This is a genomic window from Novosphingobium pokkalii (genome assembly GCF_014652855.1).
Lineage (GTDB): Bacteria > Pseudomonadota > Alphaproteobacteria > Sphingomonadales > Sphingomonadaceae > Novosphingobium > Novosphingobium pokkalii.
Map to the genome: position 1 here is coordinate 1 of NZ_BMZP01000003.1, position 56752 is coordinate 56752.

51 protein-coding genes and 1 tRNA gene (1 of these 52 cut by a window edge) are annotated in these 56752 nt (G+C 66.1%); 19 read left to right on the forward strand and 33 right to left on the reverse strand.

Features of this window, described 5'->3' with window-relative positions; translation table 11 throughout:
• Nucleotides 1–81: 81 nt before the first annotated feature.
• Both ahpF and ahpC read right to left on the reverse strand, forming a co-directional pair.
• Nucleotides 82–1638, reverse strand: coding sequence for an alkyl hydroperoxide reductase subunit F (gene ahpF / locus IE191_RS03635; protein ID WP_191323011.1), 1557 nt, complete (start codon nt 1636–1638; stop codon nt 82–84).
• Nucleotides 1639–1838: 200 nt separating this feature from the next.
• Nucleotides 1839–2402 (reverse strand): alkyl hydroperoxide reductase subunit C, encoded by a 564-nt coding sequence (gene ahpC, locus IE191_RS03640; RefSeq protein ID WP_191323012.1) that lies wholly within the window; start codon nt 2400–2402, stop codon nt 1839–1841.
• Nucleotides 2403–2906: 504 nt separating this feature from the next.
• Between ahpC and IE191_RS03645 the strand changes: the two genes are divergently transcribed.
• The 5 genes from IE191_RS03645 (at nt 2907) to IE191_RS03665 (ending at nt 8184) form a co-directional block, all read left to right on the forward strand.
• Entirely contained in the window at nt 2907–4073 is a 1167-nt protein-coding gene (locus tag IE191_RS03645; protein WP_229815090.1) for an HlyD family secretion protein, read from the forward strand.
• Nucleotides 4073–5683, forward strand: a complete 1611-nt coding sequence (locus IE191_RS03650; RefSeq protein ID WP_191323013.1) for an MDR family MFS transporter — start codon at nt 4073–4075, stop codon at nt 5681–5683. The genes IE191_RS03645 and IE191_RS03650 overlap by 1 nt, the downstream gene beginning before the upstream one ends.
• On the forward strand, nt 5683–7146 hold the full coding sequence (locus IE191_RS03655) for an efflux transporter outer membrane subunit (RefSeq protein WP_191323014.1): 1464 nt from the start codon (nt 5683–5685) through the stop codon (nt 7144–7146). The genes IE191_RS03650 and IE191_RS03655 overlap by 1 nt, the downstream gene beginning before the upstream one ends.
• A gap of 113 nt (nt 7147–7259) precedes the next feature.
• Complete coding sequence (locus IE191_RS03660) at nt 7260–7511, forward strand: hypothetical protein (RefSeq protein WP_191323015.1); 252 nt, start codon at nt 7260–7262, stop codon at nt 7509–7511.
• Complete coding sequence (locus tag IE191_RS03665; protein WP_191323016.1) at nt 7465–8184, forward strand: TetR/AcrR family transcriptional regulator; 720 nt, start codon at nt 7465–7467, stop codon at nt 8182–8184. The genes IE191_RS03660 and IE191_RS03665 overlap by 47 nt, the downstream gene beginning before the upstream one ends.
• Nucleotides 8185–8267: 83 nt before the next feature.
• On the opposite strand, the gene IE191_RS03670 is transcribed toward IE191_RS03665, so the two are convergent.
• A complete protein-coding gene (locus IE191_RS03670; RefSeq protein ID WP_191323017.1) occupies nt 8268–9566 on the reverse strand; it encodes a cytochrome b/b6 domain-containing protein in 1299 nt (432 codons plus the stop codon).
• Between the two features lie 204 nt (nt 9567–9770).
• Here IE191_RS03670 and IE191_RS03675 point away from each other — a divergent pair, with 204 nt between their 5' ends.
• Nucleotides 9771–10604, forward strand: coding sequence for an AIM24 family protein (locus IE191_RS03675; protein ID WP_191323018.1), 834 nt, complete (start codon nt 9771–9773; stop codon nt 10602–10604).
• A gap of 205 nt (nt 10605–10809) precedes the next feature.
• Here IE191_RS03675 and IE191_RS03680 read toward each other — a convergent pair whose 3' ends face one another.
• Nucleotides 10810–13305 (reverse strand): TonB-dependent receptor, encoded by a 2496-nt coding sequence (locus tag IE191_RS03680; RefSeq protein ID WP_191323019.1) that lies wholly within the window; start codon nt 13303–13305, stop codon nt 10810–10812.
• Nucleotides 13306–13449: 144 nt separating this feature from the next.
• On the reverse strand, nt 13450–13626 hold the full coding sequence (locus tag IE191_RS03685) for a YezD family protein (protein WP_191323020.1): 177 nt from the start codon (nt 13624–13626) through the stop codon (nt 13450–13452).
• A gap of 489 nt (nt 13627–14115) precedes the next feature.
• Here IE191_RS03685 and IE191_RS03690 point away from each other — a divergent pair, with 489 nt between their 5' ends.
• The 5 genes from IE191_RS03690 (at nt 14116) to IE191_RS03710 (ending at nt 19262) form a co-directional block, all read left to right on the forward strand.
• Nucleotides 14116–16353 carry an RNA degradosome polyphosphate kinase gene (locus IE191_RS03690; protein WP_191323021.1) on the forward strand — a complete coding sequence of 746 codons (2238 nt, stop codon included), beginning with the start codon at nt 14116–14118 and terminating at the stop codon, nt 16351–16353.
• Nucleotides 16354–16361: 8 nt separating this feature from the next.
• Complete coding sequence (locus IE191_RS03695; protein ID WP_191323293.1) at nt 16362–17843, forward strand: Ppx/GppA phosphatase family protein; 1482 nt, start codon at nt 16362–16364, stop codon at nt 17841–17843.
• Between the two features lie 45 nt (nt 17844–17888).
• A complete protein-coding gene (locus IE191_RS03700) occupies nt 17889–18116 on the forward strand; it encodes an AbrB/MazE/SpoVT family DNA-binding domain-containing protein (RefSeq protein ID WP_191323022.1) in 228 nt (75 codons plus the stop codon).
• Nucleotide 18117: 1 nt separating this feature from the next.
• Nucleotides 18118–18528 (forward strand): type II toxin-antitoxin system death-on-curing family toxin, encoded by a 411-nt coding sequence (locus IE191_RS03705; RefSeq protein ID WP_191323023.1) that lies wholly within the window; start codon nt 18118–18120, stop codon nt 18526–18528.
• Between the two features lie 137 nt (nt 18529–18665).
• Nucleotides 18666–19262, forward strand: a complete 597-nt coding sequence (locus tag IE191_RS03710) for a hypothetical protein (protein WP_191323024.1) — start codon at nt 18666–18668, stop codon at nt 19260–19262.
• A gap of 601 nt (nt 19263–19863) precedes the next feature.
• On the opposite strand, the gene IE191_RS03715 is transcribed toward IE191_RS03710, so the two are convergent.
• Nucleotides 19864–20733: a LysR family transcriptional regulator gene (locus tag IE191_RS03715; protein ID WP_191323025.1), complete on the reverse strand. Its 870-nt coding sequence runs from the start codon at nt 20731–20733 to the stop codon at nt 19864–19866.
• 89 nt (nt 20734–20822) lie between these two features.
• Here IE191_RS03715 and IE191_RS03720 point away from each other — a divergent pair, with 89 nt between their 5' ends.
• From IE191_RS03720 to IE191_RS03730, 3 genes are all read left to right on the forward strand, one after another.
• Nucleotides 20823–21533 carry a CoA transferase subunit A gene (locus tag IE191_RS03720; RefSeq protein ID WP_191323026.1) on the forward strand — a complete coding sequence of 237 codons (711 nt, stop codon included), beginning with the start codon at nt 20823–20825 and terminating at the stop codon, nt 21531–21533.
• Nucleotides 21533–22171, forward strand: coding sequence for a CoA transferase subunit B (locus IE191_RS03725; protein ID WP_191323027.1), 639 nt, complete (start codon nt 21533–21535; stop codon nt 22169–22171). Before IE191_RS03720 ends, IE191_RS03725 begins: the two co-directional genes overlap by 1 nt.
• Nucleotides 22172–22329: 158 nt before the next feature.
• On the forward strand, nt 22330–22602 hold the full coding sequence (locus IE191_RS03730) for a hypothetical protein (protein WP_191323028.1): 273 nt from the start codon (nt 22330–22332) through the stop codon (nt 22600–22602).
• A gap of 20 nt (nt 22603–22622) precedes the next feature.
• On the opposite strand, the gene IE191_RS03735 is transcribed toward IE191_RS03730, so the two are convergent.
• From IE191_RS03735 to IE191_RS03760, 6 genes are all read right to left on the reverse strand, one after another.
• The gene (locus IE191_RS03735) at nt 22623–24344 is read right to left on the reverse strand and encodes a M10 family metallopeptidase (RefSeq protein WP_191323029.1); all 1722 of its coding nucleotides are present in this window, start codon (nt 24342–24344) and stop codon (nt 22623–22625) included.
• A 116-nt stretch (nt 24345–24460) separates the two neighbouring features.
• Complete coding sequence (locus IE191_RS03740) at nt 24461–25915, reverse strand: M10 family metallopeptidase (protein ID WP_191323030.1); 1455 nt, start codon at nt 25913–25915, stop codon at nt 24461–24463.
• 178 nt (nt 25916–26093) lie between these two features.
• Nucleotides 26094–27263, reverse strand: coding sequence for a BaiN/RdsA family NAD(P)/FAD-dependent oxidoreductase (locus IE191_RS03745; RefSeq protein ID WP_191323031.1), 1170 nt, complete (start codon nt 27261–27263; stop codon nt 26094–26096).
• 115 nt (nt 27264–27378) lie between these two features.
• A complete protein-coding gene (gene lpdA / locus IE191_RS03750; protein ID WP_191323032.1) occupies nt 27379–28791 on the reverse strand; it encodes a dihydrolipoyl dehydrogenase in 1413 nt (470 codons plus the stop codon).
• 12 nt (nt 28792–28803) lie between these two features.
• A complete protein-coding gene (locus tag IE191_RS03755) occupies nt 28804–29178 on the reverse strand; it encodes an acyl-CoA thioesterase (protein ID WP_191323033.1) in 375 nt (124 codons plus the stop codon).
• Complete coding sequence (locus IE191_RS03760) at nt 29175–30476, reverse strand: pyruvate dehydrogenase complex dihydrolipoamide acetyltransferase (protein WP_191323034.1); 1302 nt, start codon at nt 30474–30476, stop codon at nt 29175–29177. Before IE191_RS03760 ends, IE191_RS03755 begins: the two co-directional genes overlap by 4 nt.
• Nucleotides 30477–30728: 252 nt before the next feature.
• Here IE191_RS03760 and IE191_RS03765 point away from each other — a divergent pair, with 252 nt between their 5' ends.
• The gene (locus IE191_RS03765) at nt 30729–31190 is read left to right on the forward strand and encodes a universal stress protein (RefSeq protein WP_191323035.1); all 462 of its coding nucleotides are present in this window, start codon (nt 30729–30731) and stop codon (nt 31188–31190) included.
• 133 nt (nt 31191–31323) lie between these two features.
• Here IE191_RS03765 and IE191_RS03770 read toward each other — a convergent pair whose 3' ends face one another.
• Nucleotides 31324–33618, reverse strand: a complete 2295-nt coding sequence (locus tag IE191_RS03770; RefSeq protein WP_191323036.1) for a ribonuclease R family protein — start codon at nt 33616–33618, stop codon at nt 31324–31326.
• 51 nt (nt 33619–33669) lie between these two features.
• Nucleotides 33670–34431 carry a helix-turn-helix domain-containing protein gene (locus tag IE191_RS03775; protein ID WP_191323037.1) on the reverse strand — a complete coding sequence of 254 codons (762 nt, stop codon included), beginning with the start codon at nt 34429–34431 and terminating at the stop codon, nt 33670–33672.
• A gap of 80 nt (nt 34432–34511) precedes the next feature.
• On the opposite strand from IE191_RS03775, the gene IE191_RS03780 reads away from it, so the two are divergent.
• Nucleotides 34512–35279: a class I SAM-dependent methyltransferase gene (locus tag IE191_RS03780; RefSeq protein WP_191323038.1), complete on the forward strand. Its 768-nt coding sequence runs from the start codon at nt 34512–34514 to the stop codon at nt 35277–35279.
• 97 nt (nt 35280–35376) lie between these two features.
• Here the strand turns inward: IE191_RS03780 and IE191_RS03785 are convergent, their stop codons facing one another.
• From IE191_RS03785 to IE191_RS03830, 10 genes are all read right to left on the reverse strand, one after another.
• The gene (locus IE191_RS03785) at nt 35377–35958 is read right to left on the reverse strand and encodes a DUF805 domain-containing protein (protein WP_191323039.1); all 582 of its coding nucleotides are present in this window, start codon (nt 35956–35958) and stop codon (nt 35377–35379) included.
• Between the two features lie 19 nt (nt 35959–35977).
• Nucleotides 35978–37309, reverse strand: coding sequence for a M20/M25/M40 family metallo-hydrolase (locus IE191_RS03790; protein ID WP_191323040.1), 1332 nt, complete (start codon nt 37307–37309; stop codon nt 35978–35980).
• Nucleotides 37310–37498: 189 nt separating this feature from the next.
• The gene (gene proS / locus IE191_RS03795; protein WP_191323041.1) at nt 37499–39046 is read right to left on the reverse strand and encodes a proline--tRNA ligase; all 1548 of its coding nucleotides are present in this window, start codon (nt 39044–39046) and stop codon (nt 37499–37501) included.
• Between the two features lie 160 nt (nt 39047–39206).
• Nucleotides 39207–39773, reverse strand: coding sequence for a polyhydroxyalkanoate synthesis repressor PhaR (gene phaR, locus IE191_RS03800; RefSeq protein WP_191323042.1), 567 nt, complete (start codon nt 39771–39773; stop codon nt 39207–39209).
• A 72-nt stretch (nt 39774–39845) separates the two neighbouring features.
• A complete protein-coding gene (locus tag IE191_RS03805; RefSeq protein ID WP_191323043.1) occupies nt 39846–40922 on the reverse strand; it encodes an alanine racemase in 1077 nt (358 codons plus the stop codon).
• A 32-nt stretch (nt 40923–40954) separates the two neighbouring features.
• Nucleotides 40955–42562, reverse strand: coding sequence for an MFS transporter (locus IE191_RS03810; RefSeq protein ID WP_191323044.1), 1608 nt, complete (start codon nt 42560–42562; stop codon nt 40955–40957).
• A gap of 40 nt (nt 42563–42602) precedes the next feature.
• On the reverse strand, nt 42603–43034 hold the full coding sequence (locus IE191_RS03815; RefSeq protein ID WP_191323045.1) for an iron-sulfur cluster assembly scaffold protein: 432 nt from the start codon (nt 43032–43034) through the stop codon (nt 42603–42605).
• A 1-nt stretch (nt 43035) separates the two neighbouring features.
• A complete protein-coding gene (locus IE191_RS03820; RefSeq protein WP_191323046.1) occupies nt 43036–43629 on the reverse strand; it encodes a CvpA family protein in 594 nt (197 codons plus the stop codon).
• 10 nt (nt 43630–43639) lie between these two features.
• On the reverse strand, nt 43640–45007 hold the full coding sequence (radA, locus tag IE191_RS03825; protein ID WP_191323047.1) for a DNA repair protein RadA: 1368 nt from the start codon (nt 45005–45007) through the stop codon (nt 43640–43642).
• Between the two features lie 59 nt (nt 45008–45066).
• Nucleotides 45067–45591, reverse strand: coding sequence for a hypothetical protein (locus tag IE191_RS03830; protein ID WP_191323048.1), 525 nt, complete (start codon nt 45589–45591; stop codon nt 45067–45069).
• Between the two features lie 125 nt (nt 45592–45716).
• Between IE191_RS03830 and IE191_RS03835 the strand changes: the two genes are divergently transcribed.
• Complete coding sequence (locus IE191_RS03835; RefSeq protein ID WP_191323049.1) at nt 45717–46502, forward strand: LytTR family DNA-binding domain-containing protein; 786 nt, start codon at nt 45717–45719, stop codon at nt 46500–46502.
• Here the strand turns inward: IE191_RS03835 and IE191_RS03840 are convergent.
• From IE191_RS03840 to efp, 4 genes are all read right to left on the reverse strand, one after another.
• A complete protein-coding gene (locus IE191_RS03840) occupies nt 46492–48282 on the reverse strand; it encodes a chloride channel protein (RefSeq protein ID WP_191323050.1) in 1791 nt (596 codons plus the stop codon). The two genes, IE191_RS03835 and IE191_RS03840, sit on opposite strands and share 11 nt — an antisense overlap.
• A gap of 43 nt (nt 48283–48325) precedes the next feature.
• Nucleotides 48326–48409, reverse strand: a tRNA-Leu gene (locus tag IE191_RS03845).
• 214 nt (nt 48410–48623) lie between these two features.
• A complete protein-coding gene (locus IE191_RS03850; protein WP_191323051.1) occupies nt 48624–49442 on the reverse strand; it encodes an inositol monophosphatase family protein in 819 nt (272 codons plus the stop codon).
• 4 nt (nt 49443–49446) lie between these two features.
• Nucleotides 49447–50010, reverse strand: coding sequence for an elongation factor P (efp, locus tag IE191_RS03855; RefSeq protein ID WP_191323052.1), 564 nt, complete (start codon nt 50008–50010; stop codon nt 49447–49449).
• A 93-nt stretch (nt 50011–50103) separates the two neighbouring features.
• Here efp and IE191_RS03860 point away from each other — a divergent pair, with 93 nt between their 5' ends.
• Nucleotides 50104–50562 (forward strand): hypothetical protein, encoded by a 459-nt coding sequence (locus IE191_RS03860; RefSeq protein WP_191323053.1) that lies wholly within the window; start codon nt 50104–50106, stop codon nt 50560–50562.
• A gap of 19 nt (nt 50563–50581) precedes the next feature.
• Here the strand turns inward: IE191_RS03860 and IE191_RS03865 are convergent, their stop codons facing one another.
• The 3 genes from IE191_RS03865 to thiE form a co-directional block, all read right to left on the reverse strand.
• Nucleotides 50582–52531, reverse strand: coding sequence for an OPT family oligopeptide transporter (locus tag IE191_RS03865; RefSeq protein WP_191323294.1), 1950 nt, complete (start codon nt 52529–52531; stop codon nt 50582–50584).
• Nucleotides 52532–52605: 74 nt separating this feature from the next.
• A complete protein-coding gene (locus IE191_RS03870; protein ID WP_191323054.1) occupies nt 52606–53715 on the reverse strand; it encodes a L,D-transpeptidase family protein in 1110 nt (369 codons plus the stop codon).
• A gap of 115 nt (nt 53716–53830) precedes the next feature.
• The gene (gene thiE, locus IE191_RS03875; protein ID WP_191323055.1) at nt 53831–54553 is read right to left on the reverse strand and encodes a thiamine phosphate synthase; all 723 of its coding nucleotides are present in this window, start codon (nt 54551–54553) and stop codon (nt 53831–53833) included.
• A 92-nt stretch (nt 54554–54645) separates the two neighbouring features.
• On the opposite strand from thiE, the gene IE191_RS03880 reads away from it, so the two are divergent.
• Nucleotides 54646–55011, forward strand: a complete 366-nt coding sequence (locus tag IE191_RS03880; RefSeq protein WP_191323056.1) for a hypothetical protein — start codon at nt 54646–54648, stop codon at nt 55009–55011.
• A gap of 13 nt (nt 55012–55024) precedes the next feature.
• Here IE191_RS03880 and IE191_RS03885 read toward each other — a convergent pair whose 3' ends face one another.
• Both IE191_RS03885 and IE191_RS03890 read right to left on the reverse strand, forming a co-directional pair.
• The gene (locus IE191_RS03885; RefSeq protein WP_191323057.1) at nt 55025–55927 is read right to left on the reverse strand and encodes a fructose bisphosphate aldolase; all 903 of its coding nucleotides are present in this window, start codon (nt 55925–55927) and stop codon (nt 55025–55027) included.
• Nucleotides 55928–56078: 151 nt separating this feature from the next.
• On the reverse strand, nt 56079–56752 hold the 3' portion of the coding sequence (locus IE191_RS03890; protein ID WP_191323058.1) for a phosphoglycerate kinase. It continues 523 nt past the right edge of the window; only the last 674 of its 1197 coding nucleotides appear in the window; its start codon lies off the right edge, out of view; its stop codon occupies nt 56079–56081.

The window sequence follows — 56752 nt, forward strand, 5'->3', positions numbered from 1 at the left end:
CTGGAACGACGCATTCCTGCTCTCCGTACTCCGTCATATGCGATAGCCCTGCTCTGAAGAGGAGGGGGCTTGTTCACACCATCAATGCCGGATCAGATAGTCGAACGCCGCCAGCGAAGCCTTGGCGCCCTCGCCCATGGCAATGACGATCTGCTTGAACGGCACCGTGGTGCAGTCCCCGGCGGCAAACACGCCATCCAGGCTGGTGGCGTTGTGCGCGTCCACCTCGATCTCGCCACGGTTGGTCATGGCGATGCTGCCATTGAGCCATTCCGTGTTGGGCACCAGGCCGATCTGCACGAAGATGCCTTCCAGTTCGACCGTGTGCTCCTCGCCGGTCTCGCGGTTCTTGTAGACGAGGCCGGTCACCTTGCCGCCATCGCCCAGCACTTGCGTGGTCATCGCCGAGGTGATGATCGTCACGTTGGGCAGGCTGCGCAGCTTGGTCTGCAACACGGCATCGGCGCGCAACTGGCTGTCGAACTCGATCAGGGTGACATGGCGGACGATACCGGCCAGGTCGATCGCCGCCTCGACGCCGGAATTGCCGCCGCCGATCACCGCCGTGCGCTTGCCCTTGAACAGCGGGCCATCGCAGTGAGGGCAGTAAGCCACGCCCTTGTTGCGATATTCGTCTTCGCCGGGCACGCCCATCTGGCGCCAGCGCGCGCCGGTCGAAAGGATCACCGTCTTGGCCTTGACGCTGGCGCCGCTGGCCAGTTCGATGTGGTGCAGCCCGTCGCCATTGGCCGGCTTGAGCTTGACCGCCGCCTGGACGTTCATCACGTCGACGTCATAGTCCTTCACGTGCTGTTCCAGTTGGGCCACCAGCTTGGGGCCTTCGGTGTGCGGCACGGAAATGAAGTTCTCGATGCCCATGGTGTCGAGCACCTGGCCGCCGAAACGCTCGGCCACCACGCCGGTGCGGATGCCCTTGCGCGCGGCATAGATCGCGGCCGCTGCGCCGGCCGGGCCACCGCCCACCACCAGCACGTCGAACGGATCCTTGGCGGCGATCTTCTCCGCCGCACGGGCCACCGATCCGGTATCGAGCTTGGCGACGATCTGGGCCAGGTCCATGCGGCCCTGGCCGAACTGCTCACCGTTCAGGTAGACAGTCGGCACGGCCATGACCTTGCGCCGCTCCACTTCATCCTGGAACAGCGCGCCATCGATCGCCACGTGGGTGATCGCGGGATTGAGCGCGGCCATGATGTTGAGCGCCTGCACCACGTCCGGGCAGTTCTGGCACGACAGCGAGAAGAACGTCTCGAAATGCAGCGGGCCTTCCAGCGCGCGCACCGCATCGAGCAGTTCGGCCTCTTCCTTGGGCGGGTGCCCGCCTACGTGCAGCAGCGCCAGGATCAGCGAGGTGAATTCGTGGCCCAGCGGCAGGCCGGCGAACACGGCCTGCGCCTTGCCCTCATCGGCGCGGATGGCAAAGCTGGGGCGGCGTTCGTCCTGCCCGTCGAGGCGGACCGAGACCTTGTCGCTCAGCGCGGCGATCTCTTCCACCAGGCTCCGCGTGTCGGCCGACTTGGGGCTGTCATCGAGGCTGGCGACCAGTTCGATCGGGCGGCGCAGGTTGCCGAGCAGGCCCTTGAGCTGGGCGGTGGTGGGGGCGTCGAGAACGGGCATGGCGTGTTTCTCTCAGGCAGGAGGGTGCGTGCCGCGTGGGGCCATGGACGGCCTCACGCCTGGGATGGGGCGGAATATATCGAAAATGGGGGCAGCGTGCGCAGTCATAAAGGGCATGGCCCGAAAGGCGCTGTGCCAATGCGTCGCCGCCAAGTGCCGGGGCGACGCCGCGCGCCGCCCCGGAGTCTTGTGCAAGAGGCTTAGATCTTGCCGACGAGGTCGATCGAGGGAGCCAGGGTTTCGGCGCCTTCTTCCCACTTGGCCGGGCAGACCTGACCGGGGTTTTCGCGCCAGTACTTGGCAGCCTTGATCTTGCGCACGAGTTCGGCGGCATTGCGGCCCACGCCCTCGGGGGTGATTTCCACGAGCTGGATCACGCCATCGGGATCGACCACGAACGTGCCGCGGTCGGCCAGGCCAACGCCTTCGCGCAGGATGCCGAAGTTGTTGGAGATGGTGTGGTTCTGGTCACCCAGCATGTAGTAGTTGATCTTGCCGATGGCCGGCGAGCTGTCGTGCCAGGCCTTGTGGCTGAAGTGGGTGTCGGTCGACACCGAGTAGACTTCCACGCCCAGGCCCTTGAGCTCTTCATAGCTGTCGGCAAGGTCTTCCAGCTCGGTCGGGCACACGAAGGTGAAGTCGGCCGGGTAGAAGAAGAACACGCCCCACTTGCCCAGGACGTCAGCATCGCTGACATCGACGAACTTGCCCTGGAGGTAGGCAGTGGCCTGGAACGGCTTGAGCTTGGTTCCGACGATCGACATGGGTTCGACTTCCTTGTGGTTGGTCGTGGCTGAAAAGAATGACGGCAACAGGAGCGCGGCACACCGCAGCGCACCGGCGCCCTCGTTGCAAGGCAGCAATTAGGCATGGGGGCGACCGATTGCCAATGATCAATTCCGCCCAGATTGATTGATCCTTTCGATCACAGCCCCAACCGCACCAGCCCCTCCTCCATTCCCTGCCGGCTTGCCCTTTCGCCACTGCCCTGCGGGGGAACCAATTGCGCATTTGCGAATTGCAGCGGCTGCACACCTGGGTTTGCACGCGCACAGACCATTCGCCATTTGGCCGCCGCTTGGCGCGCATGGGGCACCGGCCGCCGCGAAAATCCTTGTCTGCCAAGATACTGGCGCAAGCCGATTGCACTTTCTGCAAGCCTTGTTCGAAAACTTTCACTTGCATCGCCACCGGCCGCTAGCCAAGTGGCCGAATATTGAACTAAACTGTCTCGTTCCATTTTTTGCCGATCTGACAGGAACCCCCCGATGCCCGCCCCCGATACCGCTGCCGAGACGCCCTCCAACGATCCTGCCGCCCCGGCGCAAGACGCACCGCCCGCCACCAATGGTCGCCGCAAGATGATCGGTCGCATCGCACTGGGCGTGGCGGCGGTCGGTCTGGTCTATGGCATCTACGCCTTCATCGATTATCGCAACAACGGCCAGTACATCCAGTCGACCGATGACGCCTATGTGAAAGCCGATGGCGTGACGGTGAGCTCCAAGCTGGCCGGCTATGTCCGCCAGATTGGCGTGGCCGACAACCAGCAGGTGGGCGCCGGGGCATTCCTCGTCCAGATCGACCCGACCGATTACAGCACCAAGCTGAGCCAGGCCGACGCCCAGGTGACCGTGGCGCGTGCGGCCGAGCAGGCCACCGCCGCCGGCATTGCCGAAGCGCAGGCCAGCCTCGACCAGGCCCGTGCCGCCCTCGCCGCATCGCAGCGCGACTACAACTATTACAGCAGCGAAGTGGCGCGCTACACCCCGCTCGCGGCCAGCGGCGCCGAGCCGCGCACGCAGCTTGACCAGTTGACCAGCGCGCGTGACAAGGCCGCCGCCGATGTGCGCGCCAAGCAGGCGATGATCGAGGCCGCGACCTCGAAGATCGCCACGATCAAGGCGCAGGTGAAGCAGGCCGGCGCACAGATCGAATCGGCCGAAGCGAGCCGCCAGGCTGCCCGCAACGATGTCGGCACCACCCGCATCGTCGCCCCGATTGCCGGCAAGGTCGGCTCTTCGGCCGTGCGTCTGGGCCAGTACGTCCAGCCCGGCCAGCGCCTGCTCACGATCGTGCCGACCCAGGCGATCTATGTGGAAGCCAACTTCAAGGAAACCCAGATCGGCCTGATGCGCCCCGGCCAGCCGGTGACCATGCATGTCGACGCGCTGCCCGACGTGGATTTCCACGGCGTGGTGGATTCGATCACGCCGGGCACGGGCGCCAACTTCTCGCTGATCCCGCCGCAGAACGCGACCGGCAACTTCACCAAGATCGTGCAGCGCGTGCCGGTGCGCATCCGCATCAACGCCGGCGAGGAATCGCGCAAGGTGCTCGTCCCCGGCCTGTCGCTGACGGTCAATGTCGACACGCGCGGCGCCAAGGGTGCGATCAAGGCGATCCGCGCCGAGCAGGACCAGGGGACCAAGTAATGGCCGCCGCAACCCTTTCGGGTGAAGGTGGCAGTGGCGCCAAGGCGGCGGGCAAGCCTGCGGGTGCCCCCGCCAGCGGCAACGCCGACCTGACCGCCTGGCTGGCGGTGGTGGCCGGGGCCATCGGCGCGCTGATGGCCACGCTCGACATTTCCATCGTCAACTCGGCCCTGCCCACCATCCAGGGCGAAATCGGCGCCTCGTCCACCGAAGGGACGTGGATCGCGACCAGTTATCTGGTCGCCGAAATCGTCATCATCCCGCTGACCGCCTGGCTCGAACGGGTGTTCGGCCTCAAGCGCTTCCTGCTGATCGCCTCGGTGCTGTTCACCGGGTTCTCGATCGTCTGCGGGCTTTCCACCACGCTGACGATGATGATCATCGGCCGCGTCGGCCAGGGCTTCACCGGCGGGGCGATGATCCCCACGGGGATGACGATCATCGCCACGCGCCTGCCGCGCCACCAGCAACCGGTGGGCACGGCCCTGTTCGGCTCCACCCTGATCCTGGGGCCGGTGATGGGCCCTCTCGCCGGCGGTTGGCTGACCGAGAACTTTTCCTGGCACTATGCCTTCTTCATCAACATCCCGATCTGCATCCTGCTGATGGTGTTCCTCACCGTGGGCCTGACAAGCGCCAAGATGCGCCTGGAAGAGCTGTTCAGCGCCGACTGGCTGGGCATCGCCGGTATGGCGCTGGGCCTGGGCGGGCTGACCGTGGTGCTGGAAGAAGGCAACCGCGAGCAGTGGTTCCAGTCCACGCTGATCTGGCAGCTTACCGGCGTGACCATCCTGGGCTTCGTGCTGATCGGGCTGGGGCAGTTCTTTGCCAAGCGACCGGTGATCAAGCTGGCGCTGCTGCGCAACCGGGCTTTCGCGGCGGTCTTCGTGCTGGGCCTGCTGATCGGCTCGGTGCTCTATGGCACGGCCTATGTCATCCCGCAGTTCCTGGCCGCGATCGCCGGATACAACGCCTTTCAATCCGGGCAGATCGTGTTCCTCTCGGGCATTCCCGCCGCGATGATGATGCCGCTGTTCCCGCTGTTGGTGAAGAAGTTCGACTTGCGCTACGTGGTCTTGACCGGGATGCTGGTCATGGCCGGATCGTGCTGGATGGACACCACGCTGACGGTCAACTCGGACGGTTCGGACTTCGTGATCTCGCAGCTCATGCGCGGGCTGGGGCAGGCGCTGTCGATGCTGTTCCTGAACCAGGCGGCGATTGCCAGCGTGAAGCCCGACGAAGCCGGTGACGCCTCTGGCCTGTTCAACGCGGCGCGCAACCTGGGCGGCTCGATCGCGCTGGCCCTGCTCGCCACGTTGCAGGAACGCCGCGAGGAATACCACCGCTGGACCATCCACGAAGCGCTGCCGGCCAACAGCCCGTCGGTGCAGGACTGGGTTTCCAGCCAGGCCGCCTCGTTCGGCGGTGGCCCGGAAGGCCTTGCCGCCGCGCTGCGCTCGATCGACGGGGCCGTGCTCAAGCAGGCCCTGGTCATGGCCTACACCGACGAGTTCATTGCGCTGATGGTCGGCATTGCCGTCGTCATGCCGCTCGTTTTCCTTCTCCGGCCCCTGCCCAAGGGCCACCACAAGATGGCGATGCACTGATGCAACATTCCACTCGCCCCTTCGCGCCGCGCGCTGCCACGCTGACGCTGGCGCTTATGGCATCGGCCGCGCTGACCGGCTGCACCACGGTTGGCCCCAAGTACACCGGCGCGCCCGACGCCGCGCCGGCTGCCGCCGCGCGCGCCGCGTTCCTGCGTGGCGATGCCACCACCACTGCCACAGCCCCGGCTGCGCGCTGGTGGGAAGCGCTGGGCGATCCGGTGCTCAATGGCCTGATCGACAAGGGCCTGGCCGACGCGCCGGACATTGCCGCCGCCAACGCCCGCATTGCCCAGGCCCGCGCCGGGCTGGCCGCCAACAAGACCGCGCTGATCCCCACGCTCAACGTGTCGGGCGCGGTGCCCTATGTCAACGTGCCGTCCAACATCCTGGGCGGAAACGATACCGGGCGCACCGACACCACGATTTACAACGTGGGCTTTGACTCGAGCTGGGAACTGGATCTGTTCGGCGGCACCCGCAGCAAGATCGCCGCAGCCGGCGCCCGGGCCGAAGCAGCCGAGGCCAGCGCCAACGACGCGCGAGTCACGCTTTCGGCCGAAATCGCCCGCGCCTATGTCTCGCTGCGCGCCCGCCAGGCGGTGCTCGCGCTGCTCGACCAGCAGGCCGCGATCGATGCGCAACTGGTGAGCCTGGCCCAGGATCGCCTGACGCGCGGCACCGCGCCGGAACAGCCGCTGGCGCAGGCCCGTGGCCAGGCCGCCCAGACCGAAGGCGATCGCGCCAAGGCCGGCGCCGACATCACCGTGCTGATCGACCAGTTGGCCGTGCTGACCGGGCAGGAACCGGGCGCGCTCGACGTCACGCTGGCAACGCCTGCACCGCTGCCGCTGCCCCCTGCCAGCGTCGCGGTGGGCGATCCCGCCAGCCTGCTGCGCAACCGCCCGGATATCCGCATGGCGGAGCGCCAACTGGCCGCGGCCAATGCCGACATCGGCGCGCAGATCGCCGCAGGCCTTCCCAAGATCAGCTTCATGGGCCTGCTGGGCCTGGGCGGCACCAATATCGGTGACGTGGTCGATCCATCGAAGATCATCGGGCTGGCGCTGCCGCAGATCCGCTGGAGCTTGTTCGACGGCGGGCGTAACAAGGCCCAGGTGACCAGCAAGCGCCAGGCCTATGCCGAAGCGGAAGCGAACTATCGCAAGACCGTGCTGACCGCCTTGCAGGACGCCGAAGGCTCGCTCACCCGGTTCGGCAGCCAGCGGCAGGTCTATGGCAAGGCGCTGGATTCCCAGGCCCAGGCCGCGCGCGGCCAGGCCTTGCAGCAGCAGCGGGCCAATGCCGGCACGGTGTCGCGCAGCGACGCGCTGACCGCGCAACGCCAGCAGGTGCAAAGCGCCCAGGCCGCCGCCAGCGCCGCCGCAGAGCTGACCACCGATTTCATCGCGGTGGAAAAGGCCCTCGGCCTGGGGTGGCAAAGCCCCGCGCAGGACCGCTGAAATGGACCGTTCCCGTTCTGTTTATACCGCTTTGACGCGAATCGATTTTGTGTCAGTCTTCCTTCACAAGACGCCGCAAAGGCGTGAACCACTCGGAACGAGGGTTGGGAAGGATGGATTGGTTTTCGGATATCGGTCGCCGTGTGTGGCTGGCCTATCAGGAAGGGCTGGAAATGACCTGCCCGGCGCACCGCGAATGCGGCACGCGTACGACCGGCCAGATCGCGGCGCGCGACAGCAACTCGGCACTGCCCGCGCCGTCAACGGGCTTTGCGGCTTCGTTCCCATTCGCAGCCTCGGGCAGCGGGAGTGCGGCCGATGACGCAGCCGCCGCCTATCAACAAGGATCAAGCGCCAGGCACTGACGCGGCCGAAAGCGAAGGTTTCCTGTCCTGCCAGCCGGGCCGCAGGGGACGTCCCTCGGTCGCAGAGGCTGAGCAGCTCTACGGCAAGATCCTGGAAGCGAGCTGGCAAGTGCTGCTCGACACCGGGCTGGACACATTCACCTTCGATCGCGTGGCGCGCCATGCCCATATCGGCAAGGCGACGATCTATTCCCGCTTTGCCGGCAAGCGTGAACTGCTCGAAGCCTTGGTGCAGCACGGCATCTGGAAACGCCGTGCCGCGATCAGCGCGATCGACAGCAGCAGAAGCCTGGCGGAAACCTTCCGCACGCGGGCGGTTGAAACGCTCGAATTGCTGCACTCGCCCGATGGCAAGCTGATGGAGCGGCTGATCGACTGGCTCGATACCGAAGCCGGCAGCCCGCAAGGCGGCTATCGCGCGACAGTCTACCGCACGGCGGTCGACACCATTCGCGGTCATTTCGAACAAGCCCAGCAGCGCGGCGACATCGTGATCGGCGATTGCGAAAGCGCGGCACGGTTCTGGCTCGAAGGCATCCTGGGCCACTACAAGATGGCCAGTTCGGAAGTGGGCCAGGATCGCGCGCAGCACATGCGCTGGGCCGATCGCTATGTCAGCTTCTTCTTTGCCGGGGTGCGCCAGCAGGGCACGCCCGGTTCGCCGCTGGGTTGACCGCACTTGCCGCAAAACAGAAGCCCCCCGGACCGCAATCACGATCCGGGGGGCTTTTGCATGCGTGATGCGATGGAGTGCTGTCAGGGCGCGCGCTTGGCCTTGAGCGCGAAATCGACCGTCACGTTGTCGAGCAGCGTATCGGTGCCGCCCCATTCGCCGGTGCCGATGCCGAACGCGGTGCGCGACAGCGCGGCGGTGCCATGCGCGGTGGCGCGGTCCCCGTCGATGGTGAGGACAAACGCCAGCGGCACGGGCCGGATCTTGCCACCCAGCGACAGTGTGCCTTCGGCGACATAGCGGCCGGGCGATTGCGCCCGGAAGCGCGAGGCGGTGTAGATCGCTTGGGGATGCGCGGCCGTGGCAAAGAAATTGTCGCCCTTGAGCATGTCGTCGCGCTGGGCGTCACCGCTGGCGACAGAAGCCAGGTCGATCGTGGCGCGCAGGCTGGAATGCGCCAGGTCATCGGGCGAGAACACGATGCGCGCGTCCCAGCGGCCAAAGCTGCCGTTGATGGCATCGCCCGAATAGGTGGCATGAAAGCCCAGTCGGCCGCCGGGCACCAGTTGCCAGGCCACAGCGCCGGTCTTGGCCGCATCCGCCGCGCTTGAGGCATCGGCCGCAGGGCTTGCCGCACCATCGGCGGCTGCCGTAGCGGCCGGGGCATCCATTGCGCTGGTCGAGGCATCGTCATCGGGCTCGGCAGAGGCCGAGGCTTCCACGGCCGGCGCCGGGGCACTGCCACCGAACGACCAGACCCGGGCCAAGGCGAACGCGCCGACCGAACCAAGCAGCGCCACGATGGCGCCGATGGTGAGGCCGCGGCGCGTGACCGCCGGGATCATCCGGCCGAGCAGATCATCGCCCATGATGTGGTGACGCAGCGCGCCCGCCACGTGCAGCACGAACAGCGCCAGCGTGACCAGGCCGAGCGCGCCGTGGATGCTTTCCGCCGGCTCGTGCCAGGCGTGGCCGACCGGCAGGTTGGGCACAGGCAGCGTGCCGAAGACCATGGTCTGCATGCGGATCTTGGACGTGGAGACCATGATCCAGCCGCTCAGCGGGCCGACGATCATGATCGCATAGAGCAGCACATGGACGACCTTGACCAGCAGCTTGACCGCCGGGCTGCCCTCGGCCGGAGCCGGACGCCGCGCCACCAGCCGCACGATCAGGCGCGCCAGGCTGAGCGCCAGGATAAGGAAGCCCACCGACTTGTGGAACTGGTATCCGGCAAAGCTGGCCGTGCCCTTGGGCAGGTCTTCCAGCCGCCATCCGAGCGAGACCTGGAACAGCAGCAGGGCTGCAATCGCCCAGTGCAGCACGATCGCGCTGAGCGCATAGCGCTTGGGCGACAGGCCTTGGGAAAACGTCTCGTTCATGCTGCGCAAGTCTCCTGCATCCGTAACGGCCACCCGCAGCGGCTATAACAGGGTGCGCGGCGTTTTGGTATGTCTTGCATGCGGGGCGGGCCATGTCATCGATCGAGCGCCATCGGCATTGTGGCGAACACGGCTGGCCCGGTTGGCCTGGGCATGGCAGTCTGGCCGGGTTTTCGCTTTCCCGTGAAGGAGGAATGCCGGGTCATGAGCAGCAGCCCCTGGAGCCACAGCCGCCGTACCGGCGTGGCCGACGATGTCGACTTCGCCATTCGCGGCAGCGACTTGCAGTTTGTGGAGATCGAGCTTGATCCGGGCGAAAGCGCCGTGGCGGAGGCCGGTGCCTTTGTCTGGAAGGACGCCACGATCGAGATGACCACGGTCTTCGGCGACGGTAGCGAACACGACGGCGGCGGTTTCATGGGCAAGCTGCTGGGCGCGGGCAAGCGCCTGGTGACCGGTGCCAGCCTGTTCACCACGGTGTTCACCCATCGCGGCCAGGGCAAGGCCCGCGTCGCCTTTGCCGCGCCGGTGCCGGGCACGATCCTGCCGCTCAAGCTTTCCGACCTGGGCGGCACGCTGATCTGCCAGAAGGACAGCTTCCTGGCGGCGGCGCGTGGCGTGTCGATCGGCATCGCGTTCCAGCGCCGGATCATGACCGGCCTGTTTGGCGGCGAAGGCTTCGTCATGCAGCGGCTCGACGGCGATGGCTGGGTCTTCGTGCAGATGGGCGGCACACTGGTGGAGCGCGAACTGGGGCCGGGCGAGCAGTTGCACGTCGATACTGGCTGCCTTGCCGCCTACACGCCGTCGGTGGAATTCGATCTGGTCACCGCAGGCGGGGTGCGCAGCGTGCTGTTTGGCGGTGAAGGCCTGTTCTTCGCGCGACTGACCGGGCCGGGCAAAGTGTGGATCCAGTCCCTGCCTTTCGCCCGCCTGGCCGGGCGCGTGGTGGCAGCGGCCATTCCCGGCGGCGGCAGCAACCGGGGCGAAGGCTCGATCCTTGGCCCGCTGGGCGATTTCATCGACGGGAATCGCTAGAGTGCGATGACGAAAAGTGGGAACCGGTTTTTGTCAAAAATCGCGCGACCACAAATATCTAGAGCATGACGTCGGTTCATCGAAACGTCATCACGCTCTGGCGCTAGGCTTCGGAACGGCCCTTCGACAGGCTCAGGGCGAACGGAATTCTGAAGTACCATTCCGTTCGGGCTGAGCTTGTCGAAGCCCTTGGCACTTTGCTCGGTCAGAACTGTGTGCGCACGGTCAGGCCATAGGTGCGCGGGTCGCCCACCTGGCCCACGATCAGGCCGGTGTTGCCCGAAGCGACCGCCAACTGGTCAAAATACTTGGTGTCGAACGCATTGCGCACCCAGCCGTAGATGTCGAACCGGCCGTCGCGGCGCACGCCGAGGCGGAAGTTGGTGAGCGCATAGCCTTCAACCCAGGTATAGGCCGAAGGCGTGGGGTTGGACGAGAAGCGCGAGCGGTAGTTGCCGTCAACGCCGAGGTAGACCTGCCCTTCCCCGCCGAACGCCTGGACCGGCAGGTTGACTTCGCCGCCATAGGAGAACGACCACTTGGACACGCCGGGCAGAACCTGGCCGGAAATGTCGCACGAGAGCGGGCTGACGCCCGAAACGCCCGGTGCTGCCGGCGGGCTGGTGAGATTGCCGTTGCTGTCCACCGGCTGCGTGCCGCCCGACAGTTCCGGCGGGCACGGCGCGTTCTTGAAGCGCACGTACTTGGCGTCGGTATAGGCCGCGTTGGAATAGACGCTGAAGCGTTCGCTGGGGCGCAGCGCGAAATCGACTTCGACGCCCTGGGTGCGGACCTTTTCGGCATTGGCGAGATAGCCGCGCAACGCGCCCACGGTGTAGTTGGACACCTGTGCCTGGTAATCGTTGATCTCGGTGCGGAAGGCCGCGACGTTGAACGTGCCCTTGCGGCCCCAGAACTGCGTCTTGATGCCCACCTCGAAGTGGTTCACCCGCTCAGGCTTGATCGTGGCGAATTGCAGCAGCGGGGTGCCGTCGGTGTTGGAGGGCACGCCGTTGAGGTTGATCCCACCCGACTTGAAGCTTCGCGCATAGGTGCCGTAGACGTGGACGTCACGGGTTGGATCCCAGGCCAGGGTGACGTCGCCCGACAGGTTCCAGTCGCTGAAATTGGCCACGAAGTATTGCGGGGCCAGCACGGCGAGCTGCGCGGCTTCACGGCTGCTGTTGGCGCTTTTGCCGGTGGCGGGATTGATCTTGAACACCACCAGATTGCCGTTGCCGTCGGTGACGGTGGAATTGTAGACGCCGTCCTTCTTGTCGTAGTTCAGGCGCACGCCGGGCTGGATCGACAGCGTATCGGTCAGCTTGTAGCCGAACTTGCCATAGATCGCCGCGCTGGTGTTCTTCAGCGTGATGTCGTTGCTGGCGGTCAGGCCATTGAGCACCGAAGGATCGTTGGACAGCGCATTGCTGGGCGCGATCAGGAACTTGCTGGCGGCCGGGCCTTGCTGCTGCACGCCGGTGGTGTGGATCTTCTGGTAGAAGCCGAACGCGCCGACGGTGTAGTTGAAGCGGCCGGTTTCGCCGGTCAGGCGCAGTTCCTGGGTATACTGGTCCTGGTGCGAGGGGTTGTTGGACTTGGTGGTGATCGGCAGGCCGAGATAGTCGCGGTCGTTCGACGGATCCCAGTCCCAGAAGCGCCAGGCGGTGATCGAGGTGATCGTGCCCAGCCCGGTCTGGATCTTGGCGCGCAGCGAAACGCCGCCGGTTTCGTTCTTGGCGCGCAGGGCGACGTCTTCGTCGGTCAGGCGGTCGAACGGATTGGTGCTGGGCACGGCATAGTTCTGCGCGGCGGCGAGCGCGGCATACTGGCGGTTGGCGGGACGCTGGGTGGCGCCGGTGCGCACATAGACCAGGGCGCAGCAATTGGGGTTCTGCTTGTTGTAGTCACCCGCCAGGGTCACTTCCACGCCCGAACTGGGGCGCCACAGGAATTGCAGGCGAGCGCCCTTGTTGTCCTGCGAGTTGATCCACTGGCGCTGGGTGACGTTGTAGATCGTGCCGTCACGCTGGGTGAACGAGCCGGCGAGGCGCACGGCCAGGGTATCGCTGAGCGGGCCGGACACCGCGCCCTTGAGCTGGACGAAGCCGAGATTGCCGGCCGTGGCCTCCAGCCGGGCTTCGGGATCGAACGTTGGGGCGCGGGTGGTGATGTTGAGCGCGCCGGCGGTGGTGTTCTTGCCGAACAGCGTGCCTTGCGGGCCGCGCAACACTTCGATGCGGCTCACGTCTAGGAAGTCGAACGTGGATGAAGCAGCGCGGGCATAGAACACGTCGTCGATGTAGACGCCCACGCCCTGCTCGATGCCGTCGTTGGTCAGGCCGAGCGGGGCGCCGAGGCCACGGATGTTGACCGAGGTGTTGCGCGGGTTGGACGAATAGAATTGCAGCGTGGGCGTAAGCTGCGTGAGGCGGCCGACGTTGAACGCGCCGGTGTTCTCGATATGCGCGCCGCCCACCACGGTGACGGCCAGCGGCACGGTCTGCACCGTTTCGGCGCGGCGACGGGCGGTGACGACGATGCTGTCATCGACCGGAGCCGCAGGGGCGCCCCCGCCGGACTTTTCTGCGACGGGCGCGTCGGACGCGGGCGCTTCTGAAGCGGCATGGGCCGGGGCGGCGAGCGCGAGAGCCAGGCCGGCGGAAGCCACCGACGTGGCAAGGTTGGCGCGAACGAGCATGTCTTGGTCCCTTTCGCCATGCCGCATCGCGCGCGCGGAGGGGTTCCGTGGCGGCGGCGAACATGGTGTTTGTTGTGCTGTTGCCCCGGCTGGCGGCTCTCCGCAGAGCCATGATGCCGCCGTGGATGGTACTCTTTGACTTGGTCAGTTGGCCTTGAAGCGACGCTTTTCAGTCACGTCGATCTGGACGACGCGGCCTTCGTGAACAGTGAGGCCGACATGGCCGTAGCGCAGCCCGGACAGGGCCTCTCGCACGCTGTCGAGCGACTGCTCGATCAGGCGCGCGCTTTCCGGATCGGGCGTGGCAGGTGTGGTGGACATCGGCTCTCTCTTGCAAACGCGCGATCGGTGACGCGGCGTGTCTTGTTGCGCCCTTCCTATACTCAACTTACCCGATAGACATTAAACGAGTTGTTGCGGGCCACAAAGCGAAACTTTCGCGCCGATGAACAGCGCGTCGAGCGCGCGCGCACCACGGCCGCGCCGACCAGCGCAGCAGGGCAAGGCATTGATACCTTTAGATACAGATAAAAGTCCGCAGCGGGCTTGGGCATGCGCGGCCAGCCCGCTGCGGATGGGCCGGGGCGGCGCGCCGTGGGACACGACTCACCAAGGCCAAGATGCAATCTAGCGCCACCAGCGACTCTGGCGAGCTGCGCGGCGGCAGAGCGCGCGCGATTCTCGACAAAACGAGTAGAGATTGACCAGGCGCCTGTAACGTTTCCTGACCAGGATGCTTTGCGCTTGCCAGGGCGCCCCCGCCCGGTGCTAGTGTGCCTCACAGTCATACCACAGTAGCAAAGAGGACCGATGGCGCGCGGGACCGCAACAACAGCAAGCAGGACAGCAATCGTGGCAGAAACCAGCGCAGCGCCGGGTGGCGCGCTGCCCGTGCAAGGCCTTTCCCCGCTCGTTGATGGCCCTCCGCCACTGCGCTATTTCAATCGCGAGCTGAGCTGGTTGATGTTCAACCGCCGCGTGCTGGCCGAGGCGCAGAACACCAACTACCCGCTGCTGGAACGCCTGCGCTTCCTGTCGATCTCGGGCAGCAACCTGGACGAGTTCATGATGGTGCGCGTGGCGGGCCTGGCCGGCCAGGTGCGGCGCGGGATCGACGAAGTCTCGATCGACGGGTTCAGCCCGGCGCAGCAGTTGCAGCAGATCCACGGCGCGGTGGAAGACCTGGTGAGCGCGCAGCACGTGGTGCTGGGCGAGCTTTCCGGCCTGCTGGCCGAGGCGGGCATCCACATGGTGGGCGACAAGCCCCTGCCCCGCGCGCAGTCCGATTGGCTGGCACGCTATTTCGCCGAGCATGTGATGCCGGTGCTCACCCCGCAGGCGATCGACCCGGCGCACCCCTTTCCGTTCATCGCCAACCAGGGCACGGGCATCCTGTTCTCGATGGTGCGGGTGGCCGACAACGACCCTGTCACCGAGATGATCCTGATCCCGCCCTCGCTGCCGCGCTTTGTGCGCCTGCCCGAGGATGGCGGCTGGATCAGCATCGAGGAACTGGTGCGGCGCAACGCCGCCACGGTGTTCCCCGGCTTCCGCCTGCAAGGCTCCGGCACGTTCCGCGTGCTGCGCGACAGCGACATGGAGATCGAGGAAGACGCCGAAGACCTGGTGCGCTATTTCCGCACCGCGATCCAGCGGCGGCGGCGCGGCAAGGTGATCATGCTGCAATTGCAGGAGGATTTCGATCCCACCGCCGAGCAGTTGCTGCGCGACAAGCTGCGGCTGGACTATGCCCTGGTGGTGAAATCGCCGGGCCTTCTGGCGATGAACGGCCTTTCCCAGATCGTCGACATGCCGCGCCCCGAATTGAAGTTCGAGCCCTATAACCCGCGCTATCCCGAGCGTGTGCTGGAGCACGATGGCGATTGCTTTGCCGCGATCCGCGAGAAAGACCTGGTGATCCACCACCCGTTCGAGAGTTTCGACGTGGTGATCGATTTCCTGCGGCAGGCGGCCGAAGACCCCGATGTGGTGGCGATCAAGCAGACGCTCTATCGCGCCGGCAAGCAATCGGCAGTGATCGCCGCCTTGATCGCCGCGGCCGAGGCGGGCAAGTCCGTCACCGCCGTGGTCGAACTCAAAGCGCGGTTCGACGAGGAGCAGAACCTGCACTGGGCCAGCCAGTTGGAACGCGCGGGCGTGCAGGTGATCTATGGCTTCGTCGACTGGAAGACCCACGCCAAGGTGTCGATGGTGGTGCGGCGCGAAGGCGATGGCTATCGCACCTATTGCCACTTTGGCACCGGCAACTATCACCCGGTGACCGCGCGCATCTATACTGACCTGTCGTTCTTCACCGCCGATCCCAAGGCGGCGCGCGATGCCGGGCAACTGTTCAATTTCATCACCGGCTATGTCGAGCCCAAGAACACCGAGTTTCTCTCGATCTCGCCGATCGGGCTGCGCCGCACGCTCTATGACTGCATCGAGCGCGAGATTGCCTTTGCCCGCGCCGGCAAGCCGGCGACGATCTGGGCCAAGCTCAACGCGCTGACCGACAGCCGCCTGATCGAGCGGCTCTATGCCGCTGCGCAGGAAGGTGTGGACATCGCCCTGGTCGTGCGCGGCATCTGCTGCCTGCGGCCGGGCGTGCCGGGGCTTTCGGAGCGGATCACGGTCAAGTCGATCATTGGCCGCTTCCTGGAACACAGCCGCATCTGGGCCTTTGGCAACGGCGCCGCCCTGCCCAATCGCCGCGCCAAGGTGTTCATTTCCTCGGCCGACGGGATGAGCCGCAACCTGGACCGGCGCGTGGAAGTGCTGGTGCCGATCCGCAACAAGACGGTGCACGACCAGATCCTCGACCAGGTGATGCTGGCCAACCTGATCGATACCGAGCAAAGCTGGACTTTGCACGCCGATGGCGATTATCAGCGGGTTTCGTGTCGTTCCGACGCGGGCGAGAAACCGTTCAATGTGCACCGCTATTTCATGACCAATCCTTCGCTTTCGGGCCGTGGCGCGGCCCTGACCAAGGGGCGCAAGGTGCCCAAGCTGGCGCTCCGGCGCGGCGGCGCGACGGTGGATTGAGCCAAACCATGCCGTTTGGCCTGACCCGGGGCAAGGACACGCGCACGCGCGCGATCATCGATATTGGTTCCAACACCGTGCGCCTGGTGGTCTATGGCCAGCCGTTGCGCGCGCCCAAAGTGCTGCACAACGAGAAAGTGACTGCGCGGCTGGGCAAGGGCGTGGCCGAAAGCGGCGATCTTTCGCCCAAGGCCATGGCTCTGGCCCTCGCCTCGCTCGCCCGGTTCAAGGCGATCCTGGGCTTGCAAGGCGTGACCGAGGTGGATGTGGTGGCCACCGCCGCCAGCCGCGATGCCGGCAATGGCCCCGCCTTTCTGGAGGCGATCGCCAAGCTGGGGCTAACCCCGCGCCTGCTGTCTGGCGAAGAGGAAGCGATCACCAGCGCGCACGGCGTGCTTGGCGCCTTCCCCCGCGCCAAGGGCGTGGTGGGCGATCTGGGCGGCGGCAGCCTGGAACTGGTGGACGTGGATGGGGAGCGCTGCACCCATGGCGTCAGCCTGCCGCTGGGCACGCTGCGCTTGCCCGGCCTGCGCGCGCAGGGGCAGCGGGCTTTCGGGCAGAAGATCACCAAGGCGCTGGCCAAGGCGGAATGGAAAGCCACGCCGGGGCAGACGCTCTATCTTGTCGGCGGCTCGCTGCGCGCCTTTGCCCGCCATGTCATGGTGCAGACCAGGTTTCCGATCGACGATCCCCATGGCTATGAAGCCGATCCGGCCGTGGCGCTCAAGCTCGCCAAGGCGATGGCGCGGCGCAAGGGCGAGACGATCGGGCCGATTGCCGGGGTTTCCAGCGGGCGCCTGGCCAGCCTGCCCGATACGGCCGCGCTGCTCGCCGTGCTGATTGCGCGGTTGAAGCCGGAGCGGCTGGTCTTTTCCGCCTGGGGCCTGCGCGAAGGCGTGCTGTGGGAAGCGATGCCCGAAGCCGTGCGCGGACAAGACCCACTGGTGGCCGGCGCCTCTGCCTTTGCGCAGGAGCATGGCATTGCCGCCAACACCGCGAGCATGGTGGCCGGCTGGACCGCCGGGATCGTGCAGACCGACGGGCCGGACCGCCGCGAGCGCCTGCGCCTGGCCGCCACGATGCTGTGCATGGCCTCGGCCACGGTGGAGCCCAACTTGCGCGGCGACCTGGCGCATGAATGGGGCCTGCGCAAACGCTGGATCGGCGCCACCGCCCGCGACCGCGCGATGCTCGCCGCCGCGATGATCGCCAACACCGGCAAACTGGTGCTGCCGCCAGACCTGCCGCAACTTGCCAGCCCCGCCGCCTTGCGTGAGGCGCAAGCCTGGGGCCTCGCCACCCGCCTGTGCCGCCGCTTCACCGTGGGCGCGCCCTCGGCGCTCAACGGCAGCACTTTGCGCCGCGAAGGGGAAACGCTGGTGATGGAAGTGGAAGACCGCCACGCCGTGCTGATCAACGACAGCGTGGGGCGGGACTTGAAGGCCTTGGCGGCGCATCTGGGGCTGAAGGGGGCGATCCGGGAGCGTTGAGGCAGGGCACTTGAGGTTGACCCGGCCTTGCGTTATAACGCCTGTATGAACGCCAGTCTGAAAATCACCAGGATCGGCAATTCTGCCGGTGTTGTCCTGCCCAAGGAACTGCTGGCCAAGCTGCGCGCCGGGGTGGGCGACACGCTCTACGTGTCCGAAACCCCGGACGGCATCCGCATCACCGCGTCCGATCCGACGTTCGAGGCCAAGATGGCGCTGGCCGAACAGATCATGCGCGAGGACAGGGACATCCTGCGCGTGCTGGCCAAGTAACATGGCCCAGAACGCCGAGCCGGTGTGGATCGAAACCGAACTCGCCCTGGCGATCCATGACCGCCAACTGGCCGAGCATGGCGGCCCGATGGGCCTGCGCGATGCAGCAGGACTGGAATCCGCCCTCGCCCGCGCGCGCCACCAGTGGAGCTATGGCGAAACCGACTTGTGCCAGTTGGCCGCAGCCTATGCTTATGGCCTGGCGCGCAACCACCCTTTTACCGACGGCAACAAACGCACCGCCTGGGTGCTGGCGCGCCTGTTTCTGGCGCTGAATGACGTGCGGATCGTGTTCGCGCCGGAAGACGCCGTTCGGGCCATGCTGGCCTTGGCGGCGGGGACGCTGGATGAAGCGGATTTGGCGGATTGGTTTCGGGAGCGGTTGTTGGCTGACAGTGGGGCGGGATTATGATCGAAAGCGCGACGCAGTTCACGGACGTGGGATTTTTCGCTTCTGTCACCTAAATTCCATGCGAATTCACCTGTCATCGGCATTTGATATATTGCCCCAGAATTATCAAGAACTAAAAATAATGCCTGGAGGAAAAAATGTGGGAAATCATTTTCAAATTTCTGGCACTCTCTTTCGTAGCATTTACTTCAATTGGCCTTATCAACCCTAAATGGATCAGAGACAAAAAAACCGGAAAAATCCCAAAGAGATCCGAAATTGCCGCTGGAGGTATACTCTTGGCGATAATTTCCATGGGTCTCGCAAATTATCTCACCGCAAAGGTTGAGCCGAATGATCCAAACGTCCCTCAGAAAGCGAACCCTAAAGTGGTGGCTTCACAAGCAAAGGATGACGAAATCGAGCCATGGCTGAAAACGGAGAGCATTGTCACCTTTCCCAAAGGGGGAATTGCTTGTTTGAACGAAGAGGATCTCAAGCAGACAATGCTACTTGGCTTGAGCGGCCATGAGACAAAAATGAATTCATATTTCGATCCCAGCAATGAAGATGGCCCACGCTGCATCATGTTATCACATAGTAAACGGTATAAAGTTATCGACGCTCAGGCAAATAGTCATGACATTCCAGACGCGTTGATCCTTGAAATTGTGGGCGAGGACGTTAATGCAGCAGATAAAGGAGCGTTCACCCTTACGCTGGATAAATCAATGGTCCACGTCGAGAATAACTGAGATGACAACCCCCAGTAGGGGATTTACGGGACAGTATACTTGGATTTCCGGGGGCATTATACTTAATTGCCACGCCCCGTAGGCGCAAGGTCAGCCGTCCTTTATTTGCCGCCGCCGGACCTTCCCTCGTGCGTTGCGCACATGCCCTCCCCTAACCCCTCCCGCGAGCGGGAGGGGGATTTTGCGTTGTTCTTTTCACTCCCCTCCCGCTCGCGGGAGGGGCTGGGGGAGGGAATGTTGCGGGGCTAGTCGATCCGCAACCCGCTGACGCGACGGAAGAGTTCCAGGATCAGGGGGTCGCGTTCGGCGCTGCGGATGGCGGCTTCGAAGCGGATCTGGCGTTTGGGGGCCGGGAGGACCGAGACCAGCGCGCCGCTGGCCAGTTCGGGGCGGGAATTCCGGGGACAGGGAATTCCGGGGACAGCATACTTAATTGCGCCCCCCCTCATCAGCGCCACCTGAACCATTGGCCTTTGCTGTCTTGGACCTTCCCTCGCGCGTTGCGCACATGCCCTCCCCTAACCCCTCCCGCGAGCGGGAGGGGGACTGACATGCTCCCCTCCCGCTCGCAGGAGGGGCTGGGGGAGGGCATGTTGCGGGGCTAATCGATCCGTAGCCCGCTGACGCGGCGGAAGAGTTCCAGGATCAGCGGGTCTCGCTCCGCGCTGCGGATGGCGGCTTCGAAGCGAATCTGGCGTTTGGGGGCGGGAAGCACGGAGACCAGCGCGCCGCTGGCCAGTTCGGCGCGGATCATGGTTTCGGGGAGCAGGGCGGCGCCGGTGCCGTGGCGGATGATTTCGACCAGCGCGCGGACGTTGTTGCAGGTGCGGATCACCGGGGGCGTGATGCCGTGGCTGGCGAGGGATTCGCGGGTAATGCCGTGGATCGGCGAGTGTTCGGGGATCGACCAGACGGGAAGCGGATGCTTGAAGCCACCCGCCTGCGCCGTTGCCTGGCTGGCGGCCCAGACCAGGCCGACGCTGCCGAGCGACGTGGTGCGCACGCCGGGGCTGGCGACCGGGCCGGCGAGGAACACCATGTCGCTGGTGCCGGCGAGCAATTGCTGGAGCATGCGGGCGGTGAGGTCCACCTCGATTTCCAGAGTGACGCCGGGCAGGTCCTGCTCCACGGCGGCGACGAAGGCCGGCAGGCAGGTGGCGGCAGCGATCTCTCCGGTGCCGAGGCGGACGATCCCGGTGGCGCCGGCAAAGTCGCTCGCCTTGAACAGCGCGCGCTCGAAGCCGGCCCAGAGCGGCTCGAAATCGGCAACCAGCGCCCGGCCGCGCGCGGTGAGCACCATGTTGCGCCCTTCGCGGCGGAACAAGTCCACGCCCAACTGCTCCTCGATTTCCTTGACGCGGGCGGAAATGGCGGGCTGCGTGGTGTTGAGCCGCTCGGCCGCAGCGCGGAACGTGCCGAGGCGGGCAATCCACAGCAGGGTTTCGATATGGTAGATGGCCAGGCGTTTCATGGCCATTTCTTATCATAAAAGATAAGAATGTATCGCTGGTTTCGATGGGTCATTGTGCCTAAGGTTCGGCATCTGATGGAGAGGTGCCAATGGCCAACAAGATCTATCCCTCTGCCCAGGCCGCGCTGGACGGCCTGTTGCGCGATGGCCTGCTGATTGCCTGTGGGGGCTTTGGCCTTTGCGGCATTCCCGAACGCCTGATCGACGCGGTGCGCGAATCCGGCGTCACCGGGCTGACCTTTGCCAGCAACAATGCCGGCATCGACAACGAAGGCATCGGCAAGCTGCTGCGCACGCGCCAGGTGAAGAAGATGATCTCGTCCTACGTGGGCGAGAACAAGGAATTCGAGCGGCAGTACCTGTCGGGCGAGCTGGAAGTGGAATTCTGCCCCCAGGGCACGCTGGCCGAACGCATGCGCGCGGGCGGTGCGGGCATTCCCGGCTTCTACACCAAGACCGGCGTGGGCACGCTGGTGGCGCAGGGCAAGGAAGTGAAGAATTTCGACGGGCAGGACTATATCCTGGAGCGCGGAATCTTTGCCGACCTGTCGCTGGTCAAGGCGTGGAAGGCGGACGAGAGCGGCAACGTGGTGTTCCGCAAGACGGCCCGCAATTTCAACGTGCCGGCGGCCACCTGCGGCAAGGTCTGCGTGGTGGAAGTGGAAGAGATCGTGCCGACCGGCAGCCTCGATCCCGATGGCATCCACCTGCCCGGAGTCTATGTCCAGCGGCTGGTGCTGGGCGCGCCCTATGACAAAAGAATCGAATTCCGCACCACCCGTGCGCGGGAGAACGCCTGATGCCCTGGACTCGTGATGAAATGGCCGCGCGCGCGGCGCGTGAACTGCAAGACGGCTTCTATGTGAACCTGGGCATCGGCATTCCCACGCTGGTGGCCAACCACATTCCCGCCGGCATGGAAGTGACGCTGCAATCGGAAAACGGGATGCTGGGCATCGGCCCCTTTCCCTATGACGACGAAGTGGATGCCGACCTGATCAATGCCGGCAAGCAGACCATCAGCGAACTGGCGCAGACCGCCTATTTCGACAGCGCGCAAAGCTTTGCCATGATCCGCGGCGGGCATATCGACCTGACCGTGCTGGGCGCGATGGAAGTGTCCGAGCACGGCAACATCGCCAACTGGATGGTGCCGGGCAAGATGATCAAGGGCATGGGCGGCGCCATGGACCTGGTGGCCGGCGTGAAGCGCATCATCGTGGTGATGGAGCATTGCGCAAAGGACGGCAGTTCCAAGTTCATCCCGGAATGCACCCTGCCGCTGACCGGCAAGAACGTGGTGGACATGGTGATCACCGACCTGGCGGTGTTCCAGCGCCCGGATCACGACAGCCCGTTCCACTTGGTGGAGCTGGCCCCCGGCGTCACTGCCGAGGAAGTGGCCGCCAAGACCACTGCGCATTACCTGTCCGCTTGATCGTTGCTTGCGCCGCCATGGCTCCACGGCCACTGGCGGCGCAGCGTCGCGACCATGATTTCGGCCAGCATGAAAATTTGGCCATTCATCCCGATGTCAGGCCCCAACCATTAGCCCCTGCTGCGGGACCGATGGGAAAGCGTAATCGGGAATTGACCATGACCTGGAACATCAACGTCCTGCACCCCACCAAGGCCGTAAAGTGCGTCATCACGTCGCTCGTGCTGTCGATTCCGCTGTGGGCCGGATCGCTGGTGGTGGCCAAGCTGGTAATCGTGCCGGAAGTGCGGGCCATTGCCGCGCAGTGGAGCGGCGACGCGCGTGAACTGGTGCCCGAAAGCGAACGCCGGGCCGAGCAGGACACGCAGCCACTGGTGGTCGCCAGCCAGCATGAAGCCCACGTGATGGAAGACGCGCTTCGGCGAATCTAGGGCCGGATCTGGGGGCGGATCTAGAGAATGAAGTCGCCCTTCACAAGCGTGACACTGCCCTGGAGCAGCAGGGCGAAATCGGCCACGCCATCGCCATCGACATCGCCCTGGACCAGGGTGTTGCCGCCGGTGATGGCATAGCGCAGTTCCCCGGCCACCTTGTGAAACGCGGCCGTGCCGATGAACACGAACGGGTCGTCGGCGGTGGTGAGACTATTGGCATCGATAGGGGAGAGCACGATCTGATCGCCCTCGCTGTGGCGGAAATCGGTGATCACGTCGCACGTGGTGGCGGTGGTGCCGGCAAATTCGATCACCCGTTCAAACACGAAGCGATCGGCACCGCTGCCGCCGGTGAGCCGGTCCTGTCCGGAGCCGCCGCGCAAGGTATCGTTGCCGGCCATGCCGTTGATGGTGTCGTTGCCGCCATTGCCGGACAGGATGTTGTCATTGGCATCGCCCAAGAGGGTATCGGCATGGGCCGAACCGGTGACACGCTCGACGCCCGAGATGGTGTCCTTGCCCAGGCCCGCCGCCGTCGCATCGCCCACCCCTGTGGTGAGGTTGACGTTAACGCCGGCCGTGGCGCCAGCATAAGTCACCAAGTCAAGCCCCGGCCCGCCAACGTAGCGATCGTTGCCATAGTCGCTGCCAGCGAGGAACGTGTCGTTGCCCTCGCCCCCGGAAAGGATGTCGTCCCCCTTGCCGCCCGAAAGCTTGTCGTTGCCGCCATAGCCATAAATGCGATCGTTGCCGGCGTTGCCATAGAGCGCGTTGTTGGCATCGTTGCCGACGATGCTATCGTTGCCCGCGCCGCCATAGCAGTTCTCGATCGTCACGTTGTAGGCGATGCCGAGGTTGTTGGAGACGCTGACATTGGTGAAGCCCAGGGTGGAATAGGCACCGGGGTGGAGATCGACCCAGCAATCGAGCTTGAACGTGCGCAGGTCGATCAGGTCGGTGCCGCCCGCATCCCAGATCGCGGCATAGAACGGCGCATCGGGGCTGTAGACGTATTTGTTGTCCCCGGCGTGATAGCTCATGTTCGCGCCGTATATCGCCTGGATCGCAGCGATATCATAGACCATCGGCGTCTGGATGATGTAGTCGAAGTCTTCCTTGGCGGGATTGTAGGCATAGACCCCGTAGGGATCGTTGTAGGACATGATCGTGTAGTTGCGATAATCGTACCCGGTGGGGATGATGTTCCCTTCGGAAGGATGCGCCAGGCCCAGGGCGTGGCCGATCTCGTGCATCAGGGCCGTGAAATTGTAGGTGTTCACCGCATAGGAATCATTGCCGTAGAGCGGGTTGATCCAGATATCGCCATAGCTGTTGGCCGTGCCGCCGGCATTGACCTTGGTATAGCCCCAGGAATCGCCGACACGCGAGGACAGGCCAAGGCGGATGTCTCCCACCCCGCCGGCGGCGGTTTCGGTCGCCTGCTTGAACGTGATGTTGGCCACGTTGGCCCATTGCTGAAACGCCAGGGCGACATTGGCATATTCGCTGGATGGCAGCGCGCCCACCGTGGCGGCGGTCATTTCAGTGCCATAGCCAGTTGCGAACTGCGAGGCGACGCCGCCGCCCCAGATGAAGCTGTAAGTGACCTGCGTCTTGCCGCCCGACACGGTTGACCAAGCCAGGCGATAGCTGGGATCGGCCTGAAGCAGGGCATTGAAGCGGGCGTCGGTGGTCAGGTTGTAGGTCTTGACGGCAGATGCCTGGGTATAGCTTGCCACGCGCGATGCCCCGTTGACTGTGGCCCACCGGGATAGCCGCACAAGCCGCGTTACGGGACGGACGACAGGTTCAAAGTGGAGGCGTGTGCCCGCCTCCACCCGGATTCAGCATGGCGTCACAGCACGAAATCGGTGGCGGCGAAGGCAACCTTGCCCGCCACCTTGAGCCAGAAATCGGCAACGCCATCGCCGTTCACGTCGCCCTGGATCGTGGTGGTGGAGCCGCTGATAGCATAGCGCAATTCGCCGGCAACCTTGTGGAAATTGGCCGTGCCGATGAAGGTGAAGGGATCGTCCACATCGGCCGTGCTGCTGATCGCGTCGATCTGGTTCAGCTTGATCACGTCTTTCTGGGCCTTGCTGAAATCGGTGATCGCGTCGCATGTGGTCAGGGTCAGCCCACCAAAATCGGAAATGGCGGTAAAAACGAAAGCATCGGCCCCTGCCCCGCCGGTCAAGGTATCCTGCCCGGCGCCGCCGATCAGGGTGTCGTTGTCGTTGCCGCCCTGGAGCACGTCCTTCCCCGCGCCGCCGTTGAGCGTATCGGCGCCGCCATTGCCGACCAGCGTATCATCGCCGTCGCGGCCGATGAGGACATTGGCCACGTCGTTGCCAGTCAGCTTGTCGGCGCCGCTGCCGCCGGTGACATTCTCGATCGTGCAGTTGAAGGCGATGCCCAGGTTGTTGGTGATGGTGCTGAGGTTGTCGAACACCAGGGTGGAATAAGTGCCGGCGTGCAGATCGATCCGGCAGCCCTTGGAGAAACCGCTGATATCGATCGTGTCGTTGCCGCCGCCGTCCCAGATCGCGGCGAAGAACGGCGCCGTAGCGGAATAGGTATAAGTCGTGTCGCCGGCATTGTAGCTGGTGTTGGCGCCATAGATCGACTGGATCGCGGCGATGTCATAGACCATCGGCGACTTGATCAGGTACTCCACCTGGCCGGTGCTGCTGTTGTAGAACCACACGTTCTTGGGATCGGTGTAGGACATGATCGTGTAGTTGCGCGCATCATAGCCCGAGGGGATCTTGTTGCCCTCGAACGGGTGATCGAGGCCGAGCGCGTGGCCGATCTCGTGCATCATGGCCATGTAGTTGTAGGTGCCCACGGCAAAGGAGCCGTTGCCGTAGCTGGGCGAGATCCAGATATCGCCGTGGCTGTTGGCCGCGCCACTGGAGACGATCTTGCAATAGCCCCAGTATTGGCCGGTCACGCTGGAGGATTGCGCCACGCGAATATCGCCCACCGTGCCGCTCTCGGTTTCGCTCACCTGGGTGAAGGTGATGTTCGCCACATTGGCCCAGGCCTGGAATGCCGCCTTGATATTGTCGATCTGGGCGCTGGGCATGGCGCCGTGGGTGGCGGCGGTCGGCTCGGTGCCATAGCCCGAGGCAAACTTGCTGGACACGCCATCGAGCCAGGGGAAACTGTAGGTGATTGCCGTCTTGCCATCGACAACCGTCGACCACTTGGATCGAAAGGCAGCCTTGGAATAAAGCAGCGAGTCGAAGAACTTGTTGCCGGTCAGGCTATAAGAACTGACGATGGAAGCATCGGCATAGCTGGGCATGGCGCATATCCTGGTCGCTCGAGGCCCGGCATGCGGGCTTTTCAAGGCAAAAAGGCCACATAGACCCTGAATACCAGGTATTTTTAAGGGCAGGTACTTGCACCCAGGCGGCGTTATACTGCCGTTATCCGGCAGATTTTTGCCGGTGTGGGGCCGTGAATATAGGGATTTGCGCGTATCAGGCGGCGAGCCCGGCGGCATGGGCACTGGCCCAGGCCCACTGGAAATTGTAGCCGCCCAACCAGCCAGTTACGTCCACCGCCTCGCCAATGGCATAGAGGCCAGGCACCTTGCGCGCTTCCATCGTGCGTTGCGAAAGCTCTGCCGTGCTGATGCCGCCGGCGGTTACTTCCGCCTTGGCATAGCCTTCGCTGCCATTGGGCTGGAACTCCCAGGCGCGCAGCCGGTCCTGCGCGGCGCGCAGAGCCTTGTCGGGCAGGTTGCCCATTTCACCGGGGAGGCCGATCTGCTCGACCAGCGCCGTTGCCAGGCGTTCCGGCAGAGCTTCGGCCAGAACGCTGCGCAACCCGGCCCGCGGGCGCTGGCGCTTGGCTTCGAGCAGCCAATCGCCGCGCCGGCCAGGCACGAAATCGATGCGCACCGCTTCCCCGCGCTGCCAATAGGACGAAACCTGGAGGATCGCCGGGCCGGACAGGCCACGATGGGTGAACAGCGCGGCTTCCGCAAAGCGGGCCTTGCCACACGCGGCCTCCACCGGGGCGGCAATGCCGGACAACTCGCGGAACAGCGCGGCTTCGGGCGGTAGCGTGAGCGGCACCAGCGCCGGGCGCGGCTGCACCACTTTCAGGCCGAATTGGCGCGCCAGATCATAGGCAAAGCCGGTGGCGCCGATCTTGGGAATGGCCGGGCCACCGGTGGCGATGACCAGCGAGGGCGCGGCAAAGCTGCCCTCCCCCGCCGCGACATGAAACAGGCCATCGGCGTGACGCACTGCACCGATCGGGCTGTTGCAGCGGACCTGGGCGCCACCCCTGGCGCATTCGTCCAGCAGCATGTCGACGATCTGGCGCGCGGAGCCATCGCAGAAAAGCTGGCCCAGCGTCTTTTCATGCCAGGCGATGCCGTGCGCCTCGACCAGGGCGAGGAAATCGGCCGGGGTATAGCGGCTGAGCGCCGAGCGCGCGAAATGCGGATTTTCGGACAGATAGCGATCGGGCGCGGTGTGCAGGTTGGTGAAATTGCAGCGTCCGCCGCCGGAAATGAGGATCTTCTTGCCGGGCTTTTCGGCGTGATCGAGCACCACCACGCGCCGCCCGCGCGCGGCCGCAGTCGCCGCGCAAAACAGGCCGGCGGCCCCGGCGCCGAGGATGATCACGTCATGCGTCATGGGCGCAGGCCGTGGGGGATTGGTGAAGGTTTGGCAAGGGTGGGGTGGGCGGGGTTCTGTTGGGAACAGGCCCTCCCCCAACCCCTCCCGCATGCGGGAGGGGGGTGTCTGGCGATCAGATGTGCAGGGCGCGACCGTAGGCGGCGAGCACGGATTCGTGCATCGATTCGCTGATGGTCGGGTGCGGGAACACCGTGTGCATCAGTTCCGCTTCGGTGGTTTCCAGCGTCTTGCCCACGACGAAGCCCTGGATCATTTCCGTGACTTCTGCGCCGATCATGTGCGCGCCAAGCAGTTCGCCGGTCTTGGCATCGAACACCGTCTTCACAAAGCCTTCCGGCTCGCCCAGGGCGATGGCCTTGCCGTTGCCGATGAACGGGAAGGTGCCCGCCTTCACGGTGTAGCCGGCTTCCTTGGCCTTGGCCTCGGTTAGGCCGACGCTGGCGATCTGCGGGTGGCAATAGGTGCAGCCCGGGATGTTGGCGCGGTCCATGGGGTGCGGATGCACATCCTTGTTGCCGAGTTCGGCGGCAATCGCTTCGGCCGCGATCACGCCTTCGTGGCTGGCCTTGTGCGCCAGCCAGGGGCCGGGCGTCACGTCGCCGATGGCCCACAGGCCCTTGACGTTGGTGCGGCCATAGCCATCGATGGCAATGATGCCGCGTTCGGCCTTCACGCCCAGCGCTTCCAGGCCGATATTCTCGGTGTTGGGCACGATGCCCACGGCGACGATCACATGGCTGTAATCGCCGTCGATCACCTTGCCGTCCTTGGCCTTGATCCTGGCCTTCACGCCATTGGCGGAAACCGCAAGGCTTTCGACGCCGGCGCCGGTCATGATCTTCATGCCCTGCTTGGTCAGTGCCTTTTCGAGGAAGGCCGAAACATCGGCGTCTTCCACCGGCACGACGCGGTCCATCATTTCCACAACGGTGACTTCAGCGCCCATGTCGTTGTAGAAGCTGGCGAATTCGATGCCGATCGCGCCCGAGCCGATGACCAGCAGCTTGGACGGCAGTTCCTTGGGCGTCATCGCGTGGCGATAGGTCCACACGCGGTTGCCGTCGGCCTTGGCAAACGGCAGATCGCGCGCACGCGCGCCGGTGGCGACGATCACGTGCTTGGCCGAAATGGTTTCGGTGCCCTTTTCGCCGGTCACTTCCACGCTGGTGGCGGTCTTCAAGACGCCCGTGCCCATGTGCACGGTGATCTTGTTCTTCTTCATCAGGTGCGTGACACCCTGGTTGAGCTGCTTGGCCACGCCGCGCGAACGCTTGACCACCGCTTCCAGATCGGCGCGGATGTTGTCGGCTGCCAGGCCATAGCTGGCCGCGTGCTTCATGTGGTTGAAGACTTCGGCCGAGCGCAGCAGCGCCTTGGTGGGAATGCAGCCCCAGTTGAGGCAGATGCCGCCGAGCAGCTCGCGCTCGACAATTGCGGTCTTGAGCCCGAGCTGCGAGGCGCGGATCGCCGCCACATAGCCGCCGGGGCCCGAACCGAGGACGATCACGTCATATTGATCAGCCACTTGGAATTCTCCTTATTCGTCAACCGGGCGGGGCCGGCCGGTGCCGTCAACGGCAACAAACGTGAACTTGGCCTGGGTGACCATCGAGGATTGCTCGCGGTGCCGCTCGCGCCGCCAGGCCTCGATGGCGATGGTCATCGACGTGCGCCCGGTCTTTTCGATTTCGCCATAGACCGAAACTTCGTCGCCCACTTTCACCGGCTGGAGGAACTGCATGCCGTCGAGCGCGATGGTCACCGCCCGGCCGCGACAGCGGCGGGCGGCGATCAGGCCGGCGGCATTGTCCATCAGGCACATCAGCCAGCCACCGAAGATATCGCCATAGGCGTTGCAATCGGCCGGCATGGCCGTGACGCGAATGGCCGGTTCGCGACTGGTGACGCTCATGCCACCAGCGCCAGCGGGTTTTCCACGATCTGCTTGAACGCCTGCATCAGCTCGGCGCCGTCGGCCCCGTCGATCGCGCGGTGGTCAAAGCTGCCCGTGGCGCTCATCACGGTGGCCACGCCCAGCGCGCCATCGACGATATAGGGGCGCTGCTCGCCCGCGCCAACCGCCAGGATCATGCCCTGCGGCGGGTTGATCACGGCCTCGAACTGCTTGATGCCGAACATGCCGAGGTTCGAGAGCGAGGCCGTGCCGCCCTGGAATTCGTGCGGCTGAAGCTTGCCTTCGCGGGCCTTGCCGGCGAGCTGCTTCATTTCCGTGGCGATGGCCGAGATCGACTTGTTGCCAGCATCCTTGATGATCGGCGTGATCAGGCCCGACGGCGCGGCCACGGCGACCGACACGTCCACGCGGGTGAAACTGCGCAGTTCATCGCCGGCAAAGCTGACGTTGCACTTGGGCACCTGCACCAGCGCCTTGGCCAGCGCCTTGATCAGCAGGTCGTTGACCGAGAGCTTGACGCCCTGCGCTTCGAGCGCGGCGTTGAGCTGGCTGCGCAGCTTGAGCAGCGCATCGAGGCGCACGTCCACGGTGAGGTAGATGTGCGGGATGGTCTGCTTGGCTTCGGTCAGGCGGCGCGCAATGGTCTTGCGCACGTTGTTGAGCTTCTGGCCTTCGTAAGGAATGCCGAAATCGGGCACGGCGGCCGGCACCGGGGCAGCGACAGGGGCCGGAGCGGCAGCCGGTGCAGCGGCGGTCGGGGCGGCAGCAGCAGCAGCAGCAGGCGCAGCGGCGCCGGGCTTGGCGCCCAGCACGTCGGCCTTGGTTACGCGGCCGTTGGGGCCGGAACCCTTGACCGTGGCCAGATCGATGCCCTTTTCGGCGGCAATGCGCTTGGCCAGCGGGGTAGCGATCACGCGATCGCCCTTGGCGGCGGGAGCGGCAGCAGCAACCGGCGCGGGAGCCGGCGCGCTGGCGGCGGGCGCCGGCGCGGCTTCGGCGGCCTTGGCTGGAGCGGCAGCAGGTGCGGCCGGGGCCGGGGCGCTCGCGTCTTCGTCTTCACCGGCGATCGTGGCGATCACCGTGCCGACCTTCACGCCTTCGCTGCCTTCGGCCACGTCGATCGACACGATCGTGCCTTCATCGACCGCCTCGAATTCCATGGTGGCCTTGTCGGTCTCGATCTCGGCCATGATGTCGCCCGAGGAAACCTTGTCACCAACCTTGACGAGCCAGCGGGCCAGCGTGCCCTCTTCCATCGTCGGGGACAGGGCGGGCATCTTGATCGCGATGGGCATGGGCTTGGTTCCGTGTCCTTGCTGACAAAAGTGTCAATTCGGTTTGCAAAACTGGTTATTTGGCAAAAATTCGGGTTAAATCGAATTTTCGTTTCACCACCTCATTTCACCAGCCTTGCACCTTCGGTCAAGCCAATAGCACACCCGCAGGGTATCATTTTTACGCATGCCCCCGCCCCACGCACCTCACCTATTTGCCAGAACCGCGCTTTCACGATACGACTCGCCAACAAACGGGGGCGGATCAGCGACATGCCGGACCAGCAGCGCATCTATCTGGTGATCATGGATGAAACCGAGGAAGCGACACGCGCCTTGCGCTTTGCCGCGCGGCGCGCGGTGCGCACCGGTGGCGGAGTGCATATCCTGGCGCTGGTGCCGCGCCAGGAATTCGTCGCCTTTGCCGGGGTCCAGGCCACGATCGAGCAGGAAGCGCACGATCGCGCCGAAGTGCTGGCCACCGCCGCTGCCGGCAGCCTGGCCAGCGAATCCGGCCTGGCCCCGCTGATCAGCGTGCGCCAGGGCAACGGGCCGCAAGTGGTGCGCGAATACCTCAAGGAACATGCCGAGGTTTCGGCCCTGGTACTCGGCGCGGCCGAAGATGGCTCCGGCCCGCTGGTGACTCACTTTGCCGCCGAAGCGGGCACCCTGCCCTGCGTGCTGATGATCGTGCCCGGCGGGGTGGATGACGAGACGATCGACGCGGTGAGTTGAGCTCCTCCCCGGCACGGGGAGGGGGACCGCGCGAAGCGGGGTGGAGGGGAGTGGCCGCCTGACACGCCGTTAAAGGCAGAAACACCCCTCCACCAGCCTGTGGCTGGTCCCCCTCCCCGTTCCGGGGAGGAATTTATCTCCGCCTGCCCTGGTGGCGGATGTTGCCGGGGCGGCCGCGCTGGCCGACCATGTGTTTGCCGCGAACCTTGGGCTTCACGTCCAGCTTGCCGCCGCGCCGCTCGATGCGCTGTACGCCTTCGGCCACGTCCACCGGCTCGAACTTGAGCGCGCCGGTCAGTGGGTTGGCTTCGGCCAGGCGCAGCTTGAGGATCATGCCCATGGCGAATTCCTCGCCGCTCAGCTCGCCGATCAGGCGCTGGGCCTTTTCGTCATAGTTGAAGCGTTCGGCACCCAGCGTGGAAACCGGCACCAGGCCATCGCCGCCCAGCCCGAGGATCGTGGCGAACAGGCCGAATTTCTGCACCCCGGTGATGCGCGTGTCGAACACTTCGCCCACGCGGGTGGACAGCCAGGCGGCGACATAGCGATCGATCGTCTCGCGCTCGGCCTCCATCGCGCGGCGTTCTGCGGCGCTGATCGCGTCGGACACGCGGGCCAGATCGCCGCGATCACGGTCGGACAGGCCGGACGTAGCGGGAATGCCGTGATCGGCCGGGCGCGGCTGTTCCAGGCCATAGGCATCGACCAGGGCGCGGTGCACCAGCAAGTCGGCATAGCGGCGGATCGGCGAAGTGAAGTGCGCGTAGGAACCGAGCGCCAGGCCAAAGTGGCCGGCATTGCGCGGACCGTAATAGGCCTGGGTCTGGCTGCGCAGCACGGCTTCCATCACCAGCGCGCGCTCGGCTTCGTCGGTCACGTCTTTCAGCATGCGGTTGAACAGGCCCGGCGTGATCACCTGACCCAGCGACAGCTTGCGTTCGAACGTGGCGAGATAGTCTTTCAGCGCCAGCAGCTTCTCGCGGCTCGGCGGCTCGTGGATGCGGTAGACGACCGGGGCCGTCTTGGCTTCCAGCGCCTTGGCCGCGGCGACGTTGGCGGCGATCATGAAGTCTTCGACCACGCGATGCGCGTCGAGCCGCTCGCGCAGCGCGATCTGGGCGATGCGGCCCTGTTCGTCGAGCATGACGCGGCGTTCGGGCAGTTCGAGTTCGAGCGGATCGCGCGCCTTGCGGGCCTTTTCCAGCAGGCGCCACGCGGCCCACAGGTGTTGCAGGTGCGGCTCGGCGCGGTCTTCGTCGATGCGCGCCTGCGCCTCTTCATAGGCGATCACTTCGTGGATGCGCACCAGCGCGCGGGTGAAGCGGAAATCCTGGATGCGGCCATCGGCAGCAATATGCAGATGGCAGGCCATGGCGGCGCGATCAGCCCCGGACTTGAGCGAGCAGACATCGGCGCTCAGCACTTCGGGCAGCATCGGCACGACGCGATCGGGGAAATAGACCGAATTGCCGCGCTTGCGGGCATCGCGATCGAGCTGCCCGCCGGGGCGCACGTAAAAGCTGACATCGGCGATGGCGACGAGCGCGCGGAAGCCGCCTGCGCCATCCGGCTCGGCCCAGATGGCATCGTCGTGGTCGCGCGCGTCGCTGGGGTCGATCGCCACGATCGGCAGGGCGCGCAGGTCTTCGCGGTGATCCTGGCTCAGCGGCAGCCTGGCGGCGGCCTGCGCCTCGTCCAGCGCTTCGGGCGCGAAAGTCATGGGAATGCCGTGCTTGTGGATCGCGATCAGGCTGAACGCGCGCGGCGCCAGCGGATCGCCCAGCACGGCAGTGACGCGCATGCCCGAGCGCGGGCTGCGGCCCGCCGGCTCGGCCAGCACGAGTTGCCCGGCCTCTGCCCCGCCGAGATCGGAAATCGGCGCGGCGTGGCGCTCGCGCTTGTCGATCGGGGCGAGCCAGCCTTTGCCCGCGCCATCGAGTTCGACCACGCCCATGACCTGCTCGCTTTGCTGCGGCAGCTTCTTCATCGGGTGGGCGAGCCACTTGCCGGAGCCGGGACCGCCCACTTCCTCGGTGCGGGCGAGCACGCGGTCACCCGGCTTGAGCGCGGCCTGGCGATCGCGCGCCTTGCCCTTGGGCTCGATCACGCGCAGGCGCGGCGGCGGGCTGGCATCATCGGGTTGCCAGGAATCGGGAATGGCCAGCACATGGCCCTCGTCGATTTCGACCACGCGCAGCACCGTGACCTTGGGCACGCCACCCATGGCATGGAACGCGGTGCGGTTGCCGTCGATCAGGCCTTCCTCGGCCATATCTTTCAGCAGCGCCTTGAGCGCGATCTTTTCCGTGCCCTTGAGGCCAAAGGCCTTGGCAATCTCGCGCTTGCCAGCGGGCTCTGCGCTCTGGGCGATGAAATCGAGCACCTGCTGGCGCGAGGGGAGTCCCTGGGGAAATTTGGTCTTGGCCATTCCAGCGCATGTGGGCGTTTGCCGCGCAAAGCGCAACCTTGGAGCGCGCGCCTATGCCGGGTGCAGGACAACGACCTTGGTATCGGGCCGATCGGCGGGAATCCAGGTGAACTGGCGGAAGGCCAGGTGCCCGTCCCACGGATGATCGAAACGGCGCAGGCCGCCTTCCCGGCCCTGCACCACCTGCTCGTCCCACAGGCTCGCAAATTCAGTGCTTTGCCCGCGCAAATCCGTCACGATCCGCTCGCTGACCGGATCGCCATGGCGCCCGGCATGATCGGCCCGGAATTCGGCGATCAAGCGGCGCGCGCGCTCGTGCCAGTCGGGCAGCATGGCGCGCGCTTCGGCCCGCAGGAACATGTAGCGCAGCAGGTTGCGCTCGCCCAGATCGTCCAGCCAACCGGGAAACAGGCGCTCGGCCGCCGCATTCCAGCAAGTGGCCCGCCAGGTGCGATCGAGACCATAGGCCGGGCCGGGCGCGAATTCGACCAGCACGCGCACCGAATCGGGCGCTTCTTCCAGCGCCAGGGCGACCGGCGCCTCGGGATCGAGCCGGCCCGCCAGCTCGAACAGATAGGCGCGCTCTGCCACCGACAGGGCGAGCGCGCGCGCCAGCCGCGCCAGCGCGTGGGGCGAAGGGTTGGCCTCGCGCCCCTGCTCCAGCCAGGCCAGCCAGGTGGTGCTGATACCGGCACGGATCGCCAGTTCCTCTCGCCGCAAGCCCGGCGTGCGGCGGCGACCGCCGCCTTCGGCCGGGCTGCGTTCGCGCATGGCGCGCAGGAAGCGGCCCAGTTCCAGTCTCGTATCGGTCATGGCAGCACTTATAACAGGATAAGTGCCAATCTTGTAACAGGGTAAATTCGGCGGGATAGCGACCGGCGAAAGGAACGATGATGACCCGACCCGATCATGACAGCCACGCCGACCACCAGTTCGGCAGCCGCGCCGCCGCCTATGTCGCCAGCGCCACCCATGCCAGCGGCGCCGATCTGGCACGCATGGCGCAGGCCCTGGCCGAACGACGCCCGGCGCGGCTGATCGACATCGGCACGGGCGGCGGCCACGTGGCCTATGCCGCTGCGCCTCATTGCGACGAGGTGATCGCCACCGATCTTTCGCCCCGCATGCTGGCCGCCGTGGAGGCGGAAAGCGCGCGGCGCGGCCTGGCCAATGTGGTGACCTGTGCCTGCCCGGCCGAAGCCCTGCCCTTTGCCCAGGCCCACGTCGACGCGGTGAGCAGCCGTTTTTCCGCCCACCACTGGAACAGCCTGGCGCGCGGGCTGGCCCAGGCGCGGCGGGTGTGCCGAAACGGCGCCCTGGCGCTGTTTGCCGATGTCGTGGCGCCGGCCAGCGCGCTGTGCGACACGCACCTGCAAGCGGTGGAACTGCTGCGCGATGCCAGCCACGTGCGCGATTACAGTGCCGCCGAATGGACCGCCGCGCTGGGCCAGGCGGGATTTGCCGTGGCCGCAATCCTGCCCGGCCGCCTGCGCATGGACTTTGCCGAATGGACCGCGCGGATGGACACGCCCGCCGATCTCGCCGCCGCGATCCGCGTCTTGCAGCAAGGCGCCCCGCGCGAAGTGCAGGACCACTTCGCGATCGAGGCCGATGGCAGTTTCACGATCGATACGCTGTTGATCGAGGCCGTGGCGGTTTAGAGTGCGATGACAAAAAGTGGGAACCGGTTTTTGTCAAAAATCGCACGACCACAAATATCTCGATCATGAGGGCGTTTCATTGAAACGTCATCATGATCTAGGCGCGGCTATCCTGCGGCGGAGGGCCATAGCGGTTGGCCCCCGACGTGGATGGCCGGGCCGCGAGGGCCACCAGCAACGCCAGCGCCAGCCAACCCACGGCAGCGAGCGACCAGTTGGTGGCGTGGAGCACTTCGCCCGCCTGATGCGGGCCTTGCTGCATCATGGCCATGGTGCGCGCCACTTCGTGCGGCGCGGCTGCCAGGGTGACGAGATAGGGGACGCCGGGCAAGAGCACGAACCAGCCGGACAGGCCGGTATCGTGCAGGCGACGCACCAGGCTGGCAACGAGCATCGCCATGGTGACCAAGCCGACGACTATGGTCAGTACCATGAGTTGCGGCAAGGCGGCGGTGATATTGGCTTGCACCGCCGTCGCCGTGGCTTGGGGATCGCTGCTGTTGCGCGCCGCGTCGAACGCCGTGCTCATCGTGCTGGCCATCAGCGGCGCTGCGGCCACCGTGCCGACGATCCAGCGCAGGATCAAAAGGAACAGCGCATAGAGCCAGAATTCCTGGCGACTGTCGCGGCCGGTCAGCGTTAACAGATGACCCAAGCCGTGCTTGATTGCATGAAGCATGACGCTCTCCTGAAACCGATCAATTCTGCGCCTGTGGCCCAAAACCGCCGCCGGGCACGGCCGAGGCGACGGGGCTGGCGCTGCCATCGGCGGCAATCGCGCTGACGCCGAAGAACCAGTCGTCTCCGCGCACGCCGGGCAGCGTGACCTGGGTTTGCGTGGTGACCCGCACGGGCTTGGCCGGCCAGCCCGGCGCATCGGTGCGGCGCTGCCACACGGCATAGCGCGCAGCGCCGGGCACCGGCTTCCACGATACCTCGGTAAAGGTCTGCACGGCCGCCTTCACCGTGGCGACCGGCGGCATCGGCGCGCGGGCCAGGGCGGCGAGGCCGGCCACGTTGAGCCGCGTGACTTTGGCAAGGTAGGCGAAATCCATGGCGTCGATGGTGTCGCCATAGGCGCGGCCCTGCTCGGTGCGCAGATCCTGGTGCTGGCGGTCGTAATTCTCCACGGCAACGGAGAAGCGCACGGCGGGATAGCCCAAAGCCTCGAACGGCAGGTGATCGCCGCCACGGCCCATGCGATCGGCGCGCCAGACCTGGCGGACGGCGAGGCCGGTCTGTCCCGGACCAGTCTGGGCCGGATTGGTCAGGCCCGCCAGCCAGCGCGAGAGATTGCGCGAGGGGCTGTCGTTCTCCCCGCCGATGGCGCGCTGCGCCCGCGCGAGCGCGGCATCGCCATCGCCGCGCGGCCCTTCGGAAAAAACGCGCACGTGCGTGTCGTCCACCAGTCCATCGGAGCCGCGCGAATTGCCGACAATATCGTTGTTGAACATGGCCTTCACCGTCCACCCCTGAGCCTTGGCATAGTCGGCCAGCAGCTTGCCGCCATAGAGGCCCTGCTCTTCGCCGCTGAGCACGGCATAGACGATGGTGGTGGGAAACTTCTGCCGCGAGAGCACGCGCGCCGCCTCCAGCACCAAGGCCGTGCCCGAGCCATCATCGTTGGCGCCCGGCGCATCGGCGGTGGCGTTCATCACGTCGGACACGCGGCTGTCGATGTGACCCGCAACGATCACCACTTCGTTGGGGCGCTCACTGCCGCGCTGGATCGCCACGACATCGACGATCTTGGTGGGGCTCGGCAGGCGTTCGCCGGTCACCGTGGTTTCGGGCGTGGCGATGCTCAGGCACTGACCACAGGCGGCACTGCTCGCCGCAAATTGCGCCTTGGCCCAGGCGCGCGCCGCGCCGATGCCGCGCTTGGGATCGGTGGGCGAGGACATGGTGTGCCGCGTGCCGAAGCCGACCAGGGTTTCGACGTCGGCCTTGAGGCGCTGCGGGGAGACCTCTTGGGCGTGGAGCGGCAGGGCCAGGGCCAAGAGCGAGAGGGCAAGGAAAGCGCGGGTCATGTCGCGCAGGGTAAACGATATTTTGCGGGGCGTAAGGGGGAAATGGGGAAGTGGGAACAGGCCCTCCCCCAACCCCTCCCGCAAGCGGGAGGGGAGTTTGGGTGGCGTCCTCCCGCAGAAGGGAGGGCGTTTTTGATTAAGCCCCTCCCGCTTGCGGGAGGGGTTTGGGGAGGGCGTGTTGGCTGAGACTCAGTAAGCCCGCGCGATCAGGATCGTTTCCACCGCCGGCTCGCCGGTGAACGGGCAGGTGCCGCTGGGCACGGGCGCGTCGAGCGGCGTGTTGCGGATGGTGAGCTTGAGCGCTTTCAACTGCTCCACCACCTTGTCGAGCGCGGCGCCGGTGGGGCGCGACCAGCCCAGTTCGACCCAGCCGGGGAACTTGCGATCCTCGGCAAAATAGGCGGCGAGGCCATCGAGATCGGTCACGCCGCGTTCGATCTGCGCGTCGCGGCGGGCGGCAGCTTCGGCAAAGAGAGCAGCCTGGATCGATTCCAGTTCGGCCACGGCGTTGGCGACGAAATCGTCCTTGGCCTGGCCGACGAAGTTGACCTTGCCATCCTCGCGCCACAGGCGATCACGGCGCACGGCCGAAACCTGGCCGTTTTCTGCGTCGCGCCCGCCGATTTCGAGGATCAGCGGCACGCCCTTCTTGACCCAGGCCCAGCGCTTGGCAGTGGCCTTGCCGGGGCGCTTGTCGAGCAGCACGCGCACCTTTTCGTCGAACACGCTGAGCTTGGCGAGCGCCTTGCGCAGGTCTTCGCAATAGGCGAGCAGCGCTTCATCGCCCTCGTTGTCGCGCAGCATGGGCAGGATCACGATCTGGTGCGGCGCCACCTGCGGCGGGGTGCGCAGGCCATCATCATCGCCGTGCGTCATGATCACGCCGCCGATCAGGCGGGTCGACACGCCCCACGACGTGGTGTGGCACAGCGTCTGCTGGCCATCCTTGTCCTGATAGCGGATGCCGGCGGCCTGCGAGAACGTGGTGCCCAGATAATGCGAGGTGCCGGCCTGGAGCGCCTTGCCATCCTGCATCATCGCTTCGATCGAATAGGTCGCGACGGCGCCAGGGAAGCGCTCGTTTTCCGGCTTCGGCCCGGCGATCACCGGCAGGGCCAGCACGTCCTGCGCGAAGCTGCGGTACATTTCGAGCGCGCGCAGGGTTTCCTCCATCGCGTCCGCCTCGTCGGCATGGGCGGTGTGGCCTTCCTGCCAGAGGAATTCACTGGTGCGCAGGAACATGCGGGTGCGCATTTCCCAGCGCACGACGTTGGCCCACTGGTTGGTCAAGAGCGGCAGATCACGCCACGATTGCACCCAGCGCGCCATGGCCGCGCCGATGACGGTTTCCGACGTGGGGCGCACGACCAGCGGCTCTTCCAGCTTCGCTTCGGGATCGGGCATCAGCCCGCCCTTGGGATCGGACACCAGGCGATGGTGGGTGACGACCGCCATTTCCTTGGCAAAGCCTTCCACATGGTCGGCTTCCTTGGCGAAATACGACAGCGGGATGAACAGCGGAAAATAGCAGTTCTCGACGCCCGCTTCCTTGATGCGCGCGTCCATCAGCTTCTGGATGCGTTCCCAGATGCCGTAACCCCACGGCTTGATCACCATGCAGCCGCGCACGCCGGATTCCTCGGCAAGCTCGGCCTCGGCGATCACCGCCTGATACCATTGGGCGAAGTCTTCGTCGCGCTTGACCGGCAGCGCGTGCTTGATCTTGGGCTGGTTCATGCCCTGCCGGTTAGCCGGTGCCGCGGATCGGGGCAACGCCCCAATGCGCGCAGTTTGGCAAAAAGCGATCTAACGGCACCGGCCCTCTCCCCCACCCGACCTCCCATAGGGTACTATCGTTGGGAGGCCGGGTGGGGGAGAGGGCCGGTGCCGCCTGCGCTTATTTGCCGAGCTGTTCCAGCTTCTTCTGCATTTCGGCCATCTGCTTGCGCAGTTCCGAAAGCTCGCTGTCGCCGCTGGCCGGCTTGTCGTCTTCGCGCGGCGCGCCGCCGGCGGCCGTGGCGCCAGGCACGAATGCGGCGGCTGCGGCCTTGAACATTTCCATGTTGCGCTGGGCAATCTGGGCGAGCGGATTGGCGCCGATCGAGTCCTCGATCGCCTTGCGCAGCTTGTTCTGGTTCTCGCGGAAATGCTCCATCGAGGCTTCCAGATAGCCAGGCAGCAGGGCCTGCATCGAATTGCCGTACATCGCGATCAACTGGCGCAGGAAGTTGGTCGGCAGCATCTGCTCGCCGGCGGCTTCCTCTTCCATGATGATCTGGGTGAGGATCGAATGGGTCAGGTCTGCGCCGCTCTTGGCGTCGATCACTTTGAACTCGACGTTTTCCTTCACCATCTGGGCGAGGTGGTCGAGCGTGATGTAGCTGGACGTCCGCGTGTTGTAGAGACGGCGGTTGGCGTACTTCTTGATGATGACGGTATCGCCGTCCTTAGCCTGATTTGCCATTTTTATCGGACCCCCACTGGGAATGTCACAGAGGATTAGCAGATGCAGTATGTGCGGCGCAATATGACTTAATCAAGATGCGGGACGCGGCTTTTCGCGCAAAAAACGACGCCCCAGCAGCGTCAGCAGCTCATATTGGGACAAGCCACTGATTTTCGCGGCTTCCGGCAGGTTGTAGGCCAGATCCAGCCAATCGCCTTCCGCCAGATCGGGTGCACTTGTTGCATCCACTATGGTCATATCCATCGAGACCCGGCCGAGCACGGGCAAGGCCCTGCCCTGCCACATAAATTCGCCCCGGCCAGACCATGTGCGCAAGTATCCGTCGGCATAGCCGACCGCCACCACGGCCGCCGCGATCGGACGGTCGGCCACGAAGGTGGCGTTATAGCCCACGCGGTCTCCCGCGCTGAGCTGGCGACGCTGGATCACGGCCGCCTGGGGCCGCGCGACGGGCGCGATCACGCCGGCCAGTTCGCTGCGCACAATGCCGCCATAAAGCGCGATGCCCGGCCGCGTGAGATCGGCATGCCACGGCGCGCCGAGCGCGATGCCGGCGCTGTTGGCCAGGCTGTAGCGCCGCGCCGGCACTTGCGCGCGCACGGCGTTGAAACGCTCCAGTTGCTGCGCATTTTGCGCAACGTCTTCGTCCGCGCTGGCGAGGTGCGAGATACAGCAATCGATATCCAGCCCCGCGAGCGCCGGGTCACCGAGATCGGCGAGCGGTAGGCCAAGGCGGTTGATGCCGGTATCGACCATCAGATCACACAAGCCGCCGCCCGCTTCGCGCCAGCGCTGCACTTGGGCGAGCGAATTGAGCACGGGGCTGACGCCGGTGGCGCGGGCATAGGCGACATCGGCCGCGTTCATCGGCCCGTGCAGCACGTGGATCGACGCCGGTGGCACATGGGGCAGCAGGTCCGGCACTTCACACCAGTGCGCGACGAACCAGTCGCGACAGCCCGCTTGCGCCAGGATCGGCACGACCCGCGCCGCCCCCAGGCCATAGGCATCGGCCTTCACCGCCGCGCCCGCGCGGGCCGCGCCGCTCAACCGATCGAGCGCCTGCCAGTTGGCCGCCAGGGCCGTGGCATCGAAAGCAAGCCGCAGCGCGGCGGGAGGCAGGGGAACGGGGGAAAGCGCAGACAAGGTTCGATCAATTCCGGTTGGATGGGGCCGGGTCAGCCCGCTTCATCGTGCGGCAAGCCGCCCTTGAGGCCCCAGGCGGAAACCACCAGCGCCACCAGCACGACAACCCAGGTGTACCACAGCCCGGCATAGGGATCGCCCGTCTTGGCGATGATGAGTGTGGAAAGAAACGGCAGGAAGCCGCCGAAATAGCCGGTGCCGATGTGATAGGGGATGGACAGCGAGGAATAGCGGATGCGCGGCGGGAACATTTCGCACAGCGTGGCCGCAACCGGGCCATAGGTCGCGCCCGACAAGGCCATCAGGCCGACGAGCACGAGCACGACCAGCACGGCGCGGCCCGGCGTGGGCGTGACGCGGGCCAGGTCATAGCCGGCCTTGGCCAGCAGCCCTTCCAGCGCCTTGCCGCGCGCCTTCTTGTCCGCCCAGGGATAGGCATCGAGCGGCAGGCGCGCTGCACCGGCGTGGAGCGTGAGCACCGGCGCGCTTTCCAGGCGATAGGAGACGCCAGTGGCGGTGAGATCGGACAACAGCTTGGCACAAGGGCTGGACTGATCCGCCGCGAAAGCATCGAAGCGGCAATCGGGGCCGGCGACCACCACCGGCAGCTCGCGCGCCTGGCGCGCCAGATGCGGATTGGCCAGCGCGCCGATGCCCCAATAGAGCGGGAACAGCAGCACCAGCGTGGCGACATAGCCCCACACGATCGGCGCCTTGCGGCCCACCTTGTCGGAGACATGGCCGAACAGCAGGAAAGTGCCGACGCCGAACAGCGCGGCAATGCCGACGATGATCTCGGCCGCCGTCTCGTTCATGCGCATCGCGGTTTTCAGGAACGTCAGGCTGCTGAACATCGCCGTGTACCAGATCACGGTGAGCCCGGCGGCAATGCCGAACAGCGCGACGAGCAGCCGCTTCTTGTTGCCCGGCGCGGTCAGGCTTTCCATGAACGGATTGCCGGCCAGCTCGTTTTCCGCCTTCATCGCCTGGAACACCGGGCTTTCCGACAACTTGAGCCGCATCCACAGCGAAATCGCCAGCAGCGCCAGGCTGAGGATGAACGGCACGCGCCAGCCCCAGGCCGCCCACAGGTCTGGCCCCAGCAGCGCCTTGCAGGTGAGCACCACGATCAGGCTGAGCACGAAGCCGCCGACCACGCCGGCCTGGATGAAGCTGGTGAAGAACCCGCGCCGCTGCGGCGCGCAGTGTTCGGCCACATAGACCGCCGCGCCGCCATATTCCCCACCCAGCGCCAGCCCCTGCGCCACGCGCAGCAGGATGACGATGGCCGGCGCGGCGTAGCCGATATTGGCGGCCGAAGGGACCAGGCCAACCCCCGCCGTCGCCACACCCATCAGCGCAACCGTGGCAAGGAAGGTATATTTGCGCCCGAGCCGGTCACCCAGGAACCCGAACAGCACCGCGCCAAGCGGGCGAAAGCCGAAGCCGACCGCAAAGACCAGCCAGAACAGCAGTAGTTCCAGCGTGGCATTGCCGGTGGGGAAGAACGCCTTGGAAAGGATCGACCCCAGCGTGCCGTAGATGAAGAAATCGTACCATTCGAACACCGTGCCGGCCGAACTGGCGGCGATCACCAGCCGAATGTCTGCCGCGGTCGGCTCCGCGTGGGTGGTGTTCATGGCGTGCAAATTCCCCCGGCCTTGTCTTGTCGGGACAGGCTTAGCCTGCCTTGGCCGGCTCCGCCAGCGCGGCCAGCGCAGCATCCCATGCCAAGAGGATGGCGCCATGGCGGCCGGGATAGTCCCGCGCCCGGCGCAGCAAGGCGATGCCGGGCCAATCGGGTTCACCCCCCTCGCCCGCCAGCCAGGCGCCGAGAGCGGCGCGCGCGGTTTGCAGATCAGGCAAGGTGCGACCGATCGCGGCCTCCGCAAAGACCTGCGCTGCGGCCTGACCAACGGCGCAGGCATGGGGCCGCAGGCCAAGGCGCACGATGCGTCCTTCAGCATCGAGCGACAGGCCAATGTCCAGAGTGCTGCCACAGGCGCGCGAGCGGGCTGAGCCGACGCGAGGCAGGCTCTCGTCCCAAGGGTGCTGCGCCAGGGACATGGCGGCGGCGAGCACTTCGGGCGTGTAGAGCACGGTCGCGCTCATCTCAGTCGGCCGTGGCGCGCTTGCGGTGATGGGCGGCTTTCTTGTGCGCCGTCGTGGCCTCGGGCGCGGGAGCATCGGCATCCTCATCCGCCGCCTTGGCCGCTTCCTCGCGCCGTTCCGCGATCATCGAGACGAGTTCCTCGCTGGCGGCGTTGAGGAACGGATAGGTGCGCGCGGCGGTGATCCATTCCGGCCGGCCCTTTACGCCCCACACCACGTCATAGGCAAAGACCAGCAGCGAAAAGCCCAGGACCATCAGGATGGCGCCCTTGACCGCACCAAAGCCGAAGCCGAGCAGGCGATCGATCGGCCCGAGCATCGAATCGCGGCTGGCCGCGCCCAGCTTGCGCGCAAGCAACCGCATGATGCCCCAAGGCACGACCATGAGCAGCGCATAGGCGAGGACGCCCGCACCGGTGTCGGTCTTGAGGTGGGGCTTGAGCGCCTCGGTCAGGGGCTCCAGACCATAGTGCACCGCAATGAGCACGATGCACCAGGCTGCAAGCGAGAGCACTTCTTCCACGAAACCGCGAAAGAAACCGCCGATCGCGCCGACCGCGACGACCAGAAAGACAACATAATCGAAGCCGGTCATACCCTGCCGATTAGGCGCCGCTCATCACCCGGTCAACGAGATTTGGGAGCAGCCGGATCGGGGAAAAGCGCAAGCCGTCCACCTTTTCTGCCGCGCCATCGGGGCCGTGGACCTGGCGGAAGCCCAGCTTGGCCGCCTCGCGCAGGCGCACCCCGGCATGGGCCACCGGGCGCACTTCGCCAGCCAGCGAAACCTCACCGAACCACGCCGTGCCCGAGGCAAGCGGGCGATCCGCCAGCGCGGAAACCAGCGCGGCGGCCACGGCCAGATCGGCCGCCGGGTCGGTCAGGCGATAGCCGCCCGCGACGTTCAAATAGACTTCGGCCGAGGAAAAGCTGAGGCCACAGCGCGATTCGAGCACGGCGAGCAACATGGCGAGCCGCCCGGAATCCCAGCCGACTACGGCGCGGCGCGGCGTCGCGCCGCTGGCCAGCCGCACGGTGAGCGCCTGGATTTCCACCAGCACCGGCCGGGTGCCTTCGAGGGCGGGAAACACCGCGCTGCCCGGCACTGGTTCTTCCCGGCCGGAAAGGAACAGCAGCGAGGGATTGCCCACTTCCTCTAGCCCCGCGCCGGCCATGGCGAACACGCCGATTTCATCGACCGCGCCAAAGCGGTTCTTGATCGCGCGCAGAATGCGATACTGGTGGCTGCGCTCCCCCTCGAAGCTCATCACCACGTCGACCATGTGCTCCAGCACGCGCGGCCCGGCGATCGAGCCATCCTTGGTGACATGGCCGACCAGCACCAGCGCGACGCCGTTTTCCTTGGCATAGCGGATCAACTCGAACGCGCAGCCGCGCACCTGGCTGACCGTGCCGGGCGCGCCCTCGATCTGGTCGGAATGCATCGTCTGGATCGAATCGATCACCAGCAGGGCGGGCGTGTCCATGCTGCCCAGCGTGGTGAGGATGTCGCGCACCGAAGTGGTGGAGGCAAGCCGGATCGGCGCCTTGCCCAGCCCCAGCCGATCGGCGCGCAGGCGGATCTGGTCAGACGCTTCTTCCCCGCTGATGTAGACGACCAGGCCACCCGCGTTGGCAATGCTCGCGGCGGTCTGCAACAGCAGGGTGGACTTGCCGATGCCGGGATCGCCGCCCATCAGGATGGCCGAGCCAGGCACCAGGCCGCCGCCCAGAGCGCGATCGAATTCGGCCAGGCCCGTCTTGCGCCGCTGCGGCAGGGCCACCGGCGTATCGAGCGAGACGAACTGCACCGCGCGGCCACCGCTGGACAAGTCATGCTTGGCGGAAAACACCGTCTGCGGCGCCTCTTCCACCAGAGTGTTCCATTCCGCGCAATCGGGGCACTGCCCCTGCCAACGCGAGGAGACGCTGCCACAGGCCTGGCAGACATAGCGACGTTTGGGCTTGGCCATGGCGACGCGCTAACGCGAACAGAGCAAGAACGCAAGCCGGGTTTGCCGCCAGTATGGCATCATGGCGCAGTCGCCAGACGCACACGCAGCGCCCGCGCCGCCAGCAAGACGCCCAAGCCGCGTCCGATCAGGACGCCCGACAGCGTCCCCCGGATGGCCACTTCCCCCAGGCGCAGCATAGGCAGATGGGACGTTGCGGGGGCAACCGCATCGAACACGGCCATGCCATAGCGCAGCGCGAAAATGACGAGGATCAGCGCGAAGACCAGCCAACTGCCGCGCAGATGAAGCCGCAGCGGCGGGCCACCCTCCACCCGCAGCAGCAGATGATGGCCGAGCGGACGGCCAGCCAGACCGCCCAGCATCAGCGCCCCGAGCCAGATCGCGGTTTCCAGCGTGGACGCATGGGTCGTCACCAGGCCCACCACGCCGAGCACCACGACGACAGCGGGCAGGATGATCGGGCCGGCAAGCCCGACCGTGCGCGGACGGGTGGCCTGCCAGGCGCGCAACAGCACGACCGCGAGCAGGAACCAGACATAGACCGGGGTATGCGAAACGATCGCCAGGGCGCTGTGCGACATTGGACTTGCAGCTCCGTTTTGCAGCATGAATGCAGGGCTTGATCGACTATCGGTGCGCTAGCGGCCGGGCCAGCCGGAGATTCGGCAAATGCGTTGGAGTTTTCGTGAATTGGCATGATGCACAATTGGCGCTTCGCCATGGGTGCCGGATCGTGGCCGCGCCGCCGTTCCTGGCGCTGATCGGCCTGATCACCCTGATCGGCAGCCTGTTCGACCGATCGGGGCAGACAGGCCTGTCCATGGCCCTGGGCTTTGCCCTGCACCTGGTGCGCAATCTGGCGGGTGCGACAGTGGCCACCCTGGTCATCGTGGTTCTGGCCCGCGCCCTGCCGCCGCGCGTGCCGGTGCTGTTGCGTCTGGCGCTGGCAGGGCTGGCCGCCGCACCGCTGGTTCATGGCACCATGGCGGGCGGTGCCGCCGTGACAGCAGGCCACTGGCCAAGCTGGGCCTTTGCCGGCTGGCCGCTGGCCCGCGATGCCATCATGGTCAGCGCGATTGCCGTGGTCGTCGGCCTGTTCCGCGCCGATCGCGCCCGCCCGGCAGGGCGAGCGGAACCGTCAGCGACACCGCAAACGGAACCTCCAGCCCCGGCGTTGCTGCGACGCCTGCCACCCGATCTCGGCGCCGACCTGGTTCGGGTGAGCGCCTGCGACCACTATGTGGAGGTGCAGACGCGCGCGGGTGCCACGCTGATCCTGCTGCGCCTGGCCGACGCATTGGACGAACTGGCCGGAGTGCCGGGCATGCAGATCCACCGATCCCACTGGGTGGCGCACGGGGCGATGGCGGCGGTGGTGGTGGAGCAGCGGCGGCCGCTGCTGGTGCTCGATGACGGGCAGCGCCTGCCGATCAGCCGCAGCCGCCTGAGCCATGTGCGCGGCGCGCTGGCCGATCGCGCCGCTACTCGCTGAACGTGGAGCGCTGTGCGGCTTCCACTTCTTCCAGATAGCGGCGGCGCGCGTGGCGCTCGGTGATCACCCCCTGCACCGTGCCCACGCCATCGACCACGGCGATTTCGTCGGCGGCGTGTTCGTCGAACAGCGCGAGGACGGCCTTGATGTCTGACGCAGGGCTGAGCGTCACGTTGGTCAGGCCAGCGAGCGCGTGAAGGCGCATGTCGGGGGCAAGATCGGGGCGATAGGCCGCCGCCGTCGCCATGATGCCGCGATAATGCCCGGCTTCGTCCACCAGGATGGCCTTGCTGGCCGAACCGAGCGGCATGCGCGCGCGGAATTCGGCGATCGTCAGGTCTTCGGGCATCGACACCCAGTCGCGCCGCATGATCCGCCCGGCGGACAGGTTGAGCATCCAGCCGATGTCGCGCGGCCCGCGAATATTGCTGCCGCGCACGTGCAGGCGCCAGGTGGAGAACGAATAGCCGAACACTTCGCGGGTGAGCGTGCCCGACACCAGCGAGGCGGTGAGCACCACGCCCATCAGCGCGAAATCATGGGTGATTTCCAGCATCAGCATGGCCAGCGTCATCGGCCCGCCGACGATCGACACGCTGAGCGCGGCCATGCCGACCAGCGCCGCATCGGTGGCATCGAGTTCCAGGCCGGGCACGAGTTGCCCGGCGATGATCGAAAAGGCCTGCCCCACCACCGAGCCGAGGAAAAGCGAGGCAAAGAACAGCCCGCCGCGAAAGCCGCTGGACAAGGCAACGACGCAAGCCGCGATCTTGGCCAGCAGCACGATGCCGAGGAAATCGAGCCCCGGCCGCAATGCGAGATTGAGATGCAGCGCGCCATGGCCGGCCGAAAGCGACTGCGGCGTGACCAGCGCCAGCGGGATCAGCAGACACCCGCCCAGGATCGGCCGCCAGCGCGACAGCCCCTTGAACCGCGCCAGCGCGAGTTCGGCGCCGGTGACCAGGCGCATCACCAGGATGCCGACAACCGCCGCGACCAGGCCCAGCACGCCATAGGCGAGGTAATGCTCGAAGTGCAGGCTGCGCCCCACCGCCGTGGTGGCGATCAGCCAGGGTTCGCTGCCCATCAGGCGCGACATGCCCGCCGCCGCCAGCGCCGCCGCCATGACCGGCGCCACCGCGCCCGGCACGAACGAGCCTATGACGATCTCGAACGCATAGAATGCCCCGGCCAACGGCGCGTTGAAGGCCGCGCCCACGGCCGCCCCTGCCCCTGCCCCCACCAGCGTGCGCAGATCGTTGCGGCGCAACTTCATCGCCTGCCCCAGGATCGAGGCCATGCCGCCACCCATCTGGGCATAGGCAGCCTCCAGCCCGACCGAGGCGCCAACGCCGTTGGAAATGACGGTCTGCCCGGCAATGATCAGGTTGTCGGCTGGCGGAATGCGCCCGCCGTGCAGGGCATTGGCCTCCACCACGTCGATCAGCGGGCGGTTGCGGCGGCGCAGCCAGCGCGCCCACAGCGCCAGGGCCAGCCCGCCCAGCGGCAGGGCGATCAGGCGCCAGGGATGGCGGATTTCCGCCAAGGCGCTCAGCCGGTTGCCTTCCAGGCCATAGAACACCTGCTGCATGGCATGGGCCAGAAAGCCGAGGAGATTGGTGGACAGCCCGGCCAGAGCGCCAGCGAGCGCGGCCAGCGCGATGAACGCGGCCTCCCGCTCGCGCAGCAAGCGGCGCAGGCGCACCACGGCCTTGATCAGGAAAGTACCGAAGACGTGAGAGAAGCGGCGGCGCGGGGAGGAAAGACCGGAGTGGGGCATCGCTCAACCCGCAATCGACACCGGCACGGATCTGGCCGGAAAATGGTGCCCCTGGCCCGACTCGAACGGGCACGTCTTTCGACAACCGATTTTGAGTCGGTCGCGTCTACCATTCCACCACAGGGGCACTGTAGCTTGCCGGGGCGCTTTAACCGCACCGGCAAAAAGGTTCAAGCCGGCAGGAGCCGTTTTGACGGCAAATCCGCAGATTGCGGATTTGCGCGGCACCGGCCCTCTCCCCCACCCGACCTCCCATAGGGTACTATCGTTGGGAGGTCGGGTGGGGGAGAGGGCCGGTGCCGCCAGGAAAATGCCCTTGGGGCATTTTCCCAGGACAGCGCTCAACCCTTGATCGCAGTTGCCACCAGCTTGTGCAGCTTGGAATGCAGCGCGTCGTTGGCAGCGAGCACGGTTTCGTCGCAGATCGCCTGCGAGCGGCCGCGATAGTCGGAGACGAAGCCACCGGCCTCGCGCACCAGGAGGCAGCCGGCGGCCGTGTCCCAGGGCTTGAGGTTGCTTTCCCAGAAGCCGTCATAGCGACCGGCGGCAACCCAAGCGAGATCGAGCGAGGCAGCGCCGAAGCGGCGGATGCCGGCCACACGCATGCCGATTTCGTGATAGATCCGCGTCCATTCGCCCATGTCGCCATAGCCCAGGAACGGGATGCCGGTGGCAATGACCGAATCATCGAGATTGCGACGTGCCGAAACGCGCAGGCGGCGATCCTGCAACCAGGCGCCACGGCTCTTTTCGGCCCAGAAGCTTTCGTCGGTCATCGGCTGGTAGACCAGCCCGGCGATGACATCGCCCCAACCCGAACCATCGAGCGCCGGCTCCTGCACCGCGATCGAGATCGCGAAGTGCGGGATGCCGTGAAGGAAGTTGGTGGTGCCATCGAGCGGGTCGACGATCCAGCGCGGCTTGGTGGGATCGCCTTCCACCACGCCGCCTTCTTCCATCAGCAGGCCCCAATCGGGGCGCGCGGCGCGCAGTTCTTCGTAGATCGTCTGCTCGGCCGCGCGATCGGCCTTGGACACGAAGTCGGCCGGGCCCTTGCGGCTGACCTGGAGATGTTCGACTTCGCCGAAATCGCGGCGCAGGCGCGTGCCGGCCTTGCGGGCGGCACGCTCCATCACCCGGACAAGACCGGAAATCGCCATGGGATCAGCCCGCCTTGCCGACGTAGGAACGCTCGTAGACGTCCACCACGATGCGCGTGCCGCTTTCGATATGCGGCGGCACCAGGATGCGCACGCCGTTGTCGAGCACGGCCGGCTTGTACGACGAAGAGGCGGTCTGGCCCTTCACCACGGCGTCGGCTTCGACGATGGTGGCTTCGACGGTTTCGGGCAGTTCGACCGAGATCGGGCGCTCGTCATACATTTCGAGCAGCACGGTCATGCCGTCCTGGAGGAAGGCAGCGGCGTCGCCAAGAAGATCGGCAGGCAGCGTGATCTGGTCGTAGGTTTCCACGTCCATGAACACCAGGTCTTCACCCTCGGCATAGAGGAACTGGAAGTCCTTGGTATCGAGGCGCACGCGCTCGACCGTGTCGGCGCTGCGGAAGCGCACGTTGGTCTTGCGGCCATCGATCAGGTTCTTCATTTCGACCTGCATGAACGCGCCGCCCTTGCCGGGCTGGGTGTGCTGGGTCTTGGCGACCTTCCAGATGCCTTTTTCGTATTCCAGGATATTGCCCGGACGGATGTCCACGCCGCTGATCTTCATGATGGAAAGAGCCCTGACCAAAGTAGGAAAGGCCGCGCCTTAGCCGAGGTGGCCGATTGCTTCAAGCCGCTGTTGCATGCTAGCCACCCGCTCATGACCTTGCGCGCACGTCTCGTCCTCCTGCCGGCCCCGCTCCTCGCCCTTGCCGGGGCGCTTGCCGCCTCCGCGGCCCTGACGCTGGCCGCTGCGCCCGCGCGCGCCGTTCCGGGCGGTGATCTGGGCACCCTGCACAACGGCCACTGGTCTTGCGACACCGGCGGGGACGCTGCCACGGTGCCACGCCATCTGCCGGCCGAGGATTTCCGCATCATGCCCGATTCCAGCTATCGCACACCCGATGGCAAGGGCGGCGGCACTTATGTGCTGCTGGGGCGCGCGATGAGCTTCACCTCCGGGCCGTTCTATGGCCGCAGCTACCTGGCCCAGGGGCCGAACACGGTGTTGCAGCTCGATGCCAAGGGCAAGCGCACCGGCGTGCGCTGCACCCGCACCGGCGCGCCCAGTGGCGGCTTTGCCGACGCACCGGAGGCCGGGGTAAACGGCGCCAACTGACGCCGCCTGCCCGCAGGGATCAAACCCGCGCGCCCCGGGCCATGCGGGCATAGGCAAAGGCGACCAGCGCGCCGAACAGCGCCAGCCCCAGCGGCATGCTCCAGGCATTGGCCGCGATCACGCTCATCACATCGGCCTTGCCGCTGCCGGCAACCAGCGCGGCAAAGGCGATGTTGAACAGCCCGTCGCCCACGATCAGGCCGGTGGCGGTGAGCACGCCCATGCGTTCGGCCAGCGCCGGATCGCGCTGGCCCATCGCCCAGCGGTTGTAGAAATGGCCGAGCACGGCGCCGATCACCACCGGCAACGTGGTCGGCATCGGCAGGTACATGCCCATGCCCACGGCGAGCGGCGGCAGCGCGCCCTTGCCGGTGGCGCGCAGGCCTTCATCGAGCGCGATCGCGCCGGCACCGATCGCGGCGCCCAGTGCAATGAGATTCCAGTCGAGCCCCTGGCCCAGCACGCCCTGGATGATCGCGGAAATCAGCGCCGCCTGGGGCGCAGCCAGCGCTTCCGGACCGGCGCCCGGCGCGCCGGCAAAGCCGAACGTGCCGTTGAGCAGCGTGAGGATCGGCGGAATCACCACCGCGCCGAACACCACGCCCAGCACGAGCGCCACCTGCTGCCGCCACGGCGTGGCGCCGACCAGTTCGCCGGTCTTGAGGTCTTGCAGGTTGTCGTTGGAAATGGTCGCCACGCCGAACACCAGCGCGGTGACGAAGAGCGCGAAGGCGACCAGCGCCTTGCCCGCCGCCGGATCGGCCAGATGGCCGAACAGCGCGAGGAGGACCAGCGCGATGCCCAGCGCGGCGAGGATGCCGACGCCCGAGATCGGACTGTTCGACGCGCCGATCAGCCCGGCCATGTAACCGCAGACCGACGCGATGACGACACCCGCCACCAGCACATAAGCCACCGCCGCGAGCAGCGTCGTGCCGAGGTGCGCGGCCACCGGTCCGTCGCTGGCAAATCCGGCGAGCAGCACGGCGATGGGCAGCATCAGCACCACGATCGTGCCGCCGACCAGGCCGATCGGCAAGTCCCGCTCGGTCAGGGCGACCCCGGCATAGCCTTCGGCGGCACGGGCACGGCTGGCGGCGAGCGCCCCGGCGATGCCGCGCACGATCGGGCCGATCACGCGCAGCAGGGTCCAGATCGCGGCGACGCCGATCGTGCCCGCGCCGATGAAGCGGATCTTGGCGCGGAACACGCCGGACACGAAATCGGCCAGCTCGGTCCCGGCCGGCGGACCACCGGCGGTGTAGATCGGCAGCAGCACGCCAAAGCCGATGACCACGCCCGCCAGGATGGCAAGGCCGACGGCGAGGCCGACAAGATGGCCCACGCCGATCAGCGCCATGGACAGGCCGCCGCCCGCCGTGGTGGCGCAACCGGCAAAGCGAAACACGCCGCTCGCTTCCTCGGCCACCAGGCCCAGCTTGGCGAGCAGCGGATAGGCCACCGACAGCCCGGTGCCCGTGGCAACGGCAGCCAGCCCGCGCTTGTTTTCCTCGGTACCGCCCTCGCCCGCGCCAACTTTGAGCACTTCGGCCGCTGCCACGCCTTCGGGATAGGGCAAGTCCGACCCGGTCACGAGCGCGCGGCGCAATGGCACCGAATACATCACCCCCAGGATGCCGCCGATGGCGATCACCGCCACCGACTGCCAATAGGGAAAGCCGCTCCACCATCCGACCATGACCAGGCCGGGCAGCACGAACACGATCGCCGAGAGCGTGCCGGCCGAGCTGGCGATGGTCTGGACGATGTTGTTTTCCTGGATGGTCGATCCCGGCAAGAGACGCAGGATCGCCATCGAGATGACCGCAGCGGGAATCGACGTGGCAAAGGTAAGCCCGATCCGCAGGCCCAGATAGACGTTGGCGGCGGTGAAGATCACCGTCAACGCCGCGCCGAGCGCGATGCCGCGCGCGGTCAATTCCCGGGGATTGCTGCCACTTGCCACCATTGCATCCTTCTTGCCGTAAGCGCGCGGTGTGGCACGGGCCGCGCGCAAAGGGAAGATGGCGGCAAGCGCGCCAGTCAGGCCACGAATTCGACCTTGGTCTGCTGGCTGACCATCTGCGCCAGGCGCGCGGCGTCCCAATTGGTCAGGCGCACGCAGCCGTGGCTTTCGGTCTTGCCGATGTTGGCCGGCTCGGGCGTGCCGTGAATGCCGTAATGCGGCTTGGACAGATCGATCCACACCACGCCCACCGGGCTGTTCGGCCCAGGCGGCAGCACCGCATCGAGCTTGGCATCCGACACGTCCCAGAACAGCTTGGGATTGAAGTGATATTTGGGATTGTGATCGATGCCGTTGATTTTCCAGGTGCCCAACGGCAGCGGATCATGCTCCGAACCGGTGGTGACCGTGAACGCGGCAACCAGCGCGTTCTGCTCGTCATAGACCCGCAGCGTGCCGGCCTTGCGGCTGACCACGATGCGCGCGGCAGACGGCTGGTCCGTCCCCACGCCCAGGTTGGCGAGAGTCTGCCGCCAGGCGGCATCCTTCACTTGCGCCGGATCGATGGCATCGGCGCCCACGTTGGGCACGCGCAGCTTGGCCCCGCCGGCAAAGGGTGGTGCGCCGGGATTGAGCGCGTGAAGCACCTCTGGCGTCGTGTGGAACCGCTCGGCCAGCTTTTCATCCAGGCTGGCATAGCCCAGCGCGGGCAGCTTGGCCTGGGCAGCCGGATCCTTGGGCAGCGGGGCAAACGCACCGGCGGCGAAATCGGCCGGGATCGTCACCACCCGCGTGGCAGGAATGTTGCTCTGCCGCGCGAGAATGCCGCGCGTGGCATCGTCAAGCTGCCCGGTAACCGCCAGACCATTGGCCTCTTGAAAGGCGCGCAGGGCATTGTGGGTAGAGCCGCTGATTGTCCCGTCGATCACGCTGGGGGCGAAACCGGCGCGGTCGAGCAGCACCTGGGCCTGCATCTCCGGACGGGGCTGGTCGTCGCGCATTGCGGCGGCTTCGCCCGGGCCGGCGTCATCGGATGCCATGCTGTCCGCGCCAGGCAGGGCTGCCTTGGCGCTGGCCGAGCCACTGGAGGCGCCATCGGGTGCGGACGTGTTGCAGGCAGCGGTCGCCAGGGCAAGTGCAACAAGGGAAAGAAAAGCGGAAGGGGCAAGCCGGCGGTCGCGTGTCATCATGTCTCCGTGCCAGCGCATCTCGCCTGCTGAACGGCAGGCGCGGCGTGGCATTGCCAGGCGACAACCCGGATTTGTAATGATCGTTCCCGCCCCGCCGTATCAACTGGCCGGATCAATCCGCCTCGTTACCGATGTCGTCTGCCTCACCCTGGTCGGCGTCATCGGCGCGCAGATCGCCCAGCCCTTCGGTTTCGCGCGGCGGCGCCTCGCCAATGGCGCGCAGGAAGGCGGCGATGGCCCCGGCTTCATCCAGACCCTGATCGTTGGCCCAGACCGCACCGCTCACCGCCAGGAAATCGGCGCCGGCAGTCACCAGCGGCGCGCAGTTTTGCGGGGTAATGCCACCGATCGCCACGCAGGGCAGCTCGAATACGGCAGACCACCAGGCCAGCAGCTCGGGCGCGGCGCGGTGCTTGGTTTCCTTCGTGCCGCTGGGATGGAACGCACCGAACGCGACGTAATCGGCGCCCGCCTCGCCCGCTTCCATCGCCAGATGGCGGCTGGCGTGGCAGGTCACGCCGATCTGGACATCGCGGCCCAGGCGCTGCCGCGTATCGGCCACGCTGCCATCGTCCTGCCCCAGATGCACGCCATCGGCGCCCAGGCGCTTGGCCAGGCTGACGGAATCGTTGACGATGAACGCCACGTCGCGATCGGCGCAGATCCGCTGGAGCGGATCGGCCAGCTTGGCCGCGGCGTGCTCGTCCACGTCCTTGACGCGAAACTGGAACGCCGCCACCGGCCCGCCATCGAGCGCGCGGGCGAGACGATCGGGAAAATCGCCGCCCACGTCGAGCGGCGAAATCAGGTAAAGCTGGGTCGCAAGATTGGTCATGGCCGCAGCCCCTAACGCTTTGCCGGGGCCGCGTCCATCATTGCGCAAAAAGCGTCGGGAACCTGGGCCTGTTGCAGCGCATTGCAAGGGGCATGAGGACCCTGCCCCCGCTTTTGCCGCTACTGTCGCTGATCGCGATCGGCGCCTGTGCCACACTGCCCAAGCCAGCCCGCGACGATGGCATGGCGCGGCTGGGCGAAGCCACGCGCGCCGGCAGGCTGGAAGTGCGGCCGCTGTCGGTCGTGGAAGACAGCCGCTGCCCGGAAAACGCCCGCTGCATCACGGCCGGTCGCCTCATCGTGCGCACGCAAGTGGGTGGCCAGAGCCGCGATCTTGAATTGGGCACGCCGGACGCATCAGGCGTCGTGCTCGATGCCGCCGAACCGGCCAAGCGCACCGACAGGCGTATCCTGCCGGGCGCGTGGCGGTTTCATTTCAGTCCACTGGCGCCGGACTGAGGTGTTCGGCTGATCAGGCCGCAACCAGCTTCTGGGTGGAGCCGGTGAAGATTTCATCGATCGCGCCGCCGAGCGCCGCGTCGAATTCCGCTTCGCTCATCTGGTGGCGCAGGTCTTCAAGCAGCGCGCGACTGAAGCTGGCGATGATGCCCCGGTTCTTGGCCAGTTCGATGCAGGCTTCCGGACGGGCATAGCCGCCCGACAGGGCCACCACGCGCAGCACCGCCGGGTGATCGACCAGCGCATCGAACGTGCCGGGCACCTTGGGCAGCGAGAGCTTGAGCATCACCTTGGTGCCTGCGGGCAGCGCGTCCAGCGCCTTGAGCAGTTCGTCGCGCAGGATCGTGTCGCAGCCCTCGCGCGTGTCGCTCTTGATGTTCACTTCGGGCTCGATGATCGGCATCAGGCCGCCGGCCAGAATCTGCATGGCCACGTCGAACTGCTGCTTCACCACGGCGGCAATGCCAGTGGGGCTGGCCGCGTTGATCACCGAGCGCTCCTTGGTGCCGAACACGCCCAGTGCCTTGGAGCGGGCGACCAGCGCGTCAAGCTCGGGCATCGGCTTCATCAGTTGCACGCCATCGGCTTCGGCTTCCAGGCCCTTGTCCACCTTGATGAACGGCACCACGCCCTTTTCGATCAGCGCGGTCGGCACCGGCTTGCCATCGACCATGCCGTCCATGGTGCGTTCAAACAGGATCGCGCCGATCACCTTCTCGCCGTTGAACACCGCCGAGCGGATGATCCGGCTGCGCATCTGGTGGATCAGGCCGAACATCTCTTCATCGTTGGAATAGGCATCTTCCTCGATGCCATACCCCTTGAGCGCCTTGGGGGTCGATCCGCCGCTCTGGTCCAGCGCGGCGATGAAGCCATGTCCGTGGGCCATCTTTTCGGTCATTTCAGCGTGGTTCATGATCGATCCTGTGGTTGGGGCGGCGGCGCGCGGGGCGTCACCCACCAGTGTGGCAACCGGGTTGCCGAATCTTGCAACGCATACCTATGCGCGACCACGCCATAAACAGGCGCGCGCTGCACTGCAACACGCGCCTGCAAAAAAGTTTGGCTCAGGCTTCCAGCGCGGCGACGCCGGGCAGTTCCTTGCCTTCCATCCATTCGAGGAAAGCGCCGCCAGCGGTTGAGATATAAGAGAAATCCCCCGCCACGCCGGCATGGTTGAGCGCGGCGACGGTATCCCCGCCCCCGGCCACCGAAACCAGCGAGCCTTCCTTGGTCAGCGCGGCTGCTGTCTTCGCCAATGCAACCGTGGCAGCATCGAACGGCGCCATTTCAAACGCGCCCATCGGCCCGTTCCACACCAGGGTGCGGCAGGTCTTGAGCACGTCGCCGAGCGCTTCGACAGCGGCAGGGCCGACATCGAGAATCATCTCGTCCGCGCCCACTTCATGCACGTTGGCGGTGCGCAAGCTGGCCGGGTTCGCGGCGAATTCCTTGGACAGCACGACATCGTAAGGCAGGTGCACGGTGCAGCCGGCCTTGTCGGCGTTGTCGAGGATTTCCTCGGCGGTGCCGGTCAGGTCATGCTCGCACAGCGACTTGCCCACGTCCACGCCGCGCGCGGCGAGGAAGGTGTTGGCCATGCCGCCGCCGATGATCAGGTGATCGACCTTGCTGACCAGGTGCTTGAGCACATCGAGCTTGGTCGAGACCTTGGCTCCGCCGACCACGGCGGCGACCGGCTTCACCGGATTGCCCAGCGCCTTTTCCAGCGCTTCGAGTT

Bases quoted from the DNA above. Each gene is read 5' to 3' on its own strand.
- IE191_RS03680 (WP_191323019.1), bottom strand. From the start codon at position 13,305: ATGCTCGTTCGCGCCAACCTTGCCACGTCGGTGGCTTCCGCCGGCCTG.
- IE191_RS03840 (WP_191323050.1), bottom strand. From the start codon at position 48,282: ATGCCCCACTCCGGTCTTTCCTCCCCGCGCCGCCGCTTCTCTCACGTC.
- IE191_RS03670 (WP_191323017.1), bottom strand. From the start codon at position 9,566: ATGAACGAGACGTTTTCCCAAGGCCTGTCGCCCAAGCGCTATGCGCTC.
- IE191_RS03675 (WP_191323018.1), top strand. From the start codon at position 9,771: ATGAGCAGCAGCCCCTGGAGCCACAGCCGCCGTACCGGCGTGGCCGAC.
- IE191_RS03830 (WP_191323048.1), bottom strand. From the start codon at position 45,591: ATGTCGCACAGCGCCCTGGCGATCGTTTCGCATACCCCGGTCTATGTC.
- IE191_RS03885 (WP_191323057.1), bottom strand. From the start codon at position 55,927: ATGAACCACGCTGAAATGACCGAAAAGATGGCCCACGGACATGGCTTC.
- IE191_RS03880 (WP_191323056.1), top strand. From the start codon at position 54,646: ATGAGGACCCTGCCCCCGCTTTTGCCGCTACTGTCGCTGATCGCGATC.
- IE191_RS03790 (WP_191323040.1), bottom strand. From the start codon at position 37,309: ATGACCCGCGCTTTCCTTGCCCTCTCGCTCTTGGCCCTGGCCCTGCCG.
- IE191_RS03665 (WP_191323016.1), top strand. From the start codon at position 7,465: ATGACGCAGCCGCCGCCTATCAACAAGGATCAAGCGCCAGGCACTGAC.
- IE191_RS03740 (WP_191323030.1), bottom strand. From the start codon at position 25,915: ATGCCCAGCTATGCCGATGCTTCCATCGTCAGTTCTTATAGCCTGACC.
- IE191_RS03770 (WP_191323036.1), bottom strand. From the start codon at position 33,618: ATGGCCAAGACCAAATTTCCCCAGGGACTCCCCTCGCGCCAGCAGGTG.
- IE191_RS03710 (WP_191323024.1), top strand. From the start codon at position 18,666: ATGTGGGAAATCATTTTCAAATTTCTGGCACTCTCTTTCGTAGCATTT.
- IE191_RS03650 (WP_191323013.1), top strand. From the start codon at position 4,073: ATGGCCGCCGCAACCCTTTCGGGTGAAGGTGGCAGTGGCGCCAAGGCG.
- radA (WP_191323047.1), bottom strand. From the start codon at position 45,007: ATGGCCAAGCCCAAACGTCGCTATGTCTGCCAGGCCTGTGGCAGCGTC.
- IE191_RS03745 (WP_191323031.1), bottom strand. From the start codon at position 27,263: ATGACGCATGACGTGATCATCCTCGGCGCCGGGGCCGCCGGCCTGTTT.
- IE191_RS03850 (WP_191323051.1), bottom strand. From the start codon at position 49,442: ATGGCGATTTCCGGTCTTGTCCGGGTGATGGAGCGTGCCGCCCGCAAG.
- IE191_RS03730 (WP_191323028.1), top strand. From the start codon at position 22,330: ATGACCTGGAACATCAACGTCCTGCACCCCACCAAGGCCGTAAAGTGC.
- IE191_RS03765 (WP_191323035.1), top strand. From the start codon at position 30,729: ATGCCGGACCAGCAGCGCATCTATCTGGTGATCATGGATGAAACCGAG.
- efp (WP_191323052.1), bottom strand. From the start codon at position 50,010: ATGAAGATCAGCGGCGTGGACATCCGTCCGGGCAATATCCTGGAATAC.
- IE191_RS03685 (WP_191323020.1), bottom strand. From the start codon at position 13,626: ATGTCCACCACACCTGCCACGCCCGATCCGGAAAGCGCGCGCCTGATC.
- IE191_RS03865 (WP_191323294.1), bottom strand. From the start codon at position 52,531: ATGGTGGCAAGTGGCAGCAATCCCCGGGAATTGACCGCGCGCGGCATC.
- phaR (WP_191323042.1), bottom strand. From the start codon at position 39,773: ATGGCAAATCAGGCTAAGGACGGCGATACCGTCATCATCAAGAAGTAC.
- IE191_RS03775 (WP_191323037.1), bottom strand. From the start codon at position 34,431: ATGACCGATACGAGACTGGAACTGGGCCGCTTCCTGCGCGCCATGCGC.
- IE191_RS03655 (WP_191323014.1), top strand. From the start codon at position 5,683: ATGCAACATTCCACTCGCCCCTTCGCGCCGCGCGCTGCCACGCTGACG.
- IE191_RS03725 (WP_191323027.1), top strand. From the start codon at position 21,533: ATGCCCTGGACTCGTGATGAAATGGCCGCGCGCGCGGCGCGTGAACTG.
- IE191_RS03780 (WP_191323038.1), top strand. From the start codon at position 34,512: ATGACCCGACCCGATCATGACAGCCACGCCGACCACCAGTTCGGCAGC.
- IE191_RS03715 (WP_191323025.1), bottom strand. From the start codon at position 20,733: ATGAAACGCCTGGCCATCTACCATATCGAAACCCTGCTGTGGATTGCC.
- IE191_RS03705 (WP_191323023.1), top strand. From the start codon at position 18,118: ATGGCCCAGAACGCCGAGCCGGTGTGGATCGAAACCGAACTCGCCCTG.
- IE191_RS03690 (WP_191323021.1), top strand. From the start codon at position 14,116: ATGGCGCGCGGGACCGCAACAACAGCAAGCAGGACAGCAATCGTGGCA.
- IE191_RS03815 (WP_191323045.1), bottom strand. From the start codon at position 43,034: ATGAGCGCGACCGTGCTCTACACGCCCGAAGTGCTCGCCGCCGCCATG.
- thiE (WP_191323055.1), bottom strand. From the start codon at position 54,553: ATGACCAATCTTGCGACCCAGCTTTACCTGATTTCGCCGCTCGACGTG.
- IE191_RS03755 (WP_191323033.1), bottom strand. From the start codon at position 29,178: ATGAGCGTCACCAGTCGCGAACCGGCCATTCGCGTCACGGCCATGCCG.
- IE191_RS03660 (WP_191323015.1), top strand. From the start codon at position 7,260: ATGGATTGGTTTTCGGATATCGGTCGCCGTGTGTGGCTGGCCTATCAG.
- IE191_RS03860 (WP_191323053.1), top strand. From the start codon at position 50,104: ATGACCTTGCGCGCACGTCTCGTCCTCCTGCCGGCCCCGCTCCTCGCC.
- IE191_RS03700 (WP_191323022.1), top strand. From the start codon at position 17,889: ATGAACGCCAGTCTGAAAATCACCAGGATCGGCAATTCTGCCGGTGTT.
- IE191_RS03645 (WP_229815090.1), top strand. From the start codon at position 2,907: ATGCCCGCCCCCGATACCGCTGCCGAGACGCCCTCCAACGATCCTGCC.
- IE191_RS03720 (WP_191323026.1), top strand. From the start codon at position 20,823: ATGGCCAACAAGATCTATCCCTCTGCCCAGGCCGCGCTGGACGGCCTG.
- ahpF (WP_191323011.1), bottom strand. From the start codon at position 1,638: ATGCCCGTTCTCGACGCCCCCACCACCGCCCAGCTCAAGGGCCTGCTC.
- proS (WP_191323041.1), bottom strand. From the start codon at position 39,046: ATGAACCAGCCCAAGATCAAGCACGCGCTGCCGGTCAAGCGCGACGAA.
- IE191_RS03810 (WP_191323044.1), bottom strand. From the start codon at position 42,562: ATGAACACCACCCACGCGGAGCCGACCGCGGCAGACATTCGGCTGGTG.
- IE191_RS03820 (WP_191323046.1), bottom strand. From the start codon at position 43,629: ATGACCGGCTTCGATTATGTTGTCTTTCTGGTCGTCGCGGTCGGCGCG.
- IE191_RS03870 (WP_191323054.1), bottom strand. From the start codon at position 53,715: ATGACACGCGACCGCCGGCTTGCCCCTTCCGCTTTTCTTTCCCTTGTT.
- ahpC (WP_191323012.1), bottom strand. From the start codon at position 2,402: ATGTCGATCGTCGGAACCAAGCTCAAGCCGTTCCAGGCCACTGCCTAC.
- IE191_RS03695 (WP_191323293.1), top strand. From the start codon at position 16,362: ATGCCGTTTGGCCTGACCCGGGGCAAGGACACGCGCACGCGCGCGATC.
- IE191_RS03760 (WP_191323034.1), bottom strand. From the start codon at position 30,476: ATGCCCATCGCGATCAAGATGCCCGCCCTGTCCCCGACGATGGAAGAG.
- IE191_RS03785 (WP_191323039.1), bottom strand. From the start codon at position 35,958: ATGCTTCATGCAATCAAGCACGGCTTGGGTCATCTGTTAACGCTGACC.